The sequence below is a fragment of the Niveispirillum sp. genome (genome assembly GCF_017996735.1).
Classification (GTDB): domain Bacteria; phylum Pseudomonadota; class Alphaproteobacteria; order Azospirillales; family Azospirillaceae; genus Niveispirillum.
On record NZ_JAGOGJ010000027.1, the window covers coordinates 1 to 57,005 of the forward strand.

Genomic DNA, 57,005 nt, shown 5'->3' on the forward strand with positions numbered 1-57,005 from the left:
CCCGTGCCCTGCGGCTGGAGGCGTTGTACCAGCCCTATCACGATGCCATCACGGCTGCGCGGGCGCGGATAGCCGGGCGCGGTCAGGGGGCGGTTCTGATCTCCATCCACAGTTTCACGCCCCAGATGAACGGTTTCCAGCGGCCATGGCACGTGGGTGTGCTGTGGAACCGCGACGGGCGCCTGGCGCTGCCCATGCTGGACGCGTTTCGGGCGGAGGGTGACCTCACCGTCGGCGATAACGAACCCTACAGTGCCCGCACCGGCACCGATTTCACCATCATCCATCATGGGGAAGAGGCGGGGGTGCCGGTCCTGATGCTGGAAATCCGCCAGGATCTGATCGCGGATGCGGCGGGGGCGGCGGCCTGGGCCGACCGGCTGGAAAGGCTGCTGCGGCCGATCCTTGCGGCGTTGTGATCCGGTCGCCGCCGGCCGGCATCACCGCATCGGCATCGGAAGGGGAAGGCCGGCGCTCTCTGTCCAGACGATGCGCGACGGCGGCAGTGACAAGGTGACCGTCGTGCCCTCACCGAACACGCTTTCGATCGACAGGCGGCCGCCATGCAACTCCGCCAGACCCTTTGACAGGGTCAGGCCCAGGCCTGTGCCGGGGTTGCTGCGCGCATAGACATTGTCGACCTGATGGAAGGGCACGAACACCTTCGCCAGATCCTCCTGCCGGATGCCGATGCCCGTGTCGGAGACGGCAACGGACACGCCGCGCGCCGGATCGACGGTAGCGGTCAGCTTCACGGTCCCGCCGGGGGAGGTGAACTTGATGGCATTCGACATAAGGTTCAGCACGATCTGCTTGAACTTCACGTCATCGACCAGGATGGGTGGCACACTTTCCGCCACGTCCACCACAAGGTTCAGGCGTCGTTCCATGGCACGGGCGCGCACGATACGCTCACAGCCGCGCACCAGCTCTTCCATGCCGCAGATACGCTCCCGCAGCTCCACACGCCCGGCTTCCATCTTGGACACGTCCAGGATGTCGTTGATCAGGGTCAGCAGGTGGCGGCCCGATGCGATGATGTCGCCCGCATAGGCGACGGAACTGGTATTCTGGCCGTTCTTGTCGCTGGTCTTCAACTCGCTTTCCAGCACCTCGGCAAAGCCGATGATGGCGTTCAGCGGGGTGCGCAGCTCATGGCTCATATTGGCCAGGAATTCCGACTTGGTGCGGCTGCCCAGTTCGGCCTGCGCCTTGGCCTGTTCAAGCTGTTCGGCTGCGCGCCGGCTGGTGATGGCGAGTGCCGCCAATTGTACGGCACGGCGCGCCCGCTCCATTTCCCAGTCATGCGGCTCCCGCACGCTGTCGCCATAGATGGCGAAGGCGCCCAGCGCCTCTCCGTCTCCCGACAGGATGGGCAGGGACCAGCAGGATTTCGCGCCCTCCGCCAGCACCACATCCTTGTACAGCGCCCAGCGCGGATCGCGGGCGATGTCCGACACGATGACCGGTGTCCGGCGGTAGATGGCCGACCCACAGGAGCCCACGTCCGGGCCGATGGCGATCCCTTCATACAGTTCATGCACATGCTTGGGGAAACTGGGGGCCGCACCCACCGACAGGTGCATCCCGTCTTCCCGCAGCAGCATGATGGTACAGCGGGCATTATCCAGTTGTTCTTCCATGCCACGGCACAGCGCATCCAGCACGTCGCCCAGCGTGGCGCCGGCGGCGGCCATCTCCAGGATGCTGCGCTCCACGGTCAGCAGCCGTTCCATGCGGCCCCGATCGCGGTTCTCCTTGCGCAACTGCCGGGCATTTTCCTTGAAGACCCGGACGGCGGCGGCCATGGCCGCCACCTCCACCCCCACACCCTTAAAATCCGGCAGGGCCACGGCATGGTCGCCGCCGGCCAGGGCCCGCATGGCATCGGTCATCTGCTGGACCGGCCGCAGCACGCGGCTGCGGATCAGCCAGGCGGCAAATATCAGCGCGATGATGGAAATCAGCAGTTCGAACGCGTCGACCCAGAGCTTCTGCCGGGCCAGCAGACGATTGTGATCGGTCGCCTCTGCCGCGGCGCTGACGGCGGAACCCACCAGATCGCTGGCGGCGTTCATCAGGCTTGTCCCGTTGCGCAGCAATTCCGGCAGGCGCCCCCGCGCCTCGCCCCGGGCGGCGGCATCCAGGATGGCGGCACGCAGCGGCAGGTACCGCTGATAGAAAGCCGCCTCCATCTGGCGCATGGCGGCCTGCGTCGCCTCGGGAAACATGGCCGGGTCCCCGGTGCTGCGGACCAGTTGCCAGACCATCTCCACCCCGGACAGCGACACGGTGGCGGCCACCATGTCCGCCTCTCCCCCGCTGGCTATGCGGTAAAGAAGGCCCATGTCCGACCCGACCTGTCCCCGCAGACGGATGGCCTCACGGGTCAGCATTTCGGCGGCCCCCGCCTCTCCACCCATCGACAGCGCCGGATTGTTGATCTCCTGCATCAGGGTCAGCAGCGCCGTGAGATAGGATCGGGAGGCATCGCGCCATTCGGCGATCAGCAGCGTATTGTCGATATTGTTGGGGCCGGCAGCTTCCAATGTGCGGCCATCCGCCAGCCGTTCCAGCAGGGCCTCGATCCCGCCGCGCAACTCGCGCATGCGTCCCAGCGAGACCCGCAGCGACCCGATATCTTCGATCAGCGCGCTTTCCACCGGCATCTGGGCCAACTGGTCCAGGGCAGCCAGGGCCGCGCGGTCGGTTTCATTGCGGTGACGGTCGATCTGTGGCCGCAATGCCGCTTCCGGCGTGCCGGGGGATCGGGCCGCCTCCAGCAGCAGGTTGATCATGCCGGCCTCGATCCCGTGGTCGCGGGCGGCGACCAGCAGATTGCGGCTGACCAGTTTCAGGTTGGCTATTTCCGTGGCCTGACGATAGGCACGCCAGCCCGCCTGCATGTCGATGGCCGTTCCGGCAAGCTGGACGCCGGCCACCAGGGCCAGGCCGCCCATCAAGACTCTGCGCATAGAGACCCCCGCCACGCCAGCGCTACGGCCGGTTGGGCTTTGACACGAGGGTCATAGTCTACGTTCGCGGCGCTGCGCCTGCAATGCCGGATCGGGCTGTGGCGATTTGTAACGTGACGTAGAATCATGCCATCGCTGGTAAATCGCGACCGATAGCGTCCGCGGCGACGGACGCCGGGATCAGTCCGCGTCACGCAAGCGGATGATGACATCCACCCGCGCCACCCTGGTGCCGGCCGGCAGGCAGGGCAGGTCGGGCAGGTCCATCTGCGTGCAGCAGATATCCTGCAGGTGGCGGGTATTCTCGTGAAAGAAATGGTGGTGGTTATCGATATTGGTGTCAAACCATGTTGCCCCGGCCTCGACTACCACTTCGCGAAGCAGGCCGGCATCGCGGAACTGGTTCAGCGTGTTGTAGACGGTGGCAAGGGACACCTTGATGTCGGCGGCCACGGCTTCGGCATGCAACTGTTCGGCTGTGACGTGCCGGTTGCCCCGCCGGAACAGCAGCGATCCCAGATCCAGCCTTTGCCGTGTGGGCCTTAACCCGGCGCCGGCAAGACGGCGGGCGGTGCAGCAGGTTTCGGCCGTATCGTCGGGGAACGGGGTGTCGGACATTGGAAAAAGGCCGGCGGCTGTGGGCGGGAACAAGGACAGCCGTCATGTGGGGGTGCGGTCGCCCTTTTGACAAGGGGCAATGACGAAGATCACAGTGCCGGAATTTTCCGGGCAGCGGTTACGCCCGCCCCACCGGGCCCTGTCCACCAGCATCCTCGCCGTCATCACCATCATCCTGGTCGTCATCCAGGTCATCATCCAGCAGCAGATCATCCTCATCCAGAAGATCGGCGAGGCTGAAGCCATCTTCGCCGTCTTCCTCCACCTCGGTGCTGTCGGTGATCCCGATCACGGCGCGCCGGATCTCCTGTTCCAGCATGACCAGCGTGGACCGTTCCAAATCGCCCCCGCGCGACGCCTGGGGGAAGGCGAAGCTGAACAGGGCCACCGTGGTCTGTCCATCGATGGCAACGCCGCGCAGCCACAGGAAGAAACGCAGCTTCTCCCCATCCTCTTCCCCGTCCGTGACGAAACGGGCCATTACCTCCCCGTCGGGAAGCCATTCGATGGAGCCTTCGCCCGTGCGCTCGTCCGGACCCTCGGCGAACTGCTCCGCCGTCTGGCGCAGGACGGCGCGGGCCAGGATTTCGGCGTCGTCGCCCTCATGGTCGAACTGATGCACGGCGACGCGCAGGGTGCCCGACCCTTCCACGTCGCGGTAGAACATGGACAGGTCATTGTCCTGCGCGCTGTTCCAGTCCCAAGGCAGCCGGAAGCGCACGCTGTCGGCATGCCAGACATTGCGCATGGTGACGCGCTGGACGGGCCCCTGCACGGGACCGGAATTGAACTTGATGCGCGCCGCCTCTTCCCCCAGCCGGTCGATCAGGTCGGACAGTTCGGGGTCGTCAGCACTCTCGTCCGGGACCAGCAATTGCAAGGTGACGACGCGGACATGGTCAGGCGGCTGGAAATCAGCGACCTTCCAGACAAAGATCTGCCGGTCCGGCGGCTGGGCCACGGCATACGCGATCCAATGCCGTTCATCGGCCTCGCTACCGGCATCCCCCGATTCCATGGAGGGCAGGATACCGCGCGGAAGCACATTTTCACGATCCAGATACTGGATTGCCTCCTCCGCCCGCGCGCCATAGGGGTTGCGGTAGGTGACGACGGAGATCAGAAGATCAACCGGATGCGCCCCCGGTGACTGGAAAGCCAGCCCGCCATCGTCCCGCGACAGGCGCTGCCAGGTTGACGGCACCCGCAGGCTCGCCACGCCGCCACGCAGGGCAACGGGGTTCCAGTCGGCGCTCGCCTCGCTTTCGAAGGTCTCGTCTCTCATAAGGGTGAATCTAGGCGCGTTACGGGTCCGAGTCCATGATTGGCGCGTGACACTGTCATGTCCGTGGCGTTTTTTAGGGCGGGCGCGACCCGCAAGACACGAAAGGACGATCAATGTCATCGGATGGCGAGGGGTTCCGGATGCTGCCGGACCATCTGGATCGCACCCGTCAGCAGGAATTGGTGGCCATGGTCGCGGCCCTGGCGCAGGAGGCGCCGTTCACGCGCTATGTCATGCCGCGTACGGGCCGGCCCTTCTCCATCGACATGACCAATGCCGGCAGCCAGGGCTGGATCGCCGACCGGCAGAGCTATCGCTATTCGCCGGTCCATCCCGTCACGGGCCGGCCCTGGCCCGCGATACCGGCGCTGCTGCTGGATCTGTGGCGCGGGCTGACCGCCTATCCCCATGATCCGGAATGCTGCCTGATCAACCATTATCGCGGGGAGGGGGCGAAACTCTCCCTGCACCGGGACGAGGATGAGGAGGCGACGGAGGCCCCGATCCTCAATATCTCGCTGGGCGATACGGCCATCTTCCGCCTGGGCGGCCCGCGTCGGGAGGATAAGACACGGTCCTTTCCCGTGGCCAGCGGCACCATCATGGTCTTCGCGGGACCCTCGCGGATGTTCTATCACGGGGTCGATCGTCTGCGCGTCGGCTCCTCGCGCCTGTTGCCCGATGGCGGCCGGCTGAACCTGACCTTACGGCGCGTCACAAGACCCGCCGCCTGATCAGCGTGCCAGTTCCACCTTGCCCGGACCGACATGGAAGACGCGGGGCGATCCGTCATGGCCGGCCAGGGTCACCCGGCCGGGACCGGTCATCAGCACGCGCGGGTCCTTGGCCTTGCCATTGAAATCAACGGTGCCGGGGCCGGTAACGCCCACAGCCATGCTGTCGGCCTGACCGCCGCCGATGGTCAGGGTGCCGGGGCCGGTGATGGCGGCCGACAGATCGCCGGCCAGCATGTCCAGCCGGATGTCGCCGGGACCGGGCATGGACACGGACAGCCCTTCCCCTACGGAGGTCATCTGGACAGACCCGTTGCCCTTCAGTTCCACTGCGGCCGTGCCGACATGGCCCAGCCGGACCTGACCGTCGCCTGACAATTGCACGCCGGCCAGGCCCTTCACGTTGCCGACGGAGACGGTGCCCGACTGGGTGATGCGCACCCGTACCGATTCCAGGCTGTCCAGCTTCATCTCGCCATTGGCCAGTTCAAGCCGGGCCGGCGCCCCCAGATCGCCGGTGACGGTCAGGTCGCCGGTGAAATTGTTCACCAGCAGCGGCGTACCGCGGGGGACGGCGATATCCAGCGTCACGCTGGGCTCGTTCTGCGGACCCGGACCGGTGATCCAGAGTACCCCGTCATCAATGGAAAGGTTGTAGCGTTTGCGGCTATTCTCCAGGCTGAACAGAACCTCCTGCGAATCGTCCACCACCTTGATCCGCACACTGCCCATGACACCGGCCAGCCGCACCCCGGCCGGCGCATCGGCCGTCGCGGACAGACGATTTGTCCCGTCGCTGGCGGTGGCACGGTCCAGATAACGGATGTCGCCGCTCCGCCGGTTGCGCATCGTTTCCGCCTTTGCTGTCGCGGCCTTGGCGGCGGCCTCGATCCGGTCGGCGACGGAACGGCTGATGGCCGCCATGTCGACGGCGCGGCCGTCGGCGGGCTGCCCCCGTTCCGCCATCCGTTCGCGGACCCTGTCATTGACGCGGGCGGTGATGCCGTCACTGTCGATGGACAGCGACAGTTTTTTCTCCAGCTTCTCCAGATCCAGGTTCTTGTCCGCCGGATTGCCGGCGACCAGCGACCAGCCGACCGTCGTCGCCAGCACCAGCACCGCCGCGATACCCCCGATCGGAATCCCCGGCTTCAGGCGGGGGCGGCTGGACAAGGGCGGGTGGGGATGCATGGGGGGCCTCAGGCGATGGCGGACGTCGAACCAGCCGCTATAATACCGTGTGGCGGGATGCTGTCTTCCGCCGTTTCCCACCCGCAACAATTTTGGTGCCACCTGTTACAATCACCCGGTCCGCATGGGGCGCGGAGCAGCGGGGGCCGATTGTCATAATACCTTCGACAACCCATTGTTTCCTTCTTGTATGTTCAATATGTTCCACACAACTCAGAACCCTATCGAACAATAGGACAGACGGTTCCAATGGCCGCGAAGCGCCGTCCCCCGACAAACCCGGAAGATACCGCGCCTGACTCGATGCGGGCCGTGTGCCGCAACGTGGTGGTGGCGGGAGCCCGAACCAGCGTGCGGATGGAGCCGCTGCTGTGGGATTGCCTGACAGAGATCAGCGAGCGCGAATCGCAGTCGGTGAACGATATCGTCACCATGATCGACGGGCGGCGCGGCGACAGCGCCCTGACCGCTGCCCTGCGCATCTTTATCCTGTCCTATTTCCGCACCGCTGCCGATGCCTCCCCGCGCCTGGCCGGGCTGGCGGAGGAACAGGTGCCGTTCGGCACGACGGCCGCCTATTCCGGGACCTTCCGCAAGGCGCTGGAGATTTTCGACCAGGATTGACGGCGGGCGCGTTCAGGCCCAGCGCAGACCGGGGGCGGCCCAGGTGGGGCGGTGGGGGCCGCTGGCCAGCAGCGCCGCCAGCTTTTCCGGTTCCGGCAGCACGCCCAGCGGCGTACCCAGTTCCTCGCGATGGATGCCACCCGTGATAAACAGGCTGTCGATGCCGGCGGCGTTGGCCCCGGCCACATCGGTGCGCAGGCTGTCACCCACAGCCAGGATGCGCGACGGATCGATCCCGCCCAGCAGGTCAAAGCAGCGGCGATAGACCGGGGCATGCGGCTTGCCATGATACCGGACGTCGCCGCCCAGTTTTTCATAATGGCGGGCCAGTTCCCCGGCGCAGATCACCAGTTCCTTGTCGATCACCACGACCAGATCGGGATTGGCGCACAGCATGGGCAGGCCGCGGTCCCGGCAGCGGCGCAGGATCGGGTCGTAATCGTGCAGCGTCTCTTCATATTCATCGATGCCGGTATTGATGACAAAGTCCGCTTCCTCCGGGCTGTCCACCCGGATGCGGTCGGTCAGGCTGTCATAGACGTCATTGTCGCGCGGCGGGCCGATATGGAACAGCTTCGGCCCCAGCGACGCATGCCAATCATCGCTGCGGTCGCGCAACGCCTCGAAGCTGGCCTCGCCCGAGGTGTACAGCGCGTCGTACAGGTCGGGTGCGACCCCCATGGCCGTCAGTTTCGCCGCCGCCGCCGCGATGCGGCGCGGGGCGTTGGACAGAAGACAGACCCGCTTGCCCAGGCGGCGCAGCGTGGACAGGCAATCGACCACCCCCTCATAGGGTTTCACCCCGTCATGCACGACGCCCCACAGGTCCAGGATGAAGCCGTCATAACGGTCGGCGATGCCGGCCAGGCCGGGGATCAGCGGGACAGGAGCGGTCATGGGGCGTTTCCGGTATCGATGCAACCGGTGCCAAGGTGGCGGCAGCGATCCGACGGGGCAAGGCCGGGCGCGGCATGGCAGCCGTGCCCGGCCCCCCGATCCGGCGTCATGCCGACGGCCACCAATAATGACCGCCGAATGAGGGAGACGGGCATAACCGACGCAACGTCAGGGTCAAGTAAGGAAATCAGAACAGATCGTCGATCTCGCTCTGGTCCATGGTGACGGCGGGGTTGTGGTCCTGGACGGAGCCATGAACAATGGCGCTGCCGCGATCCACCAGATCCTGCAGGCGCCGCCAATAGTCGCCGGCAGTGAAACCCAGCATCATCTGATCGTCGCGCATGGGCGACAGGGTGGCCACCGCCTCCACGATCAGGCTGTTCATATCATTGATGGTTTCATCGAACGGCTCGCGAAATTCCATCGGCACATGCTCGAACGCTTCGATGGCGATCGGTGCGAAGGCCAGGCCGCTATCCTCGAAATGCTGGCGATAGGTCTTGGGTGTCCAGGCCACGATTTCGTCCAGCATGTCCGGCATGTCGCCCAACATGGAAAGCAACATGATTACTTCATTGAAATGATTGAAGTAATCTGTCGACAGCAGCGTTCTGTCATCGATTGTCGTGTCACGGACAAGTTGGCGGTAATGGTCGAGCATGGACGTATCTTGCATGGCATGGTCTCCATACCACAATGTTCTGGAACAATACCCTTAAAATTGCATCTACCTTGTCTTCACCGGACGCGCTCCTGTTTCCCTTCGGCAATCATCTGACATTGCAGTCCCTTAGGGAAGGGAATGCAACCTATCCTTCGGCACTGCCTGCCGCGCGGCGCAGAATATCCACGGCTGACAGGCCCTGTGCCCGCAGCGCGCGTATGCCGGTGGCACCGTCGCGTTTGGACAACCGCTCGCCCCGGTCGTTCAACAGCAAGCCATGATGGTGGTAATCCGGGACCGGCAGCGACAGCAGCGCCTGCAACAGGCGGTGGACATGGGTGGCGTGGAACAGATCCTCGCCGCGTGTCACCAATGTCACGCCCTGGATCGCGTCATCCACGGTCACCGACAGGTGGTAACTGGTCCGCACGTCGCGGCGCGCCAGCACGATATCGCCCAGCAGGCCGGTATCGGCGGCAACCGTGCCCCGTGCGTGGTCATGCCAGGACAGGGGCCCGGTCAGGGCGGTGGCCTTGGCCACGTCCAGCCGGACGGCGTGCGGTTCCCCGGCCGCCACACGGGCCGCCGCCGCCTCGCGCGGCAGATGGCGGCAGAGGCCGGGATAAAGCGGCCCCTCCGGCCCCATCGCCACCAGATGCGGGGCGTTGCCAGCGCGCGCGATCTCGTCCGCGATCTCTTTGCGGGAACAAAAACAGGGATAGGTGACGCCCAGGGCGGCCAGCCTTTCCAGGGCGGCGGCGTAATCCCCCATGTGATCGGATTGCCGGCGGACAGGCTCTTCCCAGCGGAAACCCAGCCAGGCCAGATCCTCCTTCAGCATCACCTCATATTCCGGACGGCAGCGATTGGGGTCGATATCCTCGATCCGCAGCAGGAAACGGCCGACGGCGGCCTTCGCCGCGTTCACGGCGAACAGGCAGGAATGGACATGGCCCAGATGCAGGAAGCCGGTCGGGCTGGGCGCGAATCGGGTGGTGACCGTGCGGGCGTCGTCGGGCATGCATCTTTACCGGGGGACAGGGCCATGCCCCTGCTCTGACGACATATACCCCCAATGGATGGCGGGTCACAAGCTCAACGACCACAAGGGCTTGCGTGTCGCTTCTGTTGCAGGTGCGTGATAATTGCGTCCGCGTCCGGTTGCGCGGGTTGCCAGATGGGGTCGGGCCGTTATATCAAGGTTCCGACGTTCCGGCCTGCCGCCAACCTGTCCGCCATCCCGATGCCAGTGGCCCCCAGATGGGTGCCTCCGGGTGGAAGAAGGCGGGGCGCCTTGGGTCGGGAACACCGACGGAACGGCGCTTGGGGGTGAGTCTTGTCACCACCTTTTGATGGGTGTCCTGCCTTGGTGCTGAATGCGGATTTCCGTCCGCTCAGCTATTTCCCGCTCTCGCTCTGGTCATGGCAGGACGCGGTCAAGGCCGTGTTCCTGGATCGTGTGAACATCGTCTCGCACTATGACCGCGTGGTGCGATCGCCCCAACTGGCGATCCGGCTGCCCAGCGTGATCTCCCTGAAGGAATATGTGCCCGCGACGCGGCGCCCGGCCTTCACCCGCTTCAACGTGTTCCTGCGCGACCGGTTCACCTGTCAATATTGCGGGCGCTGGTTTCCCACGCATGAACTGACCTTCGACCATGTCATCCCGCGCTGCCGGGGCGGGCGGACAAGCTGGGACAATGTCGTCACCTCCTGTTCGGCCTGCAATCTGGCCAAGGGCAGCCGCCTGCCCAGCCAGTGCGGCATGCATCCGATGCAGGAACCCTTCGCACCCACGGCTTATGAGCTGCAGGAGAACGGGCGCAATTTCCCCCCCACCTTCCTGCATGATAGCTGGCGGGATTTCCTGTCCTATGACGATCTGGGGGATGAGGTCGCGGCCGATCCGAGCGAGGATCTGCCCGGCGCCGCCTTCCCGGCATCGATGACCAGCGCCGAATATTGGGGGGCCGAGTTGGAGCAGGGGTGACCGGCCGGCCGGTCACCCGCCCTTACGCGCTGCGCCGTTTGGCGGCAAGATCGATGGGGGCGGGAACGGCCGGCGGCGTGCCGGCCTGATCCGACGGGGGCGCCACGGCGGGGAACCGCGCCAGGAAGCAGGTGCCCTGGTTTGGCGCGCTGCTTTCCACGGTCAGGGTACCGCCCAGCTTCTGGGTAACCTGGCTGTAGGCCAGGTAAAGGCCCAGACCGCTGCCCCCCTTTTCACGGCCCGTGGTGAAAAAGGGTTCGAAGATGCGCTCCAACTGGTCCTGGGCCATGCCCTTGCCATCGTCGCGCACACGCAGTTCGATCCAGCCCGAGGGGTCGGCCCGCAGATCCAGTTCCACCCGGCCGCTTCGGCCATCGGGGAAGGCGTGCGTGACGGCATTGACCAGCAGGTTCGTCACCAGTTGGGCCACGGCGTCGGGATAGGTATCAGCCGACAATCTCGTGGCGCCGGTCAGGGCGATGGCGTGCGGCGTCTTGCGCGTCTGGGGCCGCAGGGAGATCACCACCTCTTCCAGATAACCGGCCAGATCAAAGCGGCGGCGGTCCTGGCGCGTGCGGTCCACGGCCACATGTTTGAAGCTTTCGATCAACCGCGCCGCGCGTTCCATATTGGATTGCAGGATGCGGGCGGCCAGCGAAGTGGCGTCGATATATTCATTCATCTGTTCCCGGCGCAGCGTGCCCGAAGACAGTGCCTGTTCAATGCCGCGCGTGTCGTTGGCCAGGCGCGTGGCGGCGGCCAGCGCGGTGCCGACGGGTGTGTTCACCTCATGCGCGATACCGGCCACCAGCCGGCCCAGCGAGGCCATCTTTTCCGCCTGCACCAGATTGTCCTGGGTTTGGCAAAGCCGGGTCAGGGCCTGTTCGGCCTGATGCCGCGCCTCCCGCTCGGCCAGCATCACCCGGCGCAGCGTGGCCATCACCGTGGCCAGCGACAGTCCGGCCACCGACAGGATCGACAGGGCGGCCAGCAGCGTCGCGAAGCTGGCATGATAATCGGCGGCGGCGAAGGGCCCCAGGCCCCGCGCCGTCATGACGGTCAGGCCGGTGGCAACCATCAGCGTATAGATCGCGGTGCCCAGCAGGCCCAGCCGCAGCCCTGCCGTCAGAATCAGGCAGAACAGCGCGAAACGCCCGCCCTCGCGCAGCCATAACGGTTCCACCAGGGCCATGGCGGACAGCAGCACCGTGCCCCCGACCACCAGTCCCAGCGCCGTCACCCAGCGCCGGCGCAACAGGGCCGTGGCACCGGGGGCGGCCATCAGAATCAAGGGCGGGGCCACCAGCAACACGCCCATGGCATCGCCCACCCACCAGCTTACCCAGGCGCTGACGATCCCTTCGCCCAGGTTGGCCCCGCCGGCAAGGGCCGCCAGGGTGCCGACCGTCGCGCTTAGCATCGGGGACAACAGCACCGGGACCACCAGGAAAGCCACCAGCCCGCCCGGACCGTCGAACAGCGGGCGTTCGCCGCGTGTCCGCGTAAGCCAGGCAAAGGCGGCCAGGCTGGGCAGGCAATTGCCCAGACCGACCAGCAGGGCGAACACGGGATTGCCGAACATCAGGAGGTTCAGACCGGCCGCCCCGGCAAAAATGCCGGGAAGAAGCCGCGGTCCCCCGCGCCAGATGGCGGCAAATGCAATACCGGTCGGCGGCCAGATCAGCGTCACCGCCTCCCCCGCGAAGGGCACCTGCAAACCCAGCCAGCCCGTGGCCGCGTAGGCCAGGGCCACGAACAGGTTCGCCAACAGCAGCCTTTGGGCCTGCGCCATCAACCATCCCCCGCCATGCGCGGTACGCATGGCCATTCACCCCATATTAACACGAGTGTAGAGGATTATCGTCGGAATGGAAGGGTGGCGTGCGGGCTGTCCGTTCTATGGCGCCCGACGCGAGGCCAGACGCCAATGTTTGGCCTGGGAATAGTTGCGGGCCAGGAACTGGTAGGTTTTCTTCAGGACCGCTTCGAAAGCCTGGCTTTTTTCCGCGCTCGTGCTCTCCCAATCCTCCAGGACCTCGTCCCAGGGCAGCAGGGTCTGGTGCAGATCGTCCCGCATCTCGCGGATATAGGTGATATTCTTGTCGAACTTGGCCAGCATCGACAGGATTTCCCCCGTCTGCGCGTCCACCTGGGCGAATCGTTGCTCCAGGTCGGTGATCGGCGGCAGCGACAGGGTCTGCATACGCACGATCTCCTCTTTGAGGTTCCGTTCGTTCTTGTAGATGCGATGCGCATCCTCCAGACCGGTGCGCACCTTCCCCAGCTTGCCGGCCCGTTCCCGCAGCGCCTCGATATAGGAAAGCTCCTTGGCCAGCGCCTCGATGCGGTTTTCCACCTGTTCCTCGGCGTTGCCGGTGAGTGACAGTTTGTTGGCGATCATCTGGAACGCCTCGCGTACGCGGGCCTTGGTGCCGGGATCCTCCACCACCTGTTCCAGTTGCTCGGGGCTGGACACCACCGTTTCCCCGCCCGTCAGCCAGGTGACCATCTGGACCGTCAACCGTCCCTTGGCGATCAGGAAATGGCGTTCATCAACCCGCCAGGAGGCGGAACCGTCGATCAGTTCGTTGGGGATCGTGTCGCCGGGCCTGATCTCCCGCACATATTTCAGCCCCTTGGCCACCATGTTGATCAACTGGCCGTCGAAGCTTTTCGGGTCGATCTTGAATTCGTTGCAGATCTTGTCCAGCGCCACCTCTGCCTGGACCTTGCCCAGCATGAAGCGCATCACCGGCTCTTCGGCTGATTTGGACCAGACGAACCGGCAGCCATCAACCGTGAACACCTTGTGCTCGAACAGGAAATGGGTGCTGCGATTCGGGCTGGGCTGGATGCCTTGGCTCATCGGGGGGTCGTTTCCGGTCAGTCTGCGCGCTTGATGTGCAACAGATAGCACGGTCGCATGCCAGCAGCCCCGCCCAAATCGATTGCGGTGCGAAAGCCAGGATTTCCCCTTTCGCGGCCATGCCTTGGCGGGGTAGCTTGGCACGGAATCCTTGATCTGCCCTTAATGGACGCCGATGCCGCCTGCCCCCATCGTTTCCGGTTCCGTTCCCGCCGTCGAGGTGGAGGCGCTGCATAAGCGTTTCGGCGACAATGAGGTGCTGAAAGGCGTGTCGCTGAACGCGGCGGAGGGGGAGGTGGTGGCCCTGATCGGATCATCCGGGTCGGGCAAAAGCACGCTGCTGCGCTGCATCAACCTGCTGGAAATCCCCGATGACGGGATCGTGCGCATCGGTGGCGAACAGATCGCCATGAAGCGCGGCCGCCACGGCGCCATGCCGGCGGACGGCAGGCAGGTGGAACGTATCCGCCAGCGCTGCGGCATGGTGTTCCAGAGCTTCAATCTCTGGACTCATATGACGGTCCTGGAAAACATCATCGAGGCACCGGTCCATGTGCTGAAGCAGCCGAAGGATCAGGCCATCGCCAAGGCCGAGGCGCTGCTGGCCAAGGTCGGCCTGTCGGCCAAGCGCGACGCCTATCCGTCGCAGATGTCGGGCGGGCAGCAGCAGCGCGCGGCCATCGCCCGCATGCTGGCCATGGAACCCAAGGTCATGCTGTTCGACGAGCCGACCAGCGCGCTCGACCCCGAACTGGTGGGGGAGGTGCTGAAGGTTATCCGCGATCTGGCGATGGAGGGGGCGACCATGCTGATCGTCACCCACGAAATGGCCTTCGCGCGTGAGGTGTCGCACAAGGTCGTCTTCCTGCATCAGGGGCGGATCGAGGAGCAGGGGACGCCGGCGGAACTGTTCGGCAACCCGAAATCCGAACGCTGCCGCCAGTTCCTGTCCCGCGAGGGGCAGCGCTGAACACGGTCAATCCATACACAATCGATGAGCCGGCAACCCGGCCATGGTTCGCATTTCTGGGGGAGTGGAGTTGATGAAGAAGCTGATGGCGACGCTGGCGCTGGCCGGAATGATGGCGCTCTCCGGCTGCGGCAAGGAGGATGCCAAGCAGGCCGCCCCTGTGGCCGGTGGCATCCCCAACCCGTTGCGGGTCGCCACGGAAGGCGCCTATCCGCCCTACAACATGGTCGATGCGTCCGGCAATCTGGTCGGGTTCGAAATCGACATGATGAAGGATGTCTGCAAGCGTATGGGCACCGAATGCCAGTTCATGGCCCAGGCCTGGGACGGCATGATCCCGGCGCTGCAGGCCGGCCGCTTCGACGCCATCGTTGCCGGCATGTCCATCACGGATGAGCGTCTGGCCGCTGTCGACTTCTCCAAGGGCTATACGACGACGCCGGCCTATCTGGTGTCGGCCAACGCCAATCCCTTGCAGGATATCGATTACGGGATCGAGCGTATCGATCTGACAGAGATCAGCCCGGAGGAACAGGCCGCCATCGACAAGATCAAGGGGCTGCTGAAGGGCAAGGTTCTGGGTGTGCAGACCAGCACCATCCATGCCAATTTCGCCGATGCCTATCTGGCCGATGTGGTGGAAATCCGCCGCTACGACACGCAGGAGAACCTGGCGCTGGACCTGCAGACGGGCCGGGTGGAGATCGGGCTGGCCGACGCCATCACCTGGAACGCCTTCCTGCAACGGCCAGAGGGCAAGGATTTCAGCTATTTCGGTCCCGGTTTCGACGGAGGCCTGTTCGGACGCGGTCAGGGTATCGCCATCGCCAAGGGCCGCCCTGAACTGCTGGCGGCATTGAACAAGGCCATCGCCGAGATGAAGACCGATGGCAGCATGAAGAACCTTTCGGTGCAGTGGTTCGGTTTCGACAGTTCCATGCCCTGATGCCCGGGGGAGTACCTTCTGTGAGCGACCAGTCCTATCGTCCCTTTGTCCTCAACTGGCGCCTGACCGAGCTGCATGGCTGGGGGCTGGTGGGTGTGCATACCTGCCTTTATCTGCTGAAAACTGGCGGCTCGCCCATGTTGATCAGCCCGTCCGACCTGTTGAGCATGCGTCCGCAGACGCAGGAGAAGCTCCGCGCGCTGGATCTGCCGGCCGAACGCCTGTCGACCTACATCGAGCTGGTGCAATCGCAGGGCAAGCGGCTGCATCTGGAAAATGCCACCGTGCTGTATGCGCTGGGCGACCTCATGCAACCCAATTTCAGCCAACAGCCGATCTTGGGTGACCGCAATGTGGGCGTGGGGGCCTTCACGGAAACCAAATTTTCGACGAAGGCATTGACGGACGCCCGCTCCTACGGGCGCATCGTCATTCATTCCAACTTCAACAAGCAGGTGCTGGCGGAGCACGGGGTCGCGTCGGATTGCGTCTTTCAGGGGGTCGATCCGACGGAAGTATCCCCCGGTCCCAAGAAGGGCAAGTTCGGCGATCGTTTCGCGATCTTTTCCGGCGGCAAGATCGAGTTCCGTAAGGGGCAGGATATCGTGCTGAGGGCTTTCCGGGCCTTCCAGCAGCGCCGGCCGGAGGCGCTGCTGGTCACGGCCTGGGCCAATTTCTGGCCGGTCACGGCCCTCTCGATGCGCGCCAGCCCGCTTGGACTGGAGCCCTTGCAACTGACGGCCGATGCGTCGGATGTGGATATCGTCGGCTGGATGCGTGCCAACGGCCTGCCGGAGAATTCCTACCTTAATATCGGCTTCCTTTCGCGCGAACGCATCGCCCCGCTGCTGCATGAATGTGATCTGGCCGTGTTCCCCAACCGGTGCGAGCCGGGCACCAATCTGGTGGCGATGGAGGCCATGGCCTGTGGCGTGCCGCTGGTCCTGTCGGCCAATACCGGCCATCTGGACCTGATCGGCGATGATCGCACCTATGTCCTGTCCCGTCAGGGGCCGGTGCCGGGCACGGGGGACAATACCCGCTACTGGGGCGAAAGCGACGTGGAGGAACTGGTCGAGGCCATGGAGCATGCCTATCAGAACCGGGATGCCGCGCGGGCGCGCGGGCTGGCCGGTGCGCAATGGGTGCTGAACAACCGTCGCTGGGACCAGTTCGCCGCTGAATTCGTCGATGTCTGTAACCGCTGAACCCCGACCGGAATGCCCCCATGCTTGATCTTCTCCGTTTCGGCAGTGATGGCTGGGGTGACGAGATCGCCAACGGGGCGGTCATGACCCTGATGGTCGCCATATCGGCCTATCTGATCGGTATCGTTGTCGGTTCCGGGGCTGCGGCGGCGAAGCTGTCGGGTCCGGCGCCGCTGCGCTGGCTGGCCGCCCTTTACACGACGGTGGTGCGGGGTGTGCCGGCCCTTCTGGTGATCTGGCTGCTGTTCTTCGGCGGGTCGGGTCTTGTCACCTGGGTGGCCGGGCTGTTCGGCTATGGCGGGCGGGTGGACCTGTCGGCCTTTGCGGTGGGGGTGGCGGCGGTCGGCATCGTGTCCGGGGCCTATGCGACGGAGGTGATCCGGGGCGCCGTCCGGGCCGTGCCCAAGGGACAGTTGGAGGCGGCGCGGGCGCTGGGCATGGGACGGTTGCTGATCCTGCGCCGCATCCTGATTCCGCAGGCCTTGCGCTATGCCCTGCCGGGCCTGGGCAATGTCTGGCAGATGACGCTGAAGGACACGACGCTGGTCTCTGTCGTGTCCTTGGCCGAACTGATGCGTCAGGCCTATCTGGGCATGCAATCGACGCGTCAGCCCTTTCTGTTCTATCTCACCGCGGCCATCCTCTACATGATCATGACCACCTGCTCGGAAGCCTTGTTCCGGGCCCTGTCGCGCCGGGCCGAACGTGGCGTGCGCCGCGCCGTGGCGAACTGAGGGGGGCGGCACATGAATATCGACATGATCCTCTCCTCGCTGCCGGCGCTGCTGTCGGGCGCCTGGGTGACGGTGCAACTGGTCGTGCTGTCGCTGGGGCTGGGTTTTGTGCTGGCGCTGGCCGTGGCCTTCGGGCGCCTGTCATCGAACCGGTTCGTGGCCGGCGTGACGGGCGTCTATGTCTTCCTGTTCCGTTCCACCCCGCTGCTGGTGCAGATCTTCCTGATCTATTACGGGCTGGGGCAGTTCGTGGGTATCCGCGAGAGCTTCCTGTGGCCGATCCTGCGCGAGGCCTATTGGTGCGCCATCATCGCCTTGACGCTGAACACCGCCGCCTATACCGGCGAGATCCTGCGCGGCGGCATCCAGGCTGTGCCGTTCGGGCAGATCGAGGCGGCGCGTGCGCTGGGCATGTCGCGGCTGCTTCTGTATCGCCGCATCGTCCTGCCGCAGGCCCTGCGCACCATCCTGCCCGCCTATGGGAACGAGATGATCCAGATGGTGCAGGCGACATCGCTGGCCAGTGCCATCACGCTGGTGGAACTGACGGGTGCTGCCCGCACCATCGCATCGCGCAGCTTTCAGCCGGTGGAGATGTTTATCATCGCCGGCGCCATCTACCTTGCCATGAATTTTGTCATCGCCCAGGGCGTGCGGTGGGCTGAGGGCAGGGCGGCTGCCGGCACCTGACCCCCTGCCGATAGGGCCGGCGGCGGGCAAATCTTTTCAGTGGCCCGCAACGGAGATCCTGGGGTTTTACCGGGAGGACCTGCGTTGCGGACGCGGCCCTTCCGGGCTCCATAACTGTGAGTGGACAAAATGACCAAGCTTGTAACAGGCGCTGCTGGGTTTATCGGTTTTTCCACCGCCCGGTCGCTGCTGGAGAGTGGCGAGACGGTGGTCGGTATCGACATCATCAATGATTATTACGATGTCGGGCTCAAGATGGCGCGGCTGCGCATCCTTGAGGAATACCCGAACTTCACCTTCTATCGCCGCGACATTGCCGATTCCGGACTGGTGGACTTCATCCGCAGCCATCACGCCGACATCACGGAGATCATCCATCTGGCGGCCCAGGCCGGGGTGCGTTATTCGCTGGTCAATCCCTACGCCTATGTTCAATCGAACCTGGCGGGTCAGGTGGTGATGCTGGAACTGGCGCGGGCCCTGCCGGGATTGCGCAATTTTGTCTATGCCAGTTCCTCGTCGGTTTACGGGGCCAATAAGCAGTCGCCGTTTTCCGTGGACCACCCGGTGACCCGGCCCATCTCGCTATATGCCGCGACCAAGCGGGCGGACGAACTGATCACCTATACCTACAGCCACCTGTTCGGCTTTCCCGCCGTGGGGCTGCGCTTCTTCACGGTCTATGGGCCGTGGGGCAGGCCCGACATGGCGACCTTCCTGTTCACCGATGCCATCCTGGCCGGCCGGCCGATCCAGGTGTTCAATAACGGGGAGATGTGGCGCGACTTCACCTATATCGACGATATCGTCGCCGGTATCCGCGCCGCCAGCCTGCGGCCGCCGGGACCCGACGATGACGGGGTGCGCCACACCGTCTATAATCTGGGTAATCACCGGCCGGAAAAGCTGACGGACATGATCGGCATCCTGGAACAGGCGCTGGGTCGCAAGGCGATCATCGAATTCCGGCCCATGCAGCCGGGCGACGTGGTCAGTTCCTGCGCGGATATCGAAACCAGCCGCCGTGATCTGGGCTTCGAGCCGACGACCGATCTGGCGCAGGGGCTGCCGCAGTTCGTGTCCTGGTTCCGCGATTATTACACCAGCGGCATGAAATCTTGACCTTCGGTCAATCTTTCCTGCCCCTCAAGCGCCGGGCGGCTGCATCCGCAGCCTTGGCTAACGACGCACGTGCGGCGCGGCGGCAGTCGCCGCCGATACTAACGGTCAAGAATTTTGACCGTTAGTATTACACCAATCCGCCTTGCTCGTGATCGATCAAGGCGGATTTCATGTTTCCTCAGGTGCCGGGCTGGCGGTCGCCTATCGCACCACAGACAGATAGCGTGACAGGTGCAGGTTGCGGATATTGTCCTGCCAGCCGCTGACCCGTGCCGACACCATGTGCGTGGTCACATGGGTATAGATGGGGATCACGGGGTGATCCGACAGCAGCATGGCTTCTGCCCGCTGCATTAACTGGCGCCGGGCCGTGGCATCCACTTCGGATGCGGCGGCCCGGATCAGACGGTCATAGTCCGGGTTGCGATAGCCGCTATGGTTCTGCCCCTGCACATCGGACATGAACAGGGACAGGAAGGAATAGGCGTCATTGTAGTCGCCGATCCAGCCGCCGCGCACCAGATCCTGGAACTTGCCCTCTGCGCGGGACTGTAGAAGCACCTTCCATTCCTGGTTCACCAGCTTTGCGCGCACACCCAGCTTCTGCCGCCACATGCTGTCGATGGCGATGGCGATTTTCCGATGGTTTTCCGAGGTGTTGAACAGGATCTCCACCTCCAGAACCCTGCCCCCCGGCCCGTACCCGGCCTTGGCCAGCAGTTCACGGGCCTTCGCATCCCGCTGGGCCTGGGTCCAGCGGGCCCATTCGGGCAGGGGGGCCACGTAATTGTCGGTGCCGGGCGGGGTGATGGCATAGGCGGGGATTTCGCCGGCTTGGGTGATCTTGTCCACGATCAGTTGCCTGTCGATGGCCAGCGACAGGGCCGTGCGCAGGTCCGGGTTGGATTTCCAGGGCTCGTTGCGCAGGTTTATATTGAACCAGTAGCTGGAAAAGAACGGGGCGAGGCGCAGGTCGGCGGGCATGTTCTGTCGTACCCAGGCGATCTGTCCGTCGGGCAGGTCATAGGTGACGTCCAGTTCCCCGGCCCGGAACCGCTTCAACTCCACCTCCCGGTTCTCCGTCGGATAGAAATAGACGGCATCCAGGGCGACCTCGGCCGCGGCATGGAAATGCGGGTTGCGCACCAGCTTCACATGGCTTTGCGGCACGGCCTCGGCCAGCATGAAGGCGCCGTTGGACACCAGCTTTCCCGGCTTCACAAAATCATCGCCATGCCGCTTCAGATTGGCCTGCGACACGGCGAAGGTCGAATGATGCTGAAGCGAGGAGATGAAATAGGCGGTCGGCGCCTCCAGCGTCACGCGCAGGGTAAGCTCGTCCACCGCCTCCACCCCCATGGCGGTGGGCGGCATCTGGCCCTTGGACACGGCCTCCGCGTTCTTTACGGGCCAGAGGAAGAAGGCATAGCGCGAGCGGGTGGCTGGTGACACCAGGCGCCGCCAGGAAAAGACGAAGTCCCCCGCCGTCACCCTTGTCCCGTCCGACCATTTTCCATCGGGACGCAGGTGGAAGGTGTAGGTCAGCCGATCCTCGCTGATGGTCCAGTTCAGGGCGGCGCCCGGGACGACGCGGCCCAGCGCGTCAGCGGTCACCAGCCCTTCGAACAGGTCCATTTCGATCCAGCTTTCGCCCTCGCCTGTCGATTTGTGCGGGTCCAGGGTTTCCGGCTCCGATCCGTTGCCCCGGTGCAGCACCATCTCCGCCCGTGAGGGCGTGGCCAGCAGCGTGAGCAGCAGCACAAGACAGGAAACAAATGTCGCCAGAAACCGCACTGAACTTCCTCCGTCCGTGGAAATTATCCCGAAAGGCAGGATAGACCGGCCCCGGAGGCGGGCAAGAAAAAACCCCGGCCGTTGTGAGGCGGCCGGGGTTTTGGCGGGATGAAGGCCGGCGGCCGGCCGCCCACCGCTCGTGCGGCGTAAGCCCAGGCCCGTGGATGCGGGCGCCCGGTGCGTGAGGGAGATTGGCAGGAGGGAAACCGTTACGGCTTCAGGTCAAGGAAGCGCGAGGGATGCAGATCCATCAGATTGTCGGTCCAGCCGATCAGCTTGGGACTGACCATGTGCTTGGAACTGTAGAAATGGATGGGGAAGACCGCCACTTCCTCGATCATCAGCCGTTCGGCCTGCTGAAGCAGGGCGGCGCGCTTGGCGATGTCGGCCGTGGTGTTGGCCTCGGCCATCAGCAGGTCATATTGCGGGTCGGCGAAGGCGGACGGGTTCTGCTTGCCGATATCCCCGCGCACCAGTTCCAGGAAATTGTTGGCGTCGTTATAGTCGCCGATCCAGCCATGGCGGGTGATGTCCTTGAACTTCTTCTCGTCACGGGTATTCAGGAACACCTTCCATTCCTGATTGTTCAAGGTCACCTTCACGCCCAGCTTCTGCTGCCACATGGAGGCGATGGCAATGGCCAGCTTCCGGTGGTTTTCCTGGGTATTGTACAGAACCTCGATTTCCAGCGGCTTGGCGCCGGGCCCATAGCCGGCCTTGGCCAGCAGCTCCTTGGCCTTGGCGTCGCGCTGTTCCTGCGTCCACTTGGCATAGTCGGGGATCTGCTGGGTGTAATTGGTCGTGTTGGGGGGCACGAAGCTGTAGGCCGGGATTTCCCCGCGCTGGTTCACCTTTTCCACGATGATGTCGCGGTCGATGGCGAGGTTGAGGGCCAGCCTCAGGTTCTTGTTGGACTTCCACGGCTCCTTCGTCATGTTCGGCGCATAGAAATAGGTGCCGAAATAGGGCGCCAGATGCAGTTCGTCGGGCATGTTCTGGCGTAGCCACTGCATCTGGGTCACCGGCACCTCATAGGCGATGTGCAATTCGCCGGCGCGGTACCGTTTCAGTTCCGCTTCCTGGTTTTCGGTGGGATAGAAGAAGACCGTGTCGATCTTCGTATTGGCCACATCGTAATGATGGGGGTTCTTCACCATCTTGATATGGCTCTGCGGCACCGATTCCGCCAGCATATAGGCACCGTTGGTGACCAGATTGCCGGGTTTCACGAAGTCGGCCCCGAACTTCTCCACATTCGCCTTGGACAGGGCGTAGGTCGAATGATGGTGCAGCATGGACAGGAAATAGGGGGTGGGTGCCGCCAGCGTCACCTCGAACGTGTAATCGTCCACGGCGCGCACGCCCATCGTTTCCGGTGCCTTGCGGCCCAGCGTGATGTCCTGCGCGTTCTTCACCTGCCACAGAAAATAGGCGTAATCGGCCATGGTCTTGGGATCGACCAGCCGGCGCCAGGAGAAAACCCAGTCCTGCGCCGTGACGGCGGTGCCGTCGGACCATTTGGCATTGCGGCGCAGGTGGAAGGTATAGACCCGCCCATCGGGGCTGACATCCCACTTCTCCGCGGCGCCGGGGATAAAATTGCCCTTTCCGTCGGGCACCAGCAGACCGTCGAACAGGTCATATTGCAGCCAGCTTTCGGGCACGCCGCTGGATTTGGCGGGGTCGAGCGTTTCCGGTTCCGCGCCGTTGCCGCGATGCAGGACCTTCTGCGCCAGTGCAGGGGCGGTGACCATGCCCATGCCGGCGGCAAGCAAGGCCGTGGCGGCAACAACGCCGCGCAATGACTTCCACAATGACGACATGCCCGATCTTCTCCTGTTCCTTGATTGTATGGATGCGAACACCTGGTGTCCGGGCCTGGTTATGGTCGGTCCCGGTTGATGCGTCCGCCTGTCAGCGGACGACTTCGATATAGCGCGTGGGCTGTACGCCCATGGGGCTGTCGAACCAGCCCTTCACGCGCGGATGCACAAGATTGCGGTAGGAGGTGTGGTAGATAGGGATCAGCGGTGCGTCGGCCAGCATCATCCCCTCGGCTGCCGCCACCAGGGCCAGGCGCCTGGCCGGATCGGTGGTCAGGTTGGCCTCATTCAGTTGGGTATCATAGGCCGGGTTGCTGTAGCCGGACCGGTTCATCTTGCCGACATCGGCCAGGAACAGTTTCAGGAAGGTATAGGGATCGGGAAAATCGGCGATCCAGCCCAGCACGACGGTGTTGGCATAGCTTTTCTCGCCGGCATTCTGCAGAACCACCTTCCATTCCTGATTGTTCAGGCTGACCTTGGCGCCCAGTTTGGACTGCCACATGGAGGCGATGCCCACCGCGATCTTGCGGGTGCTTTCGTTGGTGTTGTGCAGGATTTCCACGGTCAGCGGCTTGCCGCCCGGACCGAACCCCGCTTCCTTCACCAGTTCCTTGGCCTTCGCATCACGTTCGGCCTGGGTCGCCTTGGCCATGTTGGCGTCGGGCAGGACATAGCCCGGAACCCCCGGTGCCGTCAGCGTATAGGCCGGAACCTCGCCCGACTTGGTGATCTTGTCGACGATGATCTGGCGGTCGACAGCCAGCGACAGGGCCTGACGCAGCTTGGGATTGGAGGCCAGCGGCTCCTTGGTCATGTTGATGGCCAGATATTGCGTGCCCAGCACCGGATAGAATTTGATCACTTCCGGCATGTTCTGCTTCAGCCAGTCGATCTGGGTGACCGGGGCCATCTGCACGATATCCAGCTCCCCCGCGCGGAAGCGGCGCAGTTCGGTTTCCGGGCTGTCGGAATGATGGAACACGACCGTATCCACCTTCACGGACTTCGCCTCCCGGAAGTACGGATTCCTGACGGCCTTCACGAAGGCCTGGGGCATGTATTCCACCAGCCGGTAGGCGCCGTTGGAAACAAGGTTTCCGGCCTTCACGAAATCGCTGCCGAACTTCTCCACATTCGCCTTGGAGATCGGATAGGTCATGCGGTGCAGCAGCGATGACAGGAAATAGCCGGTGGGCCGTTCCAGCGTCACCTTGAAGGTGCGCGGGTTGACGGCAACGGCGCCGAGCGTGTCGGGCGCGGCCTTGCCATTGCTGATCGCCTCGCCGTTCTTCACCGGCCACAGGAAATAGGCATAGTCGGATGCGGTCTTCGGATCGACCAGCCGGCGCCAGGAGAAGACGAAATCATCGGCCGTGACCGGTGTGCCGTCAGACCATTTCGCGTCGGCGCGCAGGGTAAAGGTGTAGGTCAGGCCATCGGCGCTGATTTCCCAACCGGACGCGACGCCAGGAACCGTCTCTCCATTGGGGCCGAAGGTCAGCAGCCCTTCGAACAGGTCGTACCCGATGCGGGCGGATTGCACGTCCGTTCCCTTTTGCGGGTCCAGCGAGGTGGGCTCTGCCTGATTGCCACGGTTCAGGACCATTTCGGCAAGGGCCGGGACGACGCCCGCCGTCATCAGGGAAAGGGTGGCGAAGGCCGCAATGGCGGCCGGCGCGAAGCGCCGCGCAAAACGCATGTCATGAACTCCAACTGCACCGGTACGAACTGCCCCGCGTCTATGTGCGGTCTGCTGTGCGTTATGTCCAGGGCTGATCGAGGAAAACTCTTGGAAACCGCCCGGACGGGCGGGCAAAGGGGGCGTCGGCCGGCTATTTGCGGCCATCTATCGATCTGATGCGCGACCTTTTTCGGGGTTGGCCGTTTCCGGCCGCCGGCCCCATGCTGGCCGCAATCGCGGCAAAAGACCGCCCGGGCCGATGGGGAGGGAACGGAGGTGCCTTCAGGTAAACCAAGGTAGAGGAATATGTACGAAGACCGGATTCGCCGCCCCTCCCTGACCGACCGGATCATGAGCCCCGAACAGGCGGCCCTGCTGATCCAGGATGGCATGACCATCGGGATGAGCGGTTTCACCCGTGCCGGCGATGCCAAGGCGCTGCCCGTGGCGCTGGCCGAACGGGCGGCGCGTGAACCGTTGCGCATCACGCTGATGACAGGGGCGTCGCTGGGCAACAATATCGACAAGATCCTGACGGAAGCCGGGGTTCTGGCCCGTCGCCTGCCCTTTCAGTCCGACCCGACATTGCGCGCCGCCATCAACCGGGGCGAGGTGATGTTCATCGATCAGCATCTGTCGGAGACGGTGGAACAGCTCCGCTCGAACCAGATGGGGCCCATCGACATCGCCATTGTGGAGGCCACCGCCATCACGGCGGACGGGGGGATCGTCCCCACCACATCGGTCGGCAATTCGGCCAGCTTCGCCATCCTGGCCAAGAAGGTGATCGTGGAGATCAACCTGTCGCAGCCGCTGGCGCTGGAAGGGCTGCACGACATCTATATCCCCACAAAGCGCCCCACCCGGCATCCCATCCCGGTGGAAGCCTGTGACAGCCGTATCGGCACGCCGTCCATCCCCATCGATCCCGACAAGATCGCCGCCATCGTCGTCACGCAGAAGCATGACAGCGCCGCGAATGTGGAACCGCCCGACGCGGACACGGTGGGCATTGCCGGCCATCTGATCGATTTTCTGAAGGCGGAGGTGGCCAAGGGCCGGCTGGACATGACCTTGAACCCGCTGCAGGCCGGTATCGGGTCCATCGCCAACGCCGTCCTGCACGGGCTGATCGACAGCCCGTTCCATGATCTGCGCATGTATAGCGAGGTGTTGCAGGACAGCACCTTCGACCTGTTCGATGCCGGGAAGCTGACCTTTGCCTCCGGCTCCTCCGTCACCCTGTCAGAGGCCTGTGGCGCCCGCGTCTTCCCGCGATTTGACCAGTACAAGGACAAGCTGGTCCTGCGGCCGCAGGAGATCAGCAACCATCCGGAGGTCATCCGCCGTCTGGGCGTGATCGGCATCAACACGGCGCTGGAGTTCGATATCTACGGCAATGTGAACTCCACCCATGTCAACGGTACCATGATGATGAACGGCATCGGCGGGTCGGGCGATTTTGCCCGCAATGCCTATCTGTCGGTCTTCGTCACCAAGTCGGTGGCCAAGGGCGGGGCGATTTCCAGCGTCGTGCCCATGGTCAGCCATGTCGATCACAGCGAACATGACGTGGATATCCTGGTCACTGAGCAGGGGCTGGCCGATCTGCGCGGTCTGGCCCCGCGCGAACGGGCAGAAGTGATCATCGCCAACTGCGTCCATCCCAGCTATCGCGAGCAGTTGGCGGATTATTATGCCCGCGCCCGGGTGCGCGGCGGCCACACCCCGCACCTGCTGGAAGAGGCTTTCTCCTGGCATATCCGGCGGGAGAAGACGGGCAGCATGCGGGCGTGACGGCGCCTTGCGGGTGGCATCCAGATATCGATGTCACCCGCAGCCCGCCTTAATTTTTCCATCATAGTGACGACGCGCACAGTTCGCCCAAGGGTCGGTCGCTTAATCATATGGTCACGGGCCGGTTCCGGGGTTACCCTTCTCACCTGCCGGCCTTTTCAACCCTTTGCGCCATGTCGGAAGCGTCCATCTTCGTCCCTGTCCACAGCAGCGGCACGACGGGCTTGGCGTCCGGTCATGGTGGTCCATGTTGTTGGACGGTGATCCCGCCCGGGGCGGGATGCCGACCTGACGGGGGAGTCGCCATGTCTTTTGCGTCGTCCGATCACCCGCTTCCGCAGTTTGCGGCCTGCGTCGCCGCCGAGACGGAGACGGTTGAGAGCATCCTGGCCCGTCATCATGACGGTGCCGGCGGGGCCAGCGGCCTGTCGCCGATGCAGTTGCGCCGTGTGCTGCTGTTCGTGGAGCAGAATCTGGATGATGACCTGTCGCTGGTGACGCTTGCCGCCGTCGCGGGGCTGAGCCCCAGCCATTTTGCCCGCCGGTTCAAGGCGGCGCTGGGGGAGGCGCCGCATCGTTATGTACTGGCCCGCCGGGTCAATTGGGCCAAGCGCCTGCTGCTGGAGACGGAAATGCCGCTGGCGGAGATCGCGGCGGCGGCCGGCTTTTCCTCCCAGGCGCATTTGACGGGCATTTTCGGCCGCGCTGTCGGCGTGACCCCCGGCGCGTACCGTACGCGGCGCAATCAATGCCTGGCCTTCCTGATGGCCGGTGGCGTGAAGGAAAGTTTCAACAAGGCGGCCTGAGAGGGCGCTGGTCTTATCCCGTGAATTCCGTCCCCGCCTCGACAAAGCAGAGCGGATTGCCGAACGGGTCGCGGCAATAGAAACTGCGCTCGCCCCAGGGCCGGGTTTCGATCCCGCTGGCCGTGACCGCCCCCGCCGCCTGCGCACGGCTGTGAAAACCTTCCAGATCATGTACCGCGAAATGCACCGGCTGCGATAGAGACGGGGCCGTGGCCGCGTCGCCCTCCGCCGCCGGCTCATGACAGGCCAGCACCATCTGGCCCAGATCGAAATAGTGCCAGCCGGCAGAGACACGCTTGCCCGGCTGCGCCAGCAGCGCGCTGTAGAAACCGGCCGCCTGTTCAATGGCGGTGACGGGCAGGATGATACGGAACACACGCATGGCGCCGACCCTCCGCTGAACCTGATTCTTATTCTTCCATTCAAGATAGGGTGTCCCCCGCCCTTGTGCCATCCCGACCTCGGTCTGGGCCGGCTGAAAAGGGTGGTGGTGAAAGTACTACGCAAGCATCTGTCGCAGGGCTGCCTTCGAACGATCATGTGTTGCGCAGTCCGCGAGCCGCATGGCAGAACAAGGGCTGTTTCATCCCCCCTATGTCGTCGGGTAAGGCTCATGGAAAAGTTTGTTCAGCTCACCGGTGTCGCCGCTCCGCTGCGTCTGATGAATGTCGATACGGACATGATCATTCCCGCCGACTATCTGAAGACGATCAAGCGCACGGGCCTGGGTGCCGGCCTGTTCGCCTCCATGCGCCTGAAGGACGGTCAGGAGGTTGCGGATTTTGTGCTGAACAAGCAGGCCTACCGCCAGGCCAAGATCCTGATCGCCGGTGACAATTTCGGCTGCGGCTCCAGCCGTGAGCATGCGCCCTGGGCACTGGCCGATTTCGGCATCCGCTGCATCATCGCGCCCAGCTTTGCCGACATCTTCTTCAACAATTGCTTCAAGAACGGCATCCTGCCGATCCGCATGCCGACAGAGGTGGTCGACAAGCTGATGGCCGCCGCCGACAATGGCGCCAACGCCACCTTCACCGTGGATCTGGAAGCCCAGGCCATCACCCTGCCCGATGGGGAGAAGATCGCTTTCGATGTGGAGCCGTTCCGTCGCCAGTGCCTGTTGAACGGCTGGGACGATATCGGCCTGACCCTGCGCGAGGCCGGGTCCATCGACGCCTTCGAAGCCAAGGCCAAGGATGGCCAGCCCTGGCTCTGGGCCTCCTGATCCTCGGCCCACCATCGTTCCGCCGCCGTGATCGCGCCGCCCCTTGGCGGCGTGACCGGGAAGGATTATGAATTCAGCCGCGGCGGTGATGCGCCGCCAATGCCAAGCAAACATACAGAGGTATTCCAATGTCGACGAAGCGTTCGCTCCTTCTGCTGCCGGGCGACGGGATCGGTCCCGAGGTCATGCGTCAGGTCCGCCGCGTCATCGACTGGTATGCCCGCAAGCGCGGCATTGAATTCGCGGTCGAGGAAGGTCTGGTCGGCGGCTGCTCCTATGATGCGCATGGCACGCCCCTGACGGATGAGACCATGGCCCGCGCGCTGGCCGTGGACGCCGTGCTGCTGGCCGCCGTGGGCGGTCCGAAATGGGACAATCTGGGCTTTGACAAGCGTCCCGAGGCCGGCCTGCTGCGCCTGCGCAAGGAGATGGAGCTGTTCGCCAACCTGCGCCCGGCCAAGGTGTTCGACGCGCTGGTCGATGCCAGCACGCTGAAGCCCGACGTGGTGCGCGGCCTGGACATCATGATCGTGCGCGAACTGACGGGTGGTGTCTATTTCGGTGAGCCGCGCGGCATCACCGACCTGCCCAATGGCGAGCGTCGCGGCGTCAATACCCAGGTCTATGACACCCACGAGATCCACCGCGTCGCCCGCGTGGCCTTTGAGCTGGCGCGCAAGCGCGGCAACAAGGTCTGCTCTTCCGATAAGGGCAATGTGATGGAGTCGGGCCTGCTGTGGCGTCAGGAAGTGATCGCCCTGCACAAGGCCGAATACCAGGATGTGGAACTGTCGCACATGCTGGCCGACGCTGCCGCCATGCAACTGGTGCGCAATCCCAAGCAGTTCGACGTGATCGTCACCGATAACCTGTTCGGCGACATCCTGTCGGACGAGGCCTCGATGCTGACCGGCTCCATCGGCATGCTGCCCAGCGCCTCGCTGGGTGCCACCGACGCCAATGGCAAGCGCAAGGCCCTGTATGAGCCGGTGCATGGTTCGGCCCCGGACATTGCCGGCCGCGACCTGGCCAACCCCATTGCCATGTTCCTGTCCTTCGCCATGGCCCTGCGCTGGTCCTTCGACCTGCAGGCCGAGGCGGACGTCCTGGAAAATGCCGTGGAGAACGTGCTGAACACCGGTCTGCGCACTGGCGACATCATGCAGCCGGGCATGGCCAAGGTCTCGACCTCCGTCATGGCCGACAGCATCCTGCGCGAGATGGACAAGGTTGCCGCCGCCTGATCGCGGCCCCGTGACCCCCATCGTCAAGAAACAGATCGGCGTCCGTCGGGCCACCCCGGCCGACGCCGATCTTGTTTGTGCCTTTGTTGCAGCATTGTCGGCGGAAGAAGGCATGGACCCGCCCGCCCTGACCCCGGCGAAATTCCACCGTCAGGGCTTTGGCGAGGATGCGCTGTTCCGCTGTCTGGTGGCGGAAACCGGCGACCGTATCGCCGGCATGGTCCTGCTGACCCCCGGCTATGACAGCCAGACCGCCACCGGCGGCATGATGCTGGAAAATATCTATGTGGAGCCGGGATCGCGCCGGCTTGGCGTGGGCCGCGCCCTGATGGCGGCGGCGGGGCGGATGGCGCTGGACCAGGGCCTGTCCTGGATATGCTGGCACGCACGTCCCGCCAATGTGGGTGCCGGCCTGTTCTACCGTGCCCTGGGCGCGCGGACGGAGAGCGTCACCCTGCTGGGTATTGATGTGCGGCTGTTGGTGGGTACGGGCAGCAGCCGGTTGTGATTGCCGGTGAGATTACCTGCCTATAGGATCAGGTTTGGGTTTTGAGCGATGGAGTTCGCCATGTCCAAGCGTGCCTGGTTCGTCCCCAAAAGCCACGGGTTCGGCTATTCCCCTGCCGGTTGGGAGGGGTGGCTGGCCACGGCTTTGTTCATCCTGATCCTTGTGGGTGGCATCAAGGCCATTCAGGCCTTTGTCCCCGTGCCGCCGGGGCCCTGGCGCCCGCTTATCATGTTGGCCTGGGTTGCCGTCACCGGCGGCGTCTTTTTCCTGATTGCGCGGACCCGCACGCAGGGGGAGGTGCGCTGGCGCTGAGGTGGCAGGACCTGAGCGCTCAGCGCCAACTGGTCCGTACAGGGATGGTTTTCCCCTTGCCGGTGACGGGCCGTACCCCGCAGGTAGGGCTTACGGAACCGATCCCTGGAGACCTTGCCCGTGCGCCCTTCCATTCTTGCGGCCTTGCTGCTGATCCTGGCCATTCCGCCGGCATATGCCGAGACGGATCCCGCCACCCTCAAGGCCATCGAAGCGACCGCCTATGATTATGTGGATGGTCAGTTGGAGGGCGATGCCGCCCGCGTGGCCCGTGCCCTGCACCCCGATCTGGCCAAGCGTGCCGTCCGGCCCTCACCGGACAAGGATGAGGTGCTGGCCCTGCGCCGCATGAGCAAGGATGAACTGGTCGAACTGACCCGCCAAGGCGTGCTGAAGACACCGAAGGAGCAATGGGACCGGTCGGTCCGCGTACTGGACGTGACGGGCAATGTCGCGGTCGCACGGGTGGAGACGCCGTGGTTCGTGGACTATTTCCATATGGGCCGGTTCGGCGACCGCTGGGTCATCGTTAACGCCATGTGGCAGCCGAAACCGCGCAACGGGTAGGCCGTTCGCAGCGTTACCTGCCGCCCCGGATCATCGCCGCCGCTGGAAATACCGACCGTCATGCGCGCCCGCATACACGCCTTGCGTCAGGCGCTGACCTGCCACCCCGCACCCACGACCCTTGTCGGCTTGCCCGAACGGCTGTTTCAGGCTAATCACGCCGCCCAGGGTCATCCCGCATTGCAGCTAAGAAAAGGCGCTGCCGGATGTTCCAAACGTAATCTTGTTTCCTGACCCGAACCAAATCGAAGGGAAATTCCCATGGCACGCAAGAAGATCGCGCTGATCGGCGCCGGCCAGATCGGTGGCACGCTGGCCCTGCTGGCTGGCCAGAAGGAGCTGGGTGATATCATCCTGCTCGACATCCCCGACTTCGCGGGCGTTGCCAAGGGCAAGGCGCTGGACATCGCCGAGCTGTCGCCGGTTGCCGGTTTCGACGCCGGTTACTCGGGCACCTCCGACTATGCCGACATTGCCGGCGCCGACGTGGTGATCATCACCGCCGGCGTGCCGCGCAAGCCGGGCATGAGCCGTGACGATCTGGTCGGCATCAATGCCAAGGTCATCAAGGTCGTCGCCGCCGGCGTGAAGGCCCATGCCCCGGACGCCTTCGTCATCGTCATCACCAACCCGCTGGACGCCATGGTCGGCCTGTTCCAGCAGGAGAGCGGCCTGCCGCCCGAAAAGGTGGTCGGCATGGCCGGCGTGCTGGACAGCGCCCGCTTCCGCTGGTTCCTGGCCGAGGAGTTCGGCGTGTCGGTCGAGGACGTGACCGCCTTCGTGCTGGGCGGGCATGGCGACACCATGGTCCCGTCGGTCCGCTACTCCACCGTCGCCGGCATCCCGCTGCCCGACCTGGTGAAGATGGGCTGGACCACGCAGGAGAAGCTGGACAAGATCGTGCAGCGCACCCGTGACGGTGGCGCGGAGATCGTCGGCCTGCTGAAGACCGGCTCCGCCTTCTACGCCCCGGCCGCTTCCGCCATCGCCATGGCCGAAAGCTACCTGAAGGACAAGAAGCGCGTCCTGCCGGTGGCCGCCAAGCTGACCGGTGAGTATGGCGTGGATGGCCTCTATATCGGCGTGCCGACCATCATCGGCGCCAAGGGCGTGGAGAAGATCATCCAGATCGAACTGTCCGCCGACGAGAAGGCCAATTTTGACAAGTCCGTCGACGCCGTTAAGGTTCTGGTTGACGTGACCAAGAAGGTTTCGGCCGAAGGCTGATCCCCGACGGGGGTGGCTTTCCACCTCTTTCACGGAAAACCCCGCATGGGTCACCATGCGGGGTTTTTTGTTGCGCCCGCTATCGGGTCGAAGTGCATATCTGTCTGAAATTCGTGATTTCCAAGTAATTTTCTAAAATACCTGACAAATATTTCTCTAAAAAGCCTCATAATCGATGTCTTCACTGTGCTTCCAGCGCACTTCTGGTCTGCATTGTCGCACGCCGAAAGTATAGGTTCGGGTCTGTTTTTTAACCATTCAGTTACGGGTCGACCGTATAGTCCGCCCCATCAAACGGACGTCGTCAGTAAAGATGTGCCCACGGCATAGCCGCGACGATGGTTCCATGAAGTGTCTAGTTAATTGTGTGGCGTGCTCAAGTTACAAGACAATGGTCGCGTCACAAGATCAGTGAAAAGCCTGCGATGATGGCATGATGAACGCAATGTGACATGAGTGCCATTGACCGATTGAGCGTTTTACTGACAGTACCCACCTCCTCTCCGCTTCTTCGCATAAGCCATCATAAGGAATTGGACACCCCATGAAATCCGCCCTGCTGTTCGCCTCCGCTCTGTTGTCGCTGACCGCCACCTCTGCCTTCGCCGCCGGCTGCGAACAGGGTAATCCGCCGTCGCTGGTGGATGGCGCCACGGCCTCCCAGGAACAGATGGCTGAGACCATGAAGGCGGTTAAGGCCTACATCGTCGCTACCGAAGAGTATCAGGCGTGCCTGGAAGCCGCCGGCAAGGGTGGCAAGATGGATCTGGACGCCTACAACAAGTCCGCCGCCCGCATGGAAGCGCTGGCTGCCGACTTCAACAAGCAGCTCAAGACCTTCAAGGCCCGTAACGGCTGATATCCGTTACCTGCCATTGGGGCCCGCCATTGTCGGCGCGGCCCGCACAGAACCCGCGCCGGTATCCTGGCGCGGGTTTTTTGTTGCCGATGGCGGGCGGTTTGGCGCCCGACCTGCATCCCTGCATAAGTTTACCATCTTGCCCCGCCCCGGCTGGAATTGACGGGTGGCCCACGATGAATTTATGCTAATTCCCAAGTTTAGGGAGATAAGGGCAAAATAGCCTAATAATTAGTCAGTTGGGGATAACTTGGCACCCAATAAAACCGGGCTGACAGAATATCCACGGCAAAAAAGGCCGTTGGATAAACTGTTATCTAAAATTTTATGTTTCGGGGTGTCCAACGATGAAAAAAGCAATCCTCTCTACCACTTTGGCCTTTCTGTTTCTGAGCGGTGTGGCGCATGCCGGTTGCGAACAGGGCGATCCACCGGCTCTGCCCGATGGTTCCAGCGCGTCGGAGGCCGAGATGGCCGAAGCCGTGAAGGCCGTGAAGTCCTATATCGCGGCGACGGAAGAGTACCAGGCTTGTCTGACGGCGGAAGGCAAGCGTGGCAAGATGGATATTGAGAGCTACAACAAATCGACCGAGCGCATGGAGAAGCTGGCCGCCAACTTCAACAAGCAGTTGAAGGCGTTCAAGAGCCGGGGCGGCTGATCCGGTCTGGCGGCAGGCACGGCACAGGCGGCGGCAGGCGCGCACCCGCCCGTGCCGTGCCTGCCTGTCCTTTGCCGTGACGGACCGGGAAAGGCGGGAACCGGTCCGCATCGGGCATGGGTTGGGTAGTGGTCCTGCCGCCATTACATGGCACCCTTGCGCCCCGCGCTCGGTCATTACGCGACTGCGGCATGCTTGTGTTGCGGCGCAAGGGTTTGCGCCATTTCCTGTCGTCAGGCGGACAGCAGGCTTGTGCAAAATTCCGCACCTGTATGAGCGTGGGCAGGGACCTTTGGATGGTTGATCCCGGTTCCCATAGTGCTAAAGTGCCGCCCGCGTGGGGAGGACCCCCGTGTGCGGCCGGGCGGATCCCCGCTCTGCCGGCCCGTCTCCCATCCAGAGCAAGACGGCTGAGCGATGAATATCCATGAGTATCAGGCCAAGAGCCTGCTGAAGAAATACGGCGTTGCGGTGCCGCGTGGCGGCGTCGCCTACACGCCGGACGAAGCCGCCAAGGTTGCCACAGAACTGGGTGGCCCCGTCTGGGTGGTGAAGTCGCAGATCCATGCCGGTGGCCGTGGTGCCGGTCGTTTCAAGGACGACCCCAACGGCAAGGGCGGCGTGCGCGTCGTCAAGAGCGTGGATGATGTGAAGTCCAACGCCGCCGCCATGCTGAACAAGGTGCTGGTCACCAAGCAGACCGGTCCGGACGGCAAGGAAGTCGGCCGCCTCTATATCGAGGAAGGCGCCGACATCAAGCGTGAGCTGTATCTGTCGATGCTGCTGGACCGTGGCTCCTCCCGCGTCACCATCGTCGCTTCGACCGAGGGCGGCATGGAGATCGAGGAAGTGGCCCACAGCCACCCGGAAAAGATCACCAAGGTCGCCATCGACCCCGTCCAGGGCCTGCAGGGTTATCACGCCCGCAAGGTCGCCTTCGCCCTGGGGCTGGAAGGCAAGCAGGTCAACGCTGCCGCCAAGTTCATGGCCGCCATGTACAAGGCGTTCATCGACCTGGACATGAGCATGGTTGAGATCAACCCGCTGGTCGTGACCGGCGCCGGTGACGTGATCGCGCTCGATGCCAAGGTCAACTTCGACGACAACGCGCTTTACCGCCACCCCGACGTGGAAGAACTGCGCGACCCGACCGAAGAAGAAGCCTCGGAAACGGAAGCCACCAAGCACGGTCTGAACTATGTGAAGCTGGATGGCAACATCGGCTGCATGGTGAACGGCGCCGGCCTGGCCATGGCCACCATGGACATCATCAAGCTGTATGGCGGTGAGCCGGCCAACTTCCTGGACGTCGGTGGTGGCGCCACGAAGGAACGCGTGACGATCGCCTTCAAGCTGATCCTGTCCGATCCGAATGTCGAAGGCATCCTGGTCAACATCTTCGGCGGCATCATGCGCTGCGACGTCATCGCCGAGGGCGTTGTCGCCGCCGCGCGTGAAGTCTCCCTGCATGTTCCGCTGGTTGTCCGCCTGGAAGGCACCAATGTCGACCTCGGCAAGAAGATCCTGGCCGATAGCGGCCTGCCGATCCTGTCGGCCGACAACCTGGCCGACGCCGCCGAGAAGATCGTCAAGGCCGTGAAGGAGGCCGCGTAACATGGCCGTTCTCGTCAATAAAGACACCAAGGTCATCTGCCAGGGCTTCACCGGCGCGCAGGGGACCTTCCATTCCGAACAGGCCATCGCCTATGGCACCAAGATGGTCGGCGGCGTGACCCCCGGCAAGGGCGGTTCCAAGCATCTGGACCTGCCCGTGTTCGACACCGTGGCCGACGCGGTGCTGAAGACCGGTGCCAATGCCTCGGTCATCTATGTGCCGCCGCCGTTCGCGGCCGACGCCATCCTGGAAGCCATCGATGCCGAACTGCCGCTGGTGGTCTGCATCACCGAAGGCATCCCGGTGCTGGACATGGTTCGCGTCAAGCGCGCCCTGGCCAATTCCGCTACCCGCCTGATCGGTCCGAACTGCCCCGGCGTCATCACCCCGGACGAGTGCAAGATCGGCATCATGCCCGGCCATATCCACAAGCGTGGCAAGATCGGCATTGTGTCCCGTTCCGGCACCCTGACCTATGAGGCGGTGGCGCAGACGACGGCCGCCGGCCTGGGTCAGACCACCTGCATCGGCATCGGCGGCGATCCGGTCAACGGCACGAACTTCGTGGACGCGCTGGAGATGTTTGCCAAGGACCCGGAAACCGAAGGCATCATCATGATCGGTGAGATCGGTGGTGACGCCGAGGTCAATGGTGCCGAGTACATCAAGGCGTCGGGTCTGAAGAAGCCGGTCGTTGGCTTCATCGCCGGTCGTACCGCCCCGCCGGGCCGCCGCATGGGCCATGCCGGTGCCGTGATCTCCGGCGGTAACGATACCGCCGAGTTCAAGGTGGAAGCCATGCGCGCCGCCGGCATCCATGTGTCCGAAAGCCCGGCCAGCCTGGGTTCGACCATGGTGAAGGCGCTGGGCTGATCCGTCGGTCCGTTGCGTTATACCACCGGTCAAAGTTCTTGACCGATGGTACGGCGGCGACTGCCGCCGCGCGGCCCCTATTTCGTGCCGCTGGTATTAGAGTAAAGAAAACCCCCGCTGGATCGTTCCGGCGGGGGTTTTTCTTTGGGCTGCGACTGGGTGATGACCGGCACTATTTCTCCGGCCCCTCCGCCGCCCGCGACAGGGGATGGCCGGCCAGTTCGCTCTCCGTCAGGCGCACAGAGGCCGCATAGAGATGGGCGATCATTTTGCCCTTGTCCAGGGGTGTCAGCGGTTGGCTGCGTTCCCTCTGTTCCCGTTCCACCCGGCTGATCATCGCGGCCAGCAGAAACGGATCCACCTCCGGCTCCCGAGGCTCCGCCGAAGCAGGCCGGGGGCTGGCAGCAGGGGCGGGGGCTGCTGTTTCTGCCGCCGCTGTGGCCGGCAGGAACATCTCCCCCTCGCCGGTCAACAGCCAGTTCAGATTGACGTTCCGGCGGGCCAGTTCGACCAGCCAGGCCACCTTGGGGGGCCCCCCATCCCCTTCATAGGAACTGTAGGTCGAACCCGGCAGGCCCAGATGCGATGCCATGTCGGTGCGGCGGCTGAAACCGAGTCGTTGCCGGAGTTCCTGCAGGCGTATGGCTATTCCGCTGCTCATGGTGCACCCCCAGGGCGCCATGCTGCGCCATGGAGCGTGCATGGAATTAATTTTGCAACAAAATCATGTAGATTGCGCATCATCCGGGCGCCGCCAGCAGGGTGAGGCATTATCTTATATGCAACTCCGGGTTCCGATATTCCGTGGGCGAATTCCAGAGGGGTAAGGCCTGGGAGCGACGGATTATCGTTGAGTTCCCGTTTTTCGATGCGTAAACTCGTTTTCAAGAGATGCGGCCTTTGCGGATGGAAGACAGACGCTGGGATTTGAAATAAATGAACCGCGTTTTATCCAGATCCCTGTTCGCAGACCGATGGTCTGAGCGATGATGGATAGAAGGCATAAAAATAGCGGTTCCGACCGTTTGGTCGGCAAGCTCCCTTAGTCTGTGCTGGAATTGCGTGTGGAATGTCTGGAACGCTGCCTGTATTCCCTGATCGGCGGAATAGGTTGGATGGTGACTGAAAAGGCGCCCGCTTGTCAAAGTCGGTTGTAGGTGCCAACGCTATCAATTGAATGGTCATATGACTATTCGAGGTAATTATTTGTGTTGGCTCTTGGGATGGTTGTGCTCTGAAAAGCGGCCTTTCCTGATACAAAAACAATCCGATCTCATGGCCGTGACAGGCTCTGCACCCGATGGGTGACCGGATGCTGCAATGATATCGGGAGCAACAGGGTTAATTCAAAACCGTTATGTTTCCGTTACCAGCGCGGAATTTCCTGCCGCGCAACGTGCTGCTTCCGCAGGACCTGAAGCCGTTTGAGCGGGTACCAGGAATGTCGGGCGCGCATGGCGGCGGCAACGGCCGGCGCGGTGGCTTCCGGTCAGCCGAAAATCGCGTCAGCGGCCGGCACGGATGGCGGCCGTGTCGCGCGCCTGATCATTGGAAGCGGTCTGACGCGGGGCGGTGCCACGGGCAACGTGATCGGCGGGGAATCGGAAGCGGAAGGTCGTGCCGTGACCCAGCCGGCTGTCCACGGAAACGGTGGCGCCATGCAGTTCGGCCAGGGCGCGTGCGATCGACAGGCCCAGCCCCGTACCGTTCTGGTGATCCTGCACCCGTCCGACCTGCTCGAAGGGGCGCCAGATCCGTTCCAGGTCGCCATCGGGGATGCCAACCCCCGTATCGGCCACTGACAAGACCAGCCGCCCGTCGCCACGGTCCAGATCCGCCGCCAGCCAGATGTCGCCCCCCGCCGGCGTGAACTTCACGGCATTGCCGACGATGTTCAGCAGCAATTGGCGCAGCGCCCGTTCATCGGCCAGAAGCAGCAGCGGTTCGCCGATGGGAAGGTCGACATGGATGGACAGCCGCTTTTCCTGGGCCAGACCTTGGGCGATCCGCTGGATCTGCCGCAATTCACCCTCCAGGGGAATCCAGCACGGCTCCAGGGTCAGGCGCCCCGCCTCGATCTTGGACAGGTGCAACATGTCATTGATGACGGACAGCAGGTGGCGTGCCGCCACGGTGATGTCGCCGGCATATTCGATATGGCGCGGATCGGCCGGGATGCCGTCGCGGTCCGCGCTGGCGATCATGCCGGCAAAGCCCAGGATGGCGTTCAACGGCGTGCGCAACTCGTGGCTCATGGTAGCGATGAAGGCGGATTTGGTGCGCGATGCCTCCTCGGCGGCCAGACGGGCGGCTTCCGCCGCCGCCGCCTTGGCCTGGGCCGTGACATCGACCACCGTCGCCTGGATCGCATATTGCCCGTCCCAGACGATACGACGCGCCAGGACATCGACATGGATCAATGACCCGTCCCGGCAGACGTTCGGGGCCGACCGGATGATCGGTAGCTTGCCGCCGGCCAGCAGAATGGACCAGGCGCGGTTTGCCTGCTCGCGCCCCGGCTCCGGGATGATGATGTCCAGGTCCATGGACAGGACGTCCAGAACCGATCCATAGCCCAGCATCTGCGCATAGGCGGGGTTGCAGAACAGGATCCGGCGGCCGGAATGCACCACGATGCCCTGGACGGAGCCTTCGACCATGTCGCGCAGACGCTGTTCGTTGGTCCGCAGCGCCTGTTCGATGTCGCGGGCTTCCGTCACGTCGCGGGCTTCCGCCATGAGGCGGATCGCGCCATCCGGACCGGGATCGATAGGGGTGATGGAAACGTCGAAGACCAGCGGCGCCCCGGTTTCCGGGCCCGTGGCCGCATCGAACCGGATGGTGGCGCCCTGGCCCGCCGCCTGGACCGCGGAGGTCAGGCGTTCACGCACCCCGGCGGCACCCCGCCACCAGGGTGTTTCCCACAAGGCAAGGCCCAGGACCTGCGACAGGGCCAGATCGCCGACGCGCAGGGCCGCCCGGTTGGCTGCCCGCACCGTGCCATCGCCATCCAGCAACACCAGGACCTGGGATGTGCTGTTGAAATAGGAGGTGAAGAGGCGATCGGCCTCCGTCAGACTTCCGGCCGATATCTGCTCCCCGGTCGTATCCGGCGCGACCATCAGACAACCCCGTGCGATGCCCGACCGCGTCCTCTCGACGCTGGAACATCCGCCTTCTGGAAGTAGGAAAAGGCCGGAGGGTGCTTTGGCGCCCCCAAACCGCTGTGTCTTTTTGCGGCAAAAAACAAGGCCCGGCAACAGAATGTTGCCGGGCCTTGTCACAAAGTATCGGTTTTGACGAAGAGGTCGGGATCAACCGGCCTGCTGGTCGCCATGGCCGTTGAGACGCTGGGCCAGTGCCGCCTGCAGGAACCGGTCGAGATCGCCGTTCAGCACGCCGCCACTGTCGGACGTTTCGACATTGGTGCGCAGATCCTTCACCATCTGATAGGGCTGCAGCACGTAGGAACGGATCTGGTGACCCCAGCCGATATCGGTCTTGGTGGCTTCCAGGGCGTTGGCCGCTTCCTCGCGCTTGCGCAGCTCCATCTCATAGATGCGGGCGCGCAGCATGTCCCAGGCCTTGGCCCGGTTCTTGTGCTGGCTGCGCTCCTGCTGGCACGACACCACGATCCCCGTGGGGATGTGGGTGAAACGTACCGCCGAGTCGGTCTTGTTCACGTGCTGCCCACCGGCACCCGATGCGCGGAACGTGTCGACCTTCACATCCTTCTCGTTGATCTCGACATTGATCTTGTCGTCGATCACCGGCGTCACGGAGACGGAGGAGAAGGAGGTGTGGCGGCGGGCCTGGCTGTCGAACGGGCTGATACGCACCAGACGATGCACGCCCGACTCCGACTTCAGCCAGCCATAGGCGTTATGGCCCTTGATCTGGATGGTGGCGGACTTGATGCCGGCTTCTTCGCCGTTGGTCTCGTCCAGCAATTCGACCTTGTAGTCGTGCTGTTCGGCCCAGCGGGTATACATGCGCAGCAGGATCAGGGCCCAGTCCTGGGCCTCTGTGCCGCCGGCACCGGCATTCACTTCCAGGAAGGCGTCATTGGCGTCCGCCTCACCGGAAAGCAGGCTTTCCAGTTCCATCGTGGCGGCGCGGTCCTTCAGGGCGAAGATGGCCTTTTCGGCGTCGGCGATCATGTCTTGATCGCCTTCCATCTCCGCCATTTCCAGAAGTTCCAGATTGTCCTTCAGGTCGCGCTCAAGCTGCCGCGTACCGTTCAGGCCGGATTCAAGCTGGTTCTTCTCCCGCAGCAGCTTCTGCGCCCGCTCGCTGTCGTTCCACAGGTTCGGGTCTTCGGTCAGGGCGGTCAGTTCGTCGAGGCGGAAAAGGGATTTCTCCCAGTCAAAGATGCCTCCTCAGCAGGCCCAAGGACTGTTCAACAGCCTCGGTCACCGCTTGGATTTCGGCGCGCATGTGCGTGCTCCCGATCTACAAGGGCGGGCCGTCCCGGAAATGGTCCGGGGGCGGCCACGTTGGAAAGGGGCTTATGTACCCCCGGACGGTGCCCGAGGCCAAGTCCCTTCCCGACATGGCCGCCCCCGGTTGATGGGGACGGCTGATGCCAGCGTCCGATCAGAAGCGATAGCCGACGCCGACGCCGAAGATCCACGGATCGATATCGACCTTGGCGTTAACCGGGCTGGCCAGACCGGCATTGACCTTCACGTCCGTGTCCAGCCAGATCTTCTTGACGTCGAAATTCAGCGACCACTTGTCGTTCAGGGCGACGTCAACACCGGCCTGCGCGGCCAGACCGAAGGCGTTGTCGTAGGAGATGCCCTTGGCGGCACCCGGATCATCGCCGTAGAAAATCGTGTAATTCACGCCGGCGCCGACATAGGGGCTGATCTTGCCCTTGGGGTTGAAGTGATACTGCAAGGTGACCGTCGGCGGCAGCAGCCAGACATCGCCCAGATCGACCGAGGCGCCCAGCGGCGAGCCCTTGGCCGCCACATGGTGGTGCGTCGTGCCCAGGATCAGCTCTGCGGCCAGATTGTCGGTGAAGAAGTAGCTGAAATCCAGTTCCGGAACGGTGGAGCTGTCGACAGAGGCCTTGCCGGCAATCGCCGTGGTCCCGAGCTTCAGGTTGCTGCTTTCATCCGGCTGAACATAGATGACGCGGCCACGGACCAGCAGGTCACCGGCGGCCTTTTCGGCGTGGGCCGGCACAGCAACGGCGGCACCAATCGTCAACGCGGCGGCAAGCGCCGGCACAGCGAACTTTTTCATGGACAAGGCTCCTATATCATGTGCCGGGCGAATATTTCCCCCGACTTCCGGACGCTGTTTTCATGCGTCGTTTACAGGATTGACTTATAGGATGCCGGTTCGATTGCTTCCCTGACTTGGATCAATTCGAATAAATCCTCTCCCGGCATTATCCGAATGGCAGGTCTGCCATTGTCGCGTGCCGGCGCGCACGGTCCCACCCGTCGTGGATCACGCAACGCAAGCCGGGGCGCGGGCAGGGAGAGGGCGGGGAGAGGGTGTCAGGAGCGCTTTTTGTCCACGGGCGTGGCGTCGGCCGCGCGACGGGTGCGTTGCCAGGCGTCAAGGGTGCGGCGCAGATTGGCGGCGGCTTCGCGTTGCAAGGCGGTGCGTCCGGCGGCCGGGCTGTTGAACGCGGCCTCCAGTTCCTCCTGTTCGGCCAGGCAGGCCTCATAGGAAAGAAGGGCGTCGCGGTCGCTGTCGATCTTGTCCGCCTGCCCGCTATGGATGCCGCCATCGATGCGCGGCAGGATGCAGGTGCCCGCGAGGGCGGGACCGGCCAGAAGAAGGGCTGTCAACGGAGCGAACCAGAATTTCAGGGACATGCGGACACCGGCCAGAGACTTGATGCGGGGCCAACCCGGCCAGGCACAGTCTCAGCCTCGCATGAAATTTCCGGTTCGGACAGGGTGTAGTTCACACCAAAGGGATATGGGCGACATCGGCGCCCATGCTGAAAAATCTCAGTCGCCGCCCGGTCGGGCACCCGCGGCGCGCAGGGCCAGCGCCAGCGCGGCGGGGGTGATCTCCGCCGTGCGGGGAATGATCTCCAGCCCCGCTGCCGCTTCGGCCAGGCCGGCATGGTCGGCCGGTCCAGGCTGGTCGGCGAGGATGACATCCCACGCCCCCGGCGCCTTGCGCAGCACCTGCACGGCGCGGCCGGGCGTAGGGACCAGCGTCACCTCACACCCATAAGTGTCCAGTTCCAGGATCAGCGGATCGGCATCGGCCGCCCCGGACACCATCAGGACACGAACAGCTACGACGCGCGGGGAAGAGGGAAGCCGTTCGGCGAGGGCCATGGCCTGCCGTCCGGCATCCTGAATACGTCGCGCGAAGTCACGCTGCGGCCCGTCGGGCAAATCGGCCTCCAGGAAGGAGGCGAAGCCCAGCAGGGCGTTCAGCGCATTGACCAGATCATGGCGAAGGCCGCGTGGCAGGCCATTGCCATCCACCTCGCCCGTCCCCCGGGGCCGCTCAGCGGGCAAGGCCCAACTCCACGGCGCGCATGGCGGCCTGGGTACGGTTCTTGGCGCCCAGCTTGCGGCACAGGCCACGGATATGCAGCTTCACCGTCACCTCCTCCAGATCCAGGGCGCGGGCGATCTCCTTGTTGGACTGGCCCTTCAGCAGGAAATCCAGCACCTCCCGCTCGCGCCGGGTGAAGGTGCTGTTGAGCGCGTTGCCATCGGTCGCCATCGCGCTTTCCGGCAGATTGTCGGGCATGAAGGTTTCGCCCGCCGCCATGCGCTGCACGGCCTGCAACAGGATGCTGCCCGGCAATGTCTTCGGCAGGAAGCCGACAGCGCCATGGGCCATGGCCAGCCTTATATCCTCGTTCTTCGCCTCACCCGACATCAGGGCGATCCTGAGTGACGGATAGCGTTCACGCAGGCGTACAAGCCCGTTCAGCCCGTTCATGCCGGGCATCCGCAGGTCCAGCAGCAGGATGTCGAAGGGCTGGCCATCGTCCAGGACCTTCAACGCCTCGCTGACCGTGCCGACACCTTGCACGAAAGTCCCGGGGGCTTCCCGCTCAAAATGCGAACGCAGAGCGTCACGCAACAGGTCATGGTCGTCGGCGATGAGCAGGCGCATGGTTTTTGCCCAAGGTGATCGGAAACCATTCATATATTACAGCAACGCGCGATTGCGCATAGCCCTCTGTTTGGTTCCTGGCCGGAATGTGTGTCTGCGACGGCTTGGCAGGGGGCGCGCTCTCTTTTGTTTTGACTTGGATGAAATGCTGGGCTAACCATGCGAGAAGGTGACGAGGTGATGCCGTTCGCCAGGATGTTCTGATGCATCCCGCCTTATTCCACATCGCCGTCCGGCGCGCGGGAGCAGGGTGACAGAAGACGGTTCTCCAGACCGGATTCGAATACGGCCATCGCCTGGACCGGTCTTTCCGGACTGTTCTGACACCGCTTCCTCCCCCTTCCTTCAGGTCAGTCCGTCGCGAAGCCATTACCCGCCGGCCCCGTTCCGATTCCCAATCCGGACAGTCGGCCGTGATCCCGCCCCAATCGGGGCGCATCCCTGGGGGTGTCGCCCCCGTCCCCGCAACCGGCCGTATGGCCGACCGACAGCCAGATCCGATGAATCTCCAGGAACTCAAGGCCAAAACCCCCGCCGAACTGCTCGCCTTCGCCGAAGAGCTGCAGATCGAGAATGCCGGCACCCTGCGCAAGCAGGACATGATGTTCGCCATCCTGAAGCAGCTTGCCGACAATGACGTGCCGATCTATGGCGAAGGCGTGCTGGAGGTGCTGCCCGACGGGTTCGGCTTCCTGCGCAGCCCGGAAGCCAACTATCTGCCCGGCCCCGACGATATCTATATCTCCCCGTCCCAGGTGAAGCGCTTCGGCCTGCGCACCGGCGACACGGTGGAAGGACAGATCCGGGCGCCCAAGGATGGGGAGCGCTATTTTGCGCTGCTGAAGGTCAACACGATCAATTTCGACCATCCGGACAAGGTGCGCCACCGCATCAATTTCGACAACCTGACCCCGCTTTACCCGGACGAACGGCTGAAGCTGGAAGTGGAGGTCGATAATTCCGGCAAGGGCCGCAAGGACATGACCACCCGTGTCATCGACCTTGTCGCCCCCCTGGGCAAGGGCCAGCGCGCCCTGATCGTGGCGCCGCCGCGCACCGGTAAGACGGTGATGCTGCAGAACATCGCCCATTCCATCGCCACCAATCACCCAGAAGTCTATCTGATCGTCCTGCTGATCGATGAACGTCCGGAAGAAGTGACCGACATGGCCCGCTCTGTACGGGGCGAGGTCGTGTCCTCCACCTTCGACGAACCCGCCACCCGCCATGTGCAGGTGACGGAGATGGTGCTGGAAAAGGCCAAGCGTCTGGTGGAGCACAAGCGCGACGTTGTCATCCTGCTGGACAGCATCACCCGCCTGGGCCGTGCCTATAACACCGTCGTTCCCTCGTCGGGCAAGGTGCTGACCGGTGGTGTGGACGCCAACGCGTTGCAGCGCCCCAAGCGCTTCTTCGGTGCCGCCCGCAATATCGAGGAAGGTGGGTCGCTGACCATCATCGCGACCGCCCTGATCGATACCGGCAGCCGCATGGACGAGGTGATCTTCGAAGAGTTCAAGGGCACCGGTAACAGCGAAATCGTTCTGGACCGCAAGCTGTCCGACAAGCGCATCTTCCCCGCACTCGACATCCAGAAGTCGGGCACGCGCAAGGAAGACCTGCTGGTCGACAAGGGGGCGATGGCCAAGATGTGGATCCTGCGCCGTATCCTGAACCCGATGGGTCCGCAGGACGCGGTCGAGTTCCTGATCGACAAGCTGAAACAGTCGAAGACCAATAACGATTTCTTCGACAGCATGAACCAGTAATACCGGGGTCGAAACTTTTGACCCCTGGTATCCGCGCCGACGGGCGCGGCGGCGACCCATGCCGCCGAAGCCGATAAGTTCCGATGGGTCGGAACTTATCGGCACTGGTATAAGGACCGCTGGTCCCGGGTTTGGAAAAGGCCGCTGCCGGGCAACCGGGGCGGCCTTTTTCTTATGGCCTGTGCCTTATGGAATAGACGATTTCATAGGCCGGGTGACCGCCATCACGGCGGGCCGCAACGCAAATGGATAGGGTGGGCGAAATTGATCACGGCGCCATTGAAATGTCATGGAACCGGCGCATGATCAGATCGTTGCCTCGTGGAACCGCGTATGCAGGCCCCCAAGGCCCGGACAGGAGGACGCCCATGGAAAACAATGACTTGATACTTGATGAAGCCCTGCTTGGTGAAGCCAGCCTGGGTGAGCTTCTCTCCGATCCCATCGCCGTGCTGCTGATGGATCGTGACGGCGTGGTGGCGGAGGACGTGTTGCGCATCGTCCGCCTGACCGCCGTCCGCATCGCCAGCAACGATTGCGGTTCGGCTGCCGCCGCCGTATCGGCGGCCTGATATTTCGCGGCCCCGATCGGGCGGGTATATCCCGTCCGATTGAACTGCCGCCGCCCCCGTGCCATATGCAGTCGGAAGATTGCAAAGCCGGAGGCGTATTGTGCCCGACAGCCTGAACCATGCCGACCTTGGCGAACTGCCCGCCTGGGATCTGTCCGACCTTTATGCCGGTCCCGACTGTCCGGCATTGGCGGGTGACCTGACCAGGGCAGAGGACGATGCCGCCGCCTTTGCCGAACGGTATCAGGGCAAGCTGGCGGGCTTGAGCGGCGCGGAACTGGCCCAGGCCATCGCCCTTTATGAAAAGCTGGACGAGGTTCTGTCGAAGGTCATGTCCTTCGCCGGCCTGCTCTATGCCTCCAACATGGCGGATCCCGCGATCGGGCGGTTCTATCAGGGGATGAGCGAGCGGGTGACGGGCATTTCCGTCCACCTGCTGTTCTTCACGCTGGAGATCAACCGGCTGGAGGATGCGGCCCTGGATGCCAAGATGGCCAATCCGGATCTCGCCGCCTATCGCCCTTTCCTGCGCGATACCCGTATCTTCCGCCCGCATCAGCTTTCCGACGATCTGGAAAAGCTGCTGCATGAGAAATATGTGGTGGGCCGCGCCTCCTGGACGCGCCTGTTCGACGAACATCTGGCGGACCTGCGTTTCCCCATCCGGGGGGAGGATTTGACCTCGGCCCAGGCGCTGAACCTGCTTTCCTCCACCGACCCGGCCGTGCGCAAGGAAGCGGCGCAGGTGCTGGGCGAGGTGCTGGGGAAGAACCAGCGCACCTTCGCCCACATCATGAATACCCTGATCAAGGACAAGGAGATCGAGGATCGCTGGCGCAACTACGCCAACCCCTGGTCGTCCCGCAACCTGGCCAATCAGGTGGAAGACGAGGTGGTGGATGCGCTGCTATCGTCGGTCCGGGCCGCCTATCCGCGCCTGTCCCACCGCTATTATGCGCTGAAGGCCAAATGGTTCGGGCAGGAAACGCTGGATTACTGGGACCGAAACGCCCCGCTGCCGGGCGATGATGATCGCAAGATTCCGTGGGTGGAGGCCAAGCGCATCGTGCGCGATGCCTATGCAAGGTTCAGCCCGCGCATGGCGGAGATCGGCCAGCATTTCTTCGACAATCCCTGGATCGACGTGCCGTCCCGTCCCGGCAAGAATCCCGGCGCCTTCGCCCACCCCGTGGTGCCGTCGGCGCATCCTTACCTGCTGCTGAACTATATGGGCCGCACGCGCGATGTGATGACGCTGGCGCATGAGTTGGGCCATGGCGTGCATCAATATCTGTGCCGCGAGCAGGGGCATTTGCAGGCCTCCACCCCCCTGACCCTGGCCGAGACCGCGTCGGTGTTCGGGGAGATGCTGACCTTCCGCGGCCTGCTGGACGCCACCACCGACCCGAAGAAGCGCAAGGCGCTGCTGGCTGGCAAGGTGGAGGACATGATCAACACCGTCGTGCGCCAGATCGCCTTCTACCAGTTCGAGCGCAAGCTGCACACCGAACGGCGGGATGGGGAACTGTCGGCGGAGCGCATCGCCGATATCTGGATGGAAGTACAGACGGAGAGCCTGGGTCCCGCCTTCCGCTGGGAAGACAGCTACCGGCCCTACTGGACCTATATCGGCCACTTCGTCCATTCGCCCTTCTATGTCTATGCCTACGCCTTCGGCGACTGTCTGGTGAACAGCCTCTATGCGGCCTATCAGGAGGCGGCGGCCAGGGGGCAGGGGGCGGAGTTCGCGGACAAATACATGGAAATGCTGTCGGCGGCGGGCACGCTCCACCATACCGACCTGCTGGCCCCGTTCGGCCTGAACCTGAAGGACCCGTCCTTCTGGAACAAGGGTCTGGGCCTGCTGGACAGCTTCATTACCGAACTGGAAAGCCTGTAATAACAAGGGTCATGGCCCATGACCCTTGGAGGCCGCCGCATGGCGGCGCCGGGCGTTTCAGGGCGCGTGCACATACCAAGAGCCATGCTCCGTGGCTCTGGTATTAGGCAAGGGCGGGTTTATCCGCCCTCTGCCGCCTGGGTCAGGGCGCGGACGATGGATCGCCAGTCGTCCGCCACCGTGGGCAGGCGCGATTTCACCATCAGCAGGATGGCAAGGTCGCGTGTCCGGTCGATGCGCGGCAAGGTGCCGAAGGCGCCGGGGCTGGAAATGATGGGGCAGGAACCGTCGGGCAAGAGCGATTCGCACCACAGGCCGATGCCATAGCCCTTCATCATTTCCGCCGCTTCCGGCTGTTCCTTGCGGTTGGCCCCGCCGATCCGGTCGCGTTCCATCACGGGGAAGATGTCGGCCGGCAGGATGCGGCGCCCATCGCTGGACAGGCCCTGTGAGGCGATCAGCAGCAGAATGCGTTCATAATCGTCGGGCGTCGCGATCAGGCCGCCGGCCACGCCCCATTTGTCGCCCCAGCGGCAGGCGGGCGACAGGCCCAGCGGATCGGCGATCAGGCGGCGGAACAGGCTGTTCCAGTCCGCCCCGCCCGCCTGTTCGGCCAGATAGGCGGCCACCTGCATCGACACGCCGGCATAGGCGAAGACCTGTCCCGGCTGCCCGATCAGGTCCATTTCCGCCAGCCCGCGTGCCGCCGCCGCCGGGGTGGGATAGCGCCGGTCCTGCCGCACCGGCCCGATGGCAGGCAGGGCGGAGGTGTGGCTCATCAGTTGGGCGAGCGTGATGCCGGCGGCGGGACCCGTGGCGATCAACCCGGCCTGCCCCAGGGTCAGGTCCAGACGCAACCGGCCCTGCGCCACCAGGGCCATGATCACCAGGCCCGCCACCCATTTGCTGGCCGAGGCCACGGGAATGGCCGTGCCCGGCCCGATATCCCCGAAATAGCCGCGATACAGCACCCGTCCCCGGTGATGGGCGATGGCGGCCACCCCGTCCAGCCGGTGGCGGCGGATGGCCGCCTGGATCAGGCCTGTCACCGACGGCAGGTCGGGCGATGAGGGGTCAACGACCGTCGCCCCCGCCGGCCAGAGCGGCAGCAGGGGGGCGGTGGCAATCAAGGACAGGATCAGGCGGCGGCTATGCATCGTGGCGCATCCGAAAGGCGGGTACCCTTCCTGATACGGGGCAGAGGCGCCAACCCTGTCTCAGCCACCGACAGTGGTGGTCAGGGTCTGGTCCCCGCGCCGGACGGCGATGGTCCAGCGGCGCACCTGACCGGCCAGGGCCGCATCCAGATCGCCCACGCGGCGGATATCGGCATTGTTGACCGACAGGACGACGTCACCCGGCCGCAGGCCCAGCGACGCGGCGGGCGACCCGCGCCCGACCTCCAGCACCACCACACCGCTGTCGGCCCCGTCGAAGCGCAGTTCTTCCACCAGCGCCGGGTTCAGGTTGGCGACCTTGGCCCCCGTCAGGGGCGTGCGGCCGGCCAGGGTGGTCTCATTGCGCGGCGGGTCCTCCGGCGGGCCGATCAGGCGCAGGGGCAGCGTCTGCTCCCGCCCGCCGCGCAGCACCGTGATGCTGGTATTGCCGCCCACGCCCAGCGTGGCCACGCGATAGCGCATGCTGTCCGGGTCGTCCACGGCCTTGCCATTGACGGCGGTGACCACGTCACCGACCTTCAGCCCCGCCTGATCCGCCGGCCCGCCCTTGCGCACCTGATTGATCAGCACACCCGCTGGGCGCGGCAGCCCCATGGAGGAGGCGATATCGCTGGTTACGGCCTGACCACCGGCGCCGATCCAGGGGCGCACCAGCTTGCCGCCATTGCGGACCGCATCGACCACGGTGCGCACCATGTTGGCGGGGATGGCGAAACCGATGCCGATGGACCCGCCCGACCGGCTGTAGATCGCGGTGTTGATGCCGACCAGACGCCCATCCATGCCGATCAGCGCCCCGCCGGAATTGCCGGGATTGATGGCGGCATCGGTCTGGATGAAGAAATTATAGTCCGAGATGCCGACGGCGGTGCGCGCCACGGCCGACACGATACCGCTGGTCACCGTCTGGCCCACGCCGAACGGGTTGCCGATGGCCAGGACCAGATCGCCCACCTCCAGATCGTCGCTGTCATGCATCTGCAGGACGGGCAGCTTCTCCTTGCCCGGATCAATGCGCAGCACGGCAAGATCGACCTGTTCGTCGGTGGTGATCAGCTTGGCGGCGAATTCGCGCCGGTCGGCCAGGACCACGGTGATCTCGTCACTGTCCTTGATCACATGGGCATTGGTGACGATCAGCCCGTCGGACGCCAGGATCACGCCGGAGCCCAGGCTGCTTTCCACCCGTTCGCGCGGGATGCCGGACAGGGCGTCCCCAAAGAAGCGCTGGAACAGCGGGTCCTGCAGCAGCGGCGAAATCCGCTGCTGCACCCGCCGCTTGGTGTAGATGTTCACCACGGCGGGGCCGGCCTGTTTCACCAGCGGCGCGAACGACATCGCGATGTCGGCGCGGCTGGCCGGCACAGTCTGGGCCAGCGCCGTGGGCAGCGGGGTCAGCAAGGCGGCGGCCAGCGTCAGGGCTACCAGACGGGGGGCGATGGCGTTCATCTTCATATCCGGGGGGTGAACGGGACAGGGATCAGCAACGGGCCTGACAGCTTTGAAGTTCGGCCTTGCAGGTGGCCCCCATGCCGTAATCGGTGCGCCCGACCTGGGAGGTGTTGCCCGGGCTGGCCGACTGCTGGTCCATGCAGATATTGTTGTCGCGATTGCACTGCGCCATGCAGGCCCGGCGCGGGTCCAGGCCCTCACGCGATTCGCGTTGGGCGGGGGCGGCCATGCAACCGGCAAGGCTGGCCAAGGCCAGCAGGGATGCGGCGACGCGGGCGACATTCTTCATGATCGGGCTTCCGAAAGGGGACCTGGCCTGCATCCTAGGCCGATCGGCGAAGGGCGCAACAGGGTTGGTTGTCGCGGACGAAGATGGCGGCCGTTGGGCGATACCAGAATCAATAAGAAGTATAAGTTTACGCAATTTCTCCTAAATAAAGATCGGTATTCTGTCAGAAACGAAAACGGCGACCCGGACGAAGACAGGTTCAAGCTGCCATGCCGGCCGCGTGCCCGCTGGACCAGGCCCACTGGAAATTGTACCCGCCCAGCCAGCCGGTGACGTCCACCGCCTCCCCCACCACAAAAAGGCCGGGGATCTTTTTCGCTTCCATGGTCTTGGACGACAGTTCCGCCGTATCCACCCCGCCCAGCGTCACCTCCGCGGTACGGTAGCCCTCTGTCCCGTCCGGATGCACCGTCCAGGCGTGCAGGGCAGCGGCGACCGTCATCAGGTCGGCATCCTTGATATCGGCCACGGGCCGGTTGACCAGCGGGGCAGGACCGATCAGCGCCACCTCGAACAGTCGCTCGGCAAAGCGGCGCGGCAGAATCTCGCCCAGGATGGTTTTCAGTTCCGCCTTGTGCCGGGTCCGCTTCAGCCCTTTCAGATGCTCGGCCAGGGGCTGGTCGGGCGACAGGTCGATGCGCACCCCCTGGCCTTCACGCCAGTAGGAGGAGATTTGCAGGATCGACGGGCCCGACAGGCCGCGATGGGTGATCAGCAGCGCCTCCCGGAACCGCCCCTTGCCGCAGGAAACCGCGCCTTCCAGCGGCACGCCCGACAAATCCTTCAGCTTTTCCAGATCGGCCGGTGCGAAGGTCAGCGGCACCAGGGCCGGGCGAGGCTCCACAATGTTGAGGTCCCATTTCCGGGCCAGACGGAAGGCGAAGTCGGTCGCCCCCATCTTGGGGATCGACGGGCCGCCGGTGGCCAGGATGAAGCTGTCGGACGTAAAGCTGCCGTGGCTGGTGGTGACGCGGAACCCGCCGCCTTCCACCGCTGTCACGTCATCGATGCGGCATGCTGTGCGGATGGCCACGCCGGCATCGGCGCATTCATCCAGCAGCATGCCCAGGATGCGGCCCGCGCCGTCATCACAGAACAGTTGGCCCAGCTTCTTTTCGTGCCAGCCGATGCCGTGCCGGTCGACCAGGGCGATAAAATCATGCTGCGTGTGCCGCTTCAGGGCGGAGATGGCGAAATGCGGATTGGCCGACAGATACCGGTCGGGCTTCGTCTCCAGATTGGTGAAGTTGCAGCGCCCGCCGCCGGAGATCAGGATCTTTTTCCCCACCTTCTCCGCATGGTCCAGCACCAGCACGCGCCGTCCGCGCCGCCCGGCAAAGATGGCGGCATAGAGCCCGGCGGCCCCGCCCCCGGTGATGATGATGTCGTGATGTGTGCTCATGGTGGTGCGTTACCAGGGAACGCGCATCCGATCAATCATCCCCTTCCAGATCATCCAGATCGGGCAGGCCCTTGGCGTTGGTCAGCTTGCATTTGGCGAAGTCGACGCCGCGCAGGTCGGCATTGGTCAGGTTGGCGTCGGTCAGGTCGGCGCCCTTGATGCTGACATTGCGGATCTGGGCCTGTCGCAGATCGGCCCCGGACAGGTTTGCCCCCGTCAGGTCGGCACCGACCAGGATGGCCTTGCCCAGGCGCGCGCGCTCCAGATTGGTTTGCCAGTCATGCCCCTGGATATTGATGGGCGAGGCCAGCACCCCCGTCATGTCGGCCCCCACCAGCATGGACCGGATCAGCCGGGCCCCGCGCATATTGGCGTTGCGGATATTGGCCCCGCGCAGATCGGCCGATGACAGGTCGGCCATCAGCAGGGCGGAGCGCGACAGGTTGGCGTTGCGCAGCACGGCCCCGCGAAAGATGCCCGCCGACAAGGTCATGCGCGACAGGTCCATGCCCGTCAGATCCTTGCCCGACAGGTCCAGTTGCCGCCCCTGCGTGCCATTGGTTTCGATCCATTTGGCGTGGGCCGTCAGCATGTCGGCCAGGCTTTCCTCCATGCCGGCCAACTGCTCGATGGTCTTCACATCCTCCATATTGGCCAGGGTCAGGTCGACCCCGTCCAGGATGGCGCCGATCAGATTGGCGCCCTTCAGGTTGGCATGGCGCAGGATGGCCCCGGTCATGATGGCGCCTTCCAGATTGGCGCCTTCCAGATTGGCCTCCGTCAGGTCGCAACTGGTCAGGTCACATCCCGTCAGGTTGCTGTCCGACAGGTTGGCCTTGCACAGGATGGACCCGCGCAGATCGGCATCGCGCAGGTCGGTCTGCATCACAAAGCTGTCGGACAGCCGCGCCCTGGACAGGGTGGCGCGCATGATCACGGCCTTGGACAGGTCGGCCTCCGCGCTGGACTGCACCGATACCAGCTCGCCATTGCGGGCCAGCGCCAGGGTGCCGTTGCGGAAATCGGCGGATGTCAGGTTGCAACTGATCATGACGGCCCCGCGCAGGATGGCGCCCCGCATGTCGGCCGCGGTCAGGTCGGCATGCATCAGGTCGGCTTCCGCCAGATCGGCCGCGTAGAAATTGGTCATGCGCAGGTCGGCGCCGCGCAGCAGGGTATTATGCAGCTTGGCCCCGGTGAAATCGGCCGAGGCCAGCACCGAACCCGACAGGTCCAGATTCGACAATTCACACAGCTTGAAATGCGCCCGCACACCGGTGACGCGCTGTTCCACGAAGGCCTGATGCTGCTTCAGCATCACGTCGATTTCGTTCTGCGTGATCTTGTTGCGATAGACGCCCAGACGGTCATCCAGCAGCGAGGGCGATTTCTGAATCGCCACGCGGCTGAGATCGACGCTGGAGGAACCGCCGGTGCGGGTGAATTTCGACATCGGACCCAAGGCCTGGAAACAATGCCGGAAACTCTCCGGCCCTTGTAAACGCATTAAGACACGCACTGGTTATAACGCAAAGAGGTAATGCGAACGGTCAGGGCCCTGTCGCGCGAAGATCACACGGGCTAATCCATATCGACCTTGCCGCGCATCTTCTTGACGCCCGACCGGGTGGTTTTTGCATCCAGCCGGCGGGTCTTGGATGCCAGGGTGGGCCGCGTGGGCCGGCGCGGCGCCTGCCGTTCCGCCGCTTTGGCCAGAATCTCCACCAGCCTGGCCTTGGCATCCTCCCGGTTGCGTTCCTGGCTGCGATGGGCCTGGGCCACCAGCACCAGCACCCCGTCCGCCGTCAGCTTGCGCCCCGCCACACCGCGCACCCGCTGCTTCAACCAGTCGGGCAGGGTGGGGGAGTTGGCGACGTCGAAACGCAGTTGCACCGCCGTTTCCACCTTGTTGACATTCTGCCCGCCCGGCCCGCCGGCGCGCAGGAAGCTTTCCTGAAGCTCCTCCTCGTCGATGGCGATATAGGGGGTGATGGGGATCATGGTTCCGGTTCCGCTGGCCTGTCCACGCCAACAACAGGAAACGGCGCCCTCCGTCAAGGGCCGGGCGGGGTCGTGGGCTTGCGCTCGGGAACGGGGGACGATTGCGCCGGCGTCGGCGCCCCCTTCTTCCGCCCATGGGTGATGCGCGGTTCCGGCGGATCGATGCGCGGCGCATCGGGGCCGACGGCACTGCCTGGCGGCGGCGCGGGCGGGGACGGGTCCTGCAACGCCCGCTGTGCCCGTTCGGCATCCAGCCGCAAGATATCGGCATCCCGTTGCCGCATCGGGTCGGCGTCGGGCCGCAGCGACATGTCGGCCCCGCCGCGCAGGATGTCCGCCTGCGCCCGGCCGCGTTCAGCGTCCAGCGGGCTGGGGCTGGCGGGCAGGCCGGGCAGACCCGGCGGCGGCGACAGAAGCGGGTTCTCCTGCGCCCCGGACGGGGGGCACAGCAGGAACAGGGCGGCCAGTGCCGGAAGGATCATCGCCTTTGTCATGGGGACCATATGGGCACCAGGGCCGCATCCGCACAGGGGTGGTGCCAGCCATGCGACCCGCACTGCAACAAGCCCTTGCATGAACGGCGGTTCGCATGGATAAGCTGATCCCACGACGCACCCGCACGTGCCCCTGGCCCTTTGTGCCATGCAACGACGTCAGGCGTCCTTTTTGGCAGCACCGGTCAACCGTGGGCCGGTACCCCGAGAGGGATAGTCACATGAACGCCGTTTCCCGCCGCGAAGGCATGGTCCGGTAAGGACCCCGCTGGTTCGCTTCGTCCGTTGACGCTTTGAGGTCTTTTGCGACCCGGCAATCACGACGCGGCACCAGATCCCGATATTCCCGCACATGTCGGCCGGCCGGTCCGTACCGCCCGCCGCCATCATTCCATATTTCCGCCCTGTTCCGCGCCCATTGATCGGCGAGGCTGGGTGGCATGGGGTATTGTCCCCTGGAGGGTTCATTTCATGGCCCAGGTCCGTTTTCGCACCGCCGTTGCCCCCCTGCGCCGCGCCTCTGTCCGCCCGGCCGGTCCCGCCCTGCCCAGCGTCGACCGGATGGTGGCACGGCTGGAACCGGCGGAACCCATGCATTGCATCCGCCCCGCCACCCTGCGCGCTACTGCCGGCCGCTTCCTGGACCTGTTCGGCCATGCCACGGGCGGGATGGGCGATGTGCTGTATGCCGTGAAGTGCAATCCCGACCCTGCCTTTCTGCGTGCCCTGTATCATGGCGGCATCCGGCATTTCGACTGTGCGTCCCCGGCCGAAATCCGCGTGGTGCGGCAGATGTTTGCCGACGCCCATATCCACTACATGCATCCGGTGAAGAACCGCGCCGCCATCGCCAAGGCCTATGCCGATCATGGCGTGCGCGACTTCTCGCTGGACAGCCTGGAGGAACTGGAAAAGATCCTGGCGGTCACGGGCCATGCAGGCGACCTGGGCCTGTTCGTCCGCCTCGCCATGCCCAAGGGCAAGGCCGCCTATGATCTGTCGGGCAAGTTCGGGGCCGGGTTCGATGATGCGGTCGCCCTGCTGCGCCGTGCCCGCGCGGTCGGCGCGCGCGTTGGCCTGTGCTTCCATGTTGGCAGCCAGATGCTGGAACCCGCCGCCTATGGCCGTGCGCTGGAACTGGCGGGCCGGGTGATCGATGCGGCGGGCGTGGCCGTCGATGTGCTGGATATCGGCGGCGGCTTCCCCGTTGCCTATCCGGACATGGACCCGCCCGACCTGACGCTGTACATGGACGAGATCGCGCGCGGCCTGGCCGCCCTGAACCTGCCCGCCGGCACCCGCATCTGGTGCGAGCCGGGCCGCGCCCTGGTGGCGGCCGGCGGGTCGGTCGTGGTGCAGGTGGAACGCCGCCGGGGCAGTGATGAGCTGTTCATCAATGACGGCGTCTATGGCAGCCTGTCGGACGCGGGCGTGCCCGGCTTCCTGTTCCCCTGCCGCCTGATCCGCCGCTCCGACGCGCCCCTGGTGCCGTTCAGCTTCTGGGGTCCCACCTGTGACAGTGCGGACCGCATGAAAGGTCCCTTCCTGCTGCCCGCCGATATGCGCGAAGGCGACTGGATCGAGATCGGGCAACTGGGGGCCTATGGCGCCACCCTGCGCACGGAATTCAACGGCTTCGATCAGGCGCATCTGGTGGAAGTGTGCGATGGCCCGCTGCTGGAAACCGCTGGTCATGCGGTCGCCGCATCGGTATGCGCGGCGTGACACCGCGCGGTTCGCGCAACAGGGAGTATAATGTGAAATGACCCGAGAATAATGGCATCGCATGCGGAACGATCACGGCACCCGCAGAGCCCGGGGCCAAGATCATATGGGTTAATATCCAGATGGGACGGCCCCGGAAAAAGCTGATCTGCGTTCCTTTCGCCGATCAGCGCCGGGGTGTTACACGATTATTTCACACGGAAGCCGTTGCACCGACCACGGGCCGGGTGATAGTTCGACAAGCATCATCTTCACTAATCGCAACGCTTGATATAGCATTGTGACAATTCCAAACCGGGCACGGTCCCATCCTGTTGGACGGGGCCGCGCCTTTCTGTTGTCCTGCATCACGTCTGAAGCACGTCAACCCCACAGCCATGAGGCTCCCATAGGCGGGTAATAGCCCCGGAGAACCCACGAAAATGACCCAATATCAGAAGCATTGTGCCCTTCCCGGGCGTCTTGTGATGGTTGGATTCGGCAGCATTGGCCAAGGTGTGCTGCCCCTGATTCTGCGGCATATCGAAGTTGACCGGCAGAACATCACCATCATTACGGCGGACGAGCGCGGCCACGGTGAGGCTGACTATTTCGGCATCAAGT

53 protein-coding genes and 1 pseudogene (1 of these 54 running past the window's edge) are annotated in these 57,005 nt (G+C 64.1%); 27 read left to right on the forward strand and 27 right to left on the reverse strand.

Annotation, left to right across the window (positions count from 1 at the left end; translation table 11 throughout):
* Positions 1–419, forward strand: a 419-nt coding sequence (locus KBA48_RS10910) for an N-formylglutamate amidohydrolase (protein ID WP_292906145.1), incomplete at its 5' end; no start/stop codon positions are given.
* A 21-nt stretch (positions 420–440) separates the two neighbouring features.
* On the opposite strand, the gene KBA48_RS10915 is transcribed toward KBA48_RS10910, so the two are convergent.
* The 3 genes from KBA48_RS10915 to KBA48_RS10925 form a co-directional block, all read right to left on the reverse strand.
* A complete protein-coding gene (locus KBA48_RS10915; RefSeq protein ID WP_292906147.1) occupies positions 441–2,975 on the reverse strand; it encodes a GAF domain-containing hybrid sensor histidine kinase/response regulator in 2,535 nt (844 codons plus the stop codon).
* A 180-nt stretch (positions 2,976–3,155) separates the two neighbouring features.
* On the reverse strand, positions 3,156–3,593 hold the full coding sequence (irrA, locus tag KBA48_RS10920; protein WP_292906149.1) for an iron response transcriptional regulator IrrA: 438 nt from the start codon (positions 3,591–3,593) through the stop codon (positions 3,156–3,158).
* A 118-nt stretch (positions 3,594–3,711) separates the two neighbouring features.
* Positions 3,712–4,878 (reverse strand): hypothetical protein, encoded by a 1,167-nt coding sequence (locus KBA48_RS10925; RefSeq protein WP_292906151.1) that lies wholly within the window; start codon positions 4,876–4,878, stop codon positions 3,712–3,714.
* A gap of 113 nt (positions 4,879–4,991) precedes the next feature.
* On the opposite strand from KBA48_RS10925, the gene KBA48_RS10930 reads away from it, so the two are divergent.
* On the forward strand, positions 4,992–5,612 hold the full coding sequence (locus tag KBA48_RS10930; protein WP_292906153.1) for an alpha-ketoglutarate-dependent dioxygenase AlkB: 621 nt from the start codon (positions 4,992–4,994) through the stop codon (positions 5,610–5,612).
* Here KBA48_RS10930 and KBA48_RS10935 read toward each other — a convergent pair whose 3' ends face one another.
* Positions 5,613–6,803, reverse strand: coding sequence for a DUF2807 domain-containing protein (locus KBA48_RS10935; protein WP_292906155.1), 1,191 nt, complete (start codon positions 6,801–6,803; stop codon positions 5,613–5,615). It lies immediately after the preceding gene.
* Between the two features lie 249 nt (positions 6,804–7,052).
* Here KBA48_RS10935 and KBA48_RS10940 point away from each other — a divergent pair, with 249 nt between their 5' ends.
* A complete protein-coding gene (locus KBA48_RS10940) occupies positions 7,053–7,427 on the forward strand; it encodes a ribbon-helix-helix domain-containing protein (protein WP_292906157.1) in 375 nt (124 codons plus the stop codon).
* Between the two features lie 12 nt (positions 7,428–7,439).
* On the opposite strand, the gene KBA48_RS10945 is transcribed toward KBA48_RS10940, so the two are convergent.
* The 3 genes from KBA48_RS10945 to gluQRS form a co-directional block, all read right to left on the reverse strand.
* On the reverse strand, positions 7,440–8,324 hold the full coding sequence (locus tag KBA48_RS10945; RefSeq protein WP_292906159.1) for a TIGR01459 family HAD-type hydrolase: 885 nt from the start codon (positions 8,322–8,324) through the stop codon (positions 7,440–7,442).
* A gap of 187 nt (positions 8,325–8,511) precedes the next feature.
* Positions 8,512–9,003 carry a hypothetical protein gene (locus KBA48_RS10950; protein ID WP_292906161.1) on the reverse strand — a complete coding sequence of 164 codons (492 nt, stop codon included), beginning with the start codon at positions 9,001–9,003 and terminating at the stop codon, positions 8,512–8,514.
* Positions 9,004–9,136: 133 nt separating this feature from the next.
* Positions 9,137–10,012 (reverse strand): tRNA glutamyl-Q(34) synthetase GluQRS, encoded by an 876-nt coding sequence (gene gluQRS, locus KBA48_RS10955; protein WP_292906163.1) that lies wholly within the window; start codon positions 10,010–10,012, stop codon positions 9,137–9,139.
* 315 nt (positions 10,013–10,327) lie between these two features.
* Here gluQRS and KBA48_RS10960 point away from each other — a divergent pair.
* Positions 10,328–10,870 (forward strand): annotated as a pseudogene (locus KBA48_RS10960) (HNH endonuclease); the annotation flags it as partial.
* Between the two features lie 133 nt (positions 10,871–11,003).
* Here KBA48_RS10960 and KBA48_RS10965 read toward each other — a convergent pair.
* Both KBA48_RS10965 and KBA48_RS10970 read right to left on the reverse strand, forming a co-directional pair.
* Entirely contained in the window at positions 11,004–12,773 is a 1,770-nt protein-coding gene (locus KBA48_RS10965; RefSeq protein WP_292906167.1) for an ATP-binding protein, read from the reverse strand.
* Positions 12,774–12,878: 105 nt separating this feature from the next.
* Positions 12,879–13,847: a hypothetical protein gene (locus KBA48_RS10970; RefSeq protein WP_292906169.1), complete on the reverse strand. Its 969-nt coding sequence runs from the start codon at positions 13,845–13,847 to the stop codon at positions 12,879–12,881.
* 175 nt (positions 13,848–14,022) lie between these two features.
* On the opposite strand from KBA48_RS10970, the gene KBA48_RS10975 reads away from it, so the two are divergent.
* From KBA48_RS10975 to KBA48_RS11000, 6 genes are all read left to right on the forward strand, one after another.
* Positions 14,023–14,817 carry an ABC transporter ATP-binding protein gene (locus KBA48_RS10975; protein WP_292906171.1) on the forward strand — a complete coding sequence of 265 codons (795 nt, stop codon included), beginning with the start codon at positions 14,023–14,025 and terminating at the stop codon, positions 14,815–14,817.
* A 73-nt stretch (positions 14,818–14,890) separates the two neighbouring features.
* Positions 14,891–15,763: a transporter substrate-binding domain-containing protein gene (locus KBA48_RS10980; protein ID WP_292906173.1), complete on the forward strand. Its 873-nt coding sequence runs from the start codon at positions 14,891–14,893 to the stop codon at positions 15,761–15,763.
* A gap of 20 nt (positions 15,764–15,783) precedes the next feature.
* Positions 15,784–16,971, forward strand: a complete 1,188-nt coding sequence (locus tag KBA48_RS10985) for a glycosyltransferase family 4 protein (RefSeq protein WP_292906175.1) — start codon at positions 15,784–15,786, stop codon at positions 16,969–16,971.
* Positions 16,972–16,991: 20 nt separating this feature from the next.
* Positions 16,992–17,705, forward strand: coding sequence for an ABC transporter permease subunit (locus KBA48_RS10990; RefSeq protein WP_292906177.1), 714 nt, complete (start codon positions 16,992–16,994; stop codon positions 17,703–17,705).
* 12 nt (positions 17,706–17,717) lie between these two features.
* Positions 17,718–18,395 carry an ABC transporter permease gene (locus tag KBA48_RS10995; protein WP_292906179.1) on the forward strand — a complete coding sequence of 226 codons (678 nt, stop codon included), beginning with the start codon at positions 17,718–17,720 and terminating at the stop codon, positions 18,393–18,395.
* Between the two features lie 129 nt (positions 18,396–18,524).
* Positions 18,525–19,517, forward strand: a complete 993-nt coding sequence (locus KBA48_RS11000; RefSeq protein ID WP_292906181.1) for an NAD-dependent epimerase/dehydratase family protein — start codon at positions 18,525–18,527, stop codon at positions 19,515–19,517.
* Between the two features lie 201 nt (positions 19,518–19,718).
* Here the strand turns inward: KBA48_RS11000 and KBA48_RS11005 are convergent, their stop codons facing one another.
* The 3 genes from KBA48_RS11005 to KBA48_RS11015 form a co-directional block, all read right to left on the reverse strand.
* On the reverse strand, positions 19,719–21,311 hold the full coding sequence (locus KBA48_RS11005) for a peptide ABC transporter substrate-binding protein (protein WP_292906183.1): 1,593 nt from the start codon (positions 21,309–21,311) through the stop codon (positions 19,719–19,721).
* 209 nt (positions 21,312–21,520) lie between these two features.
* Positions 21,521–23,134, reverse strand: a complete 1,614-nt coding sequence (locus KBA48_RS11010) for a peptide ABC transporter substrate-binding protein (protein ID WP_292906185.1) — start codon at positions 23,132–23,134, stop codon at positions 21,521–21,523.
* 91 nt (positions 23,135–23,225) lie between these two features.
* Complete coding sequence (locus KBA48_RS11015) at positions 23,226–24,836, reverse strand: peptide ABC transporter substrate-binding protein (protein WP_292906187.1); 1,611 nt, start codon at positions 24,834–24,836, stop codon at positions 23,226–23,228.
* A gap of 288 nt (positions 24,837–25,124) precedes the next feature.
* On the opposite strand from KBA48_RS11015, the gene KBA48_RS11020 reads away from it, so the two are divergent.
* Together KBA48_RS11020 and KBA48_RS11025 are read left to right on the forward strand one after the other, a co-directional pair.
* Positions 25,125–26,615, forward strand: a complete 1,491-nt coding sequence (locus KBA48_RS11020; protein WP_292906189.1) for an acetyl-CoA hydrolase/transferase family protein — start codon at positions 25,125–25,127, stop codon at positions 26,613–26,615.
* Between the two features lie 305 nt (positions 26,616–26,920).
* Positions 26,921–27,421 (forward strand): helix-turn-helix domain-containing protein, encoded by a 501-nt coding sequence (locus tag KBA48_RS11025; RefSeq protein WP_292906190.1) that lies wholly within the window; start codon positions 26,921–26,923, stop codon positions 27,419–27,421.
* A 13-nt stretch (positions 27,422–27,434) separates the two neighbouring features.
* Here KBA48_RS11025 and KBA48_RS11030 read toward each other — a convergent pair whose 3' ends face one another.
* On the reverse strand, positions 27,435–27,803 hold the full coding sequence (locus KBA48_RS11030; RefSeq protein ID WP_292906191.1) for a VOC family protein: 369 nt from the start codon (positions 27,801–27,803) through the stop codon (positions 27,435–27,437).
* Between the two features lie 231 nt (positions 27,804–28,034).
* Between KBA48_RS11030 and leuD the strand changes: the two genes are divergently transcribed.
* The 10 genes from leuD to sucD all read left to right on the forward strand — a co-directional run bounded on the left by leuD (position 28,035) and on the right by sucD (position 36,510).
* Positions 28,035–28,646, forward strand: a complete 612-nt coding sequence (gene leuD / locus KBA48_RS11035; protein ID WP_292906192.1) for a 3-isopropylmalate dehydratase small subunit — start codon at positions 28,035–28,037, stop codon at positions 28,644–28,646.
* 128 nt (positions 28,647–28,774) lie between these two features.
* Positions 28,775–29,890, forward strand: a complete 1,116-nt coding sequence (leuB, locus tag KBA48_RS11040; protein ID WP_292906193.1) for a 3-isopropylmalate dehydrogenase — start codon at positions 28,775–28,777, stop codon at positions 29,888–29,890.
* A 10-nt stretch (positions 29,891–29,900) separates the two neighbouring features.
* A complete protein-coding gene (locus tag KBA48_RS11045) occupies positions 29,901–30,398 on the forward strand; it encodes a GNAT family N-acetyltransferase (RefSeq protein ID WP_292906195.1) in 498 nt (165 codons plus the stop codon).
* A 60-nt stretch (positions 30,399–30,458) separates the two neighbouring features.
* Positions 30,459–30,710: a hypothetical protein gene (locus KBA48_RS11050; RefSeq protein WP_292906197.1), complete on the forward strand. Its 252-nt coding sequence runs from the start codon at positions 30,459–30,461 to the stop codon at positions 30,708–30,710.
* Between the two features lie 120 nt (positions 30,711–30,830).
* The gene (locus KBA48_RS11055; protein WP_292906199.1) at positions 30,831–31,277 is read left to right on the forward strand and encodes a nuclear transport factor 2 family protein; all 447 of its coding nucleotides are present in this window, start codon (positions 30,831–30,833) and stop codon (positions 31,275–31,277) included.
* A gap of 261 nt (positions 31,278–31,538) precedes the next feature.
* A complete protein-coding gene (gene mdh, locus KBA48_RS11060; protein WP_292906201.1) occupies positions 31,539–32,504 on the forward strand; it encodes a malate dehydrogenase in 966 nt (321 codons plus the stop codon).
* A gap of 544 nt (positions 32,505–33,048) precedes the next feature.
* Positions 33,049–33,363, forward strand: coding sequence for a hypothetical protein (locus KBA48_RS11065; RefSeq protein ID WP_292906203.1), 315 nt, complete (start codon positions 33,049–33,051; stop codon positions 33,361–33,363).
* A gap of 347 nt (positions 33,364–33,710) precedes the next feature.
* Positions 33,711–34,022: a hypothetical protein gene (locus KBA48_RS11070; protein ID WP_292906205.1), complete on the forward strand. Its 312-nt coding sequence runs from the start codon at positions 33,711–33,713 to the stop codon at positions 34,020–34,022.
* A 417-nt stretch (positions 34,023–34,439) separates the two neighbouring features.
* Positions 34,440–35,636 carry an ADP-forming succinate--CoA ligase subunit beta gene (sucC, locus tag KBA48_RS11075; RefSeq protein ID WP_292906207.1) on the forward strand — a complete coding sequence of 399 codons (1,197 nt, stop codon included), beginning with the start codon at positions 34,440–34,442 and terminating at the stop codon, positions 35,634–35,636.
* A gap of 1 nt (position 35,637) precedes the next feature.
* Positions 35,638–36,510, forward strand: a complete 873-nt coding sequence (gene sucD, locus KBA48_RS11080) for a succinate--CoA ligase subunit alpha (protein ID WP_292906209.1) — start codon at positions 35,638–35,640, stop codon at positions 36,508–36,510.
* A 172-nt stretch (positions 36,511–36,682) separates the two neighbouring features.
* Here the strand turns inward: sucD and KBA48_RS11085 are convergent, their stop codons facing one another.
* The 7 genes from KBA48_RS11085 to KBA48_RS11115 form a co-directional block, all read right to left on the reverse strand.
* A complete protein-coding gene (locus KBA48_RS11085) occupies positions 36,683–37,171 on the reverse strand; it encodes a helix-turn-helix domain-containing protein (RefSeq protein WP_292906211.1) in 489 nt (162 codons plus the stop codon).
* Between the two features lie 844 nt (positions 37,172–38,015).
* A complete protein-coding gene (locus KBA48_RS11090; protein WP_292906213.1) occupies positions 38,016–39,632 on the reverse strand; it encodes a PAS domain-containing sensor histidine kinase in 1,617 nt (538 codons plus the stop codon).
* Between the two features lie 192 nt (positions 39,633–39,824).
* Positions 39,825–40,947 (reverse strand): peptide chain release factor 2 gene (gene prfB, locus KBA48_RS11095; RefSeq protein WP_292906215.1). Its coding sequence is split into 2 segments (ribosomal slippage): positions 39,825–40,877 and positions 40,879–40,947, totalling 1,122 coding nucleotides; the frame shifts between segments, so codons are not numbered across the junction.
* 159 nt (positions 40,948–41,106) lie between these two features.
* Complete coding sequence (locus tag KBA48_RS11100; RefSeq protein WP_292906217.1) at positions 41,107–41,763, reverse strand: OmpW family protein; 657 nt, start codon at positions 41,761–41,763, stop codon at positions 41,107–41,109.
* A 260-nt stretch (positions 41,764–42,023) separates the two neighbouring features.
* Positions 42,024–42,347, reverse strand: a complete 324-nt coding sequence (locus tag KBA48_RS11105; protein ID WP_292906219.1) for a hypothetical protein — start codon at positions 42,345–42,347, stop codon at positions 42,024–42,026.
* Between the two features lie 138 nt (positions 42,348–42,485).
* Entirely contained in the window at positions 42,486–43,010 is a 525-nt protein-coding gene (locus KBA48_RS11110; protein WP_292906221.1) for a hypothetical protein, read from the reverse strand.
* Positions 43,000–43,620, reverse strand: a complete 621-nt coding sequence (locus KBA48_RS11115; RefSeq protein WP_292906223.1) for a response regulator transcription factor — start codon at positions 43,618–43,620, stop codon at positions 43,000–43,002. The genes KBA48_RS11110 and KBA48_RS11115 overlap by 11 nt, the downstream gene beginning before the upstream one ends.
* Positions 43,621–44,120: 500 nt before the next feature.
* Here KBA48_RS11115 and rho point away from each other — a divergent pair, with 500 nt between their 5' ends.
* The 3 genes from rho (at position 44,121) to KBA48_RS11130 (ending at position 47,861) form a co-directional block, all read left to right on the forward strand.
* Positions 44,121–45,389, forward strand: coding sequence for a transcription termination factor Rho (rho, locus tag KBA48_RS11120; protein ID WP_292906225.1), 1,269 nt, complete (start codon positions 44,121–44,123; stop codon positions 45,387–45,389).
* Positions 45,390–45,757: 368 nt separating this feature from the next.
* Entirely contained in the window at positions 45,758–45,961 is a 204-nt protein-coding gene (locus tag KBA48_RS11125; RefSeq protein ID WP_292906227.1) for a hypothetical protein, read from the forward strand.
* Between the two features lie 100 nt (positions 45,962–46,061).
* The gene (locus tag KBA48_RS11130; RefSeq protein ID WP_292906229.1) at positions 46,062–47,861 is read left to right on the forward strand and encodes a M3 family oligoendopeptidase; all 1,800 of its coding nucleotides are present in this window, start codon (positions 46,062–46,064) and stop codon (positions 47,859–47,861) included.
* A 119-nt stretch (positions 47,862–47,980) separates the two neighbouring features.
* Here KBA48_RS11130 and KBA48_RS11135 read toward each other — a convergent pair whose 3' ends face one another.
* The 7 genes from KBA48_RS11135 to KBA48_RS11165 all read right to left on the reverse strand — a co-directional run bounded on the left by KBA48_RS11135 (position 47,981) and on the right by KBA48_RS11165 (position 54,665).
* Positions 47,981–49,018, reverse strand: a complete 1,038-nt coding sequence (locus KBA48_RS11135) for a serine hydrolase (RefSeq protein WP_292906231.1) — start codon at positions 49,016–49,018, stop codon at positions 47,981–47,983.
* A 60-nt stretch (positions 49,019–49,078) separates the two neighbouring features.
* Positions 49,079–50,488, reverse strand: a complete 1,410-nt coding sequence (locus tag KBA48_RS11140; RefSeq protein WP_292906233.1) for a DegQ family serine endoprotease — start codon at positions 50,486–50,488, stop codon at positions 49,079–49,081.
* A 31-nt stretch (positions 50,489–50,519) separates the two neighbouring features.
* Positions 50,520–50,780, reverse strand: a complete 261-nt coding sequence (locus KBA48_RS11145; RefSeq protein WP_292906235.1) for a hypothetical protein — start codon at positions 50,778–50,780, stop codon at positions 50,520–50,522.
* A gap of 199 nt (positions 50,781–50,979) precedes the next feature.
* Entirely contained in the window at positions 50,980–52,182 is a 1,203-nt protein-coding gene (locus KBA48_RS11150) for an NAD(P)/FAD-dependent oxidoreductase (protein WP_292906237.1), read from the reverse strand.
* Between the two features lie 31 nt (positions 52,183–52,213).
* Positions 52,214–53,635 carry a pentapeptide repeat-containing protein gene (locus tag KBA48_RS11155; protein ID WP_292906239.1) on the reverse strand — a complete coding sequence of 474 codons (1,422 nt, stop codon included), beginning with the start codon at positions 53,633–53,635 and terminating at the stop codon, positions 52,214–52,216.
* Positions 53,636–53,763: 128 nt separating this feature from the next.
* Positions 53,764–54,183: an alternative ribosome rescue aminoacyl-tRNA hydrolase ArfB gene (gene arfB, locus KBA48_RS11160; RefSeq protein WP_292906241.1), complete on the reverse strand. Its 420-nt coding sequence runs from the start codon at positions 54,181–54,183 to the stop codon at positions 53,764–53,766.
* Positions 54,184–54,236: 53 nt separating this feature from the next.
* On the reverse strand, positions 54,237–54,665 hold the full coding sequence (locus KBA48_RS11165; protein WP_292906243.1) for a hypothetical protein: 429 nt from the start codon (positions 54,663–54,665) through the stop codon (positions 54,237–54,239).
* Between the two features lie 483 nt (positions 54,666–55,148).
* On the opposite strand from KBA48_RS11165, the gene KBA48_RS11170 reads away from it, so the two are divergent.
* Together KBA48_RS11170 and KBA48_RS11175 are read left to right on the forward strand one after the other, a co-directional pair.
* Positions 55,149–56,402 (forward strand): type III PLP-dependent enzyme, encoded by a 1,254-nt coding sequence (locus KBA48_RS11170; RefSeq protein WP_292906245.1) that lies wholly within the window; start codon positions 55,149–55,151, stop codon positions 56,400–56,402.
* A gap of 422 nt (positions 56,403–56,824) precedes the next feature.
* Positions 56,825–57,005, forward strand: the start of a protein-coding gene (locus KBA48_RS11175; protein WP_292906247.1) for a homospermidine synthase. 1,247 nt of this gene lie beyond the right edge of the window; 181 of the gene's 1,428 nt are visible here — the first part of the coding sequence; its start codon is at positions 56,825–56,827; its stop codon lies beyond the right edge, outside the window.

Excerpts from the sequence above, each read along its gene's own strand:
- KBA48_RS10980 (WP_292906173.1), top strand. The coding sequence starts at position 14,891 with ATGAAGAAGCTGATGGCGACGCTGGCGCTGGCCGGAATGATGGCGCTC.
- KBA48_RS11090 (WP_292906213.1), bottom strand. The coding sequence starts at position 39,632 with ATGGTCGCGCCGGATACGACCGGGGAGCAGATATCGGCCGGAAGTCTG.
- KBA48_RS11065 (WP_292906203.1), top strand. The coding sequence starts at position 33,049 with ATGAAATCCGCCCTGCTGTTCGCCTCCGCTCTGTTGTCGCTGACCGCC.
- arfB (WP_292906241.1), bottom strand. The coding sequence starts at position 54,183 with ATGATCCCCATCACCCCCTATATCGCCATCGACGAGGAGGAGCTTCAG.
- KBA48_RS11170 (WP_292906245.1), top strand. The coding sequence starts at position 55,149 with ATGGCCCAGGTCCGTTTTCGCACCGCCGTTGCCCCCCTGCGCCGCGCC.
- KBA48_RS11070 (WP_292906205.1), top strand. The coding sequence starts at position 33,711 with ATGAAAAAAGCAATCCTCTCTACCACTTTGGCCTTTCTGTTTCTGAGC.
- KBA48_RS10925 (WP_292906151.1), bottom strand. The coding sequence starts at position 4,878 with ATGAGAGACGAGACCTTCGAAAGCGAGGCGAGCGCCGACTGGAACCCC.
- KBA48_RS11015 (WP_292906187.1), bottom strand. The coding sequence starts at position 24,836 with ATGCGTTTTGCGCGGCGCTTCGCGCCGGCCGCCATTGCGGCCTTCGCC.
- irrA (WP_292906149.1), bottom strand. The coding sequence starts at position 3,593 with ATGTCCGACACCCCGTTCCCCGACGATACGGCCGAAACCTGCTGCACC.
- mdh (WP_292906201.1), top strand. The coding sequence starts at position 31,539 with ATGGCACGCAAGAAGATCGCGCTGATCGGCGCCGGCCAGATCGGTGGC.
- KBA48_RS11050 (WP_292906197.1), top strand. The coding sequence starts at position 30,459 with ATGTCCAAGCGTGCCTGGTTCGTCCCCAAAAGCCACGGGTTCGGCTAT.
- KBA48_RS10930 (WP_292906153.1), top strand. The coding sequence starts at position 4,992 with ATGTCATCGGATGGCGAGGGGTTCCGGATGCTGCCGGACCATCTGGAT.
- rho (WP_292906225.1), top strand. The coding sequence starts at position 44,121 with ATGAATCTCCAGGAACTCAAGGCCAAAACCCCCGCCGAACTGCTCGCC.
- KBA48_RS11025 (WP_292906190.1), top strand. The coding sequence starts at position 26,921 with ATGTCTTTTGCGTCGTCCGATCACCCGCTTCCGCAGTTTGCGGCCTGC.
- KBA48_RS10935 (WP_292906155.1), bottom strand. The coding sequence starts at position 6,803 with ATGCATCCCCACCCGCCCTTGTCCAGCCGCCCCCGCCTGAAGCCGGGG.
- KBA48_RS10990 (WP_292906177.1), top strand. The coding sequence starts at position 16,992 with ATGCTTGATCTTCTCCGTTTCGGCAGTGATGGCTGGGGTGACGAGATC.
- KBA48_RS11010 (WP_292906185.1), bottom strand. The coding sequence starts at position 23,134 with ATGTCGTCATTGTGGAAGTCATTGCGCGGCGTTGTTGCCGCCACGGCC.
- leuB (WP_292906193.1), top strand. The coding sequence starts at position 28,775 with ATGTCGACGAAGCGTTCGCTCCTTCTGCTGCCGGGCGACGGGATCGGT.
- KBA48_RS11150 (WP_292906237.1), bottom strand. The coding sequence starts at position 52,182 with ATGAGCACACATCACGACATCATCATCACCGGGGGCGGGGCCGCCGGG.
- KBA48_RS11125 (WP_292906227.1), top strand. The coding sequence starts at position 45,758 with ATGGAAAACAATGACTTGATACTTGATGAAGCCCTGCTTGGTGAAGCC.
- KBA48_RS10965 (WP_292906167.1), bottom strand. The coding sequence starts at position 12,773 with ATGGCGCAGGCCCAAAGGCTGCTGTTGGCGAACCTGTTCGTGGCCCTG.
- KBA48_RS10940 (WP_292906157.1), top strand. The coding sequence starts at position 7,053 with ATGGCCGCGAAGCGCCGTCCCCCGACAAACCCGGAAGATACCGCGCCT.
- sucD (WP_292906209.1), top strand. The coding sequence starts at position 35,638 with ATGGCCGTTCTCGTCAATAAAGACACCAAGGTCATCTGCCAGGGCTTC.
- KBA48_RS10915 (WP_292906147.1), bottom strand. The coding sequence starts at position 2,975 with ATGCGCAGAGTCTTGATGGGCGGCCTGGCCCTGGTGGCCGGCGTCCAG.
- KBA48_RS10950 (WP_292906161.1), bottom strand. The coding sequence starts at position 9,003 with ATGCAAGATACGTCCATGCTCGACCATTACCGCCAACTTGTCCGTGAC.
- KBA48_RS11115 (WP_292906223.1), bottom strand. The coding sequence starts at position 43,620 with ATGCGCCTGCTCATCGCCGACGACCATGACCTGTTGCGTGACGCTCTG.
- KBA48_RS11145 (WP_292906235.1), bottom strand. The coding sequence starts at position 50,780 with ATGAAGAATGTCGCCCGCGTCGCCGCATCCCTGCTGGCCTTGGCCAGC.
- gluQRS (WP_292906163.1), bottom strand. The coding sequence starts at position 10,012 with ATGCCCGACGACGCCCGCACGGTCACCACCCGATTCGCGCCCAGCCCG.
- sucC (WP_292906207.1), top strand. The coding sequence starts at position 34,440 with ATGAATATCCATGAGTATCAGGCCAAGAGCCTGCTGAAGAAATACGGC.
- KBA48_RS10970 (WP_292906169.1), bottom strand. The coding sequence starts at position 13,847 with ATGAGCCAAGGCATCCAGCCCAGCCCGAATCGCAGCACCCATTTCCTG.
- KBA48_RS11135 (WP_292906231.1), bottom strand. The coding sequence starts at position 49,018 with ATGCATAGCCGCCGCCTGATCCTGTCCTTGATTGCCACCGCCCCCCTG.
- KBA48_RS11085 (WP_292906211.1), bottom strand. The coding sequence starts at position 37,171 with ATGAGCAGCGGAATAGCCATACGCCTGCAGGAACTCCGGCAACGACTC.
- KBA48_RS11100 (WP_292906217.1), bottom strand. The coding sequence starts at position 41,763 with ATGAAAAAGTTCGCTGTGCCGGCGCTTGCCGCCGCGTTGACGATTGGT.
- KBA48_RS11020 (WP_292906189.1), top strand. The coding sequence starts at position 25,125 with ATGTACGAAGACCGGATTCGCCGCCCCTCCCTGACCGACCGGATCATG.
- KBA48_RS11030 (WP_292906191.1), bottom strand. The coding sequence starts at position 27,803 with ATGCGTGTGTTCCGTATCATCCTGCCCGTCACCGCCATTGAACAGGCG.
- leuD (WP_292906192.1), top strand. The coding sequence starts at position 28,035 with ATGGAAAAGTTTGTTCAGCTCACCGGTGTCGCCGCTCCGCTGCGTCTG.
- KBA48_RS11105 (WP_292906219.1), bottom strand. The coding sequence starts at position 42,347 with ATGTCCCTGAAATTCTGGTTCGCTCCGTTGACAGCCCTTCTTCTGGCC.
- KBA48_RS11140 (WP_292906233.1), bottom strand. The coding sequence starts at position 50,488 with ATGAACGCCATCGCCCCCCGTCTGGTAGCCCTGACGCTGGCCGCCGCC.
- KBA48_RS11155 (WP_292906239.1), bottom strand. The coding sequence starts at position 53,635 with ATGTCGAAATTCACCCGCACCGGCGGTTCCTCCAGCGTCGATCTCAGC.
- KBA48_RS10945 (WP_292906159.1), bottom strand. The coding sequence starts at position 8,324 with ATGACCGCTCCTGTCCCGCTGATCCCCGGCCTGGCCGGCATCGCCGAC.
- KBA48_RS10975 (WP_292906171.1), top strand. The coding sequence starts at position 14,023 with ATGCCGCCTGCCCCCATCGTTTCCGGTTCCGTTCCCGCCGTCGAGGTG.
- KBA48_RS11165 (WP_292906243.1), bottom strand. The coding sequence starts at position 54,665 with ATGATCCTTCCGGCACTGGCCGCCCTGTTCCTGCTGTGCCCCCCGTCC.
- KBA48_RS11000 (WP_292906181.1), top strand. The coding sequence starts at position 18,525 with ATGACCAAGCTTGTAACAGGCGCTGCTGGGTTTATCGGTTTTTCCACC.
- KBA48_RS10995 (WP_292906179.1), top strand. The coding sequence starts at position 17,718 with ATGAATATCGACATGATCCTCTCCTCGCTGCCGGCGCTGCTGTCGGGC.